At 59.4% G+C, this 57200-nt stretch carries 51 protein-coding genes and 2 pseudogenes; 17 read left to right on the forward strand and 36 right to left on the reverse strand.

All coding sequences use genetic code 11. The annotated features are described in order from the left end of the window. The first annotated feature begins 179 nt into the window (after nucleotides 1–179). A complete protein-coding gene (locus tag QRN50_RS09165; RefSeq protein WP_096126817.1) occupies nucleotides 180–2591 on the forward strand; it encodes a ricin-type beta-trefoil lectin domain protein in 2412 nt (803 codons plus the stop codon). Nucleotides 2592–2737: 146 nt separating this feature from the next. On the opposite strand, the gene QRN50_RS09170 is transcribed toward QRN50_RS09165, so the two are convergent. The 5 genes from QRN50_RS09170 to QRN50_RS09190 form a co-directional block, all read right to left on the reverse strand. Then, nucleotides 2738–3757: a hypothetical protein gene (locus tag QRN50_RS09170; RefSeq protein WP_003416781.1), complete on the reverse strand. Its 1020-nt coding sequence runs from the start codon at nucleotides 3755–3757 to the stop codon at nucleotides 2738–2740. 421 nt (nucleotides 3758–4178) lie between these two features. Then, entirely contained in the window at nucleotides 4179–5783 is a 1605-nt protein-coding gene (locus QRN50_RS09175; protein ID WP_096126816.1) for a hybrid sensor histidine kinase/response regulator, read from the reverse strand. A gap of 144 nt (nucleotides 5784–5927) precedes the next feature. Next, nucleotides 5928–7070, reverse strand: coding sequence for a glycoside hydrolase family 1 protein (locus tag QRN50_RS09180; RefSeq protein ID WP_096126815.1), 1143 nt, complete (start codon nucleotides 7068–7070; stop codon nucleotides 5928–5930). A 2-nt stretch (nucleotides 7071–7072) separates the two neighbouring features. Beyond that, entirely contained in the window at nucleotides 7073–8254 is a 1182-nt protein-coding gene (glf, locus tag QRN50_RS09185) for a UDP-galactopyranose mutase (RefSeq protein WP_058399030.1), read from the reverse strand. Next, nucleotides 8242–9426: a glycosyltransferase family 1 protein gene (locus QRN50_RS09190; protein ID WP_058399029.1), complete on the reverse strand. Its 1185-nt coding sequence runs from the start codon at nucleotides 9424–9426 to the stop codon at nucleotides 8242–8244. Before QRN50_RS09190 ends, glf begins: the two co-directional genes overlap by 13 nt. Nucleotides 9427–9845: 419 nt before the next feature. Between QRN50_RS09190 and galE the strand changes: the two genes are divergently transcribed. Then, nucleotides 9846–10874 (forward strand): UDP-glucose 4-epimerase GalE, encoded by a 1029-nt coding sequence (gene galE, locus QRN50_RS09195; protein WP_060400283.1) that lies wholly within the window; start codon nucleotides 9846–9848, stop codon nucleotides 10872–10874. A 73-nt stretch (nucleotides 10875–10947) separates the two neighbouring features. Here galE and QRN50_RS09200 read toward each other — a convergent pair whose 3' ends face one another. Further along, nucleotides 10948–11496 (reverse strand): cupin domain-containing protein, encoded by a 549-nt coding sequence (locus QRN50_RS09200; protein ID WP_003344936.1) that lies wholly within the window; start codon nucleotides 11494–11496, stop codon nucleotides 10948–10950. A 127-nt stretch (nucleotides 11497–11623) separates the two neighbouring features. Next, nucleotides 11624–12373 (reverse strand): gamma-glutamyl-gamma-aminobutyrate hydrolase family protein, encoded by a 750-nt coding sequence (locus tag QRN50_RS09205; protein ID WP_096126814.1) that lies wholly within the window; start codon nucleotides 12371–12373, stop codon nucleotides 11624–11626. A gap of 127 nt (nucleotides 12374–12500) precedes the next feature. Here QRN50_RS09205 and QRN50_RS09210 point away from each other — a divergent pair, with 127 nt between their 5' ends. From QRN50_RS09210 to QRN50_RS09220, 3 genes are all read left to right on the forward strand, one after another. Further along, nucleotides 12501–13388: a LysR family transcriptional regulator gene (locus QRN50_RS09210; RefSeq protein ID WP_011267906.1), complete on the forward strand. Its 888-nt coding sequence runs from the start codon at nucleotides 12501–12503 to the stop codon at nucleotides 13386–13388. A 145-nt stretch (nucleotides 13389–13533) separates the two neighbouring features. Then, on the forward strand, nucleotides 13534–14598 hold the full coding sequence (locus QRN50_RS09215) for a Rieske 2Fe-2S domain-containing protein (protein ID WP_003401095.1): 1065 nt from the start codon (nucleotides 13534–13536) through the stop codon (nucleotides 14596–14598). Between the two features lie 73 nt (nucleotides 14599–14671). Further along, on the forward strand, nucleotides 14672–15622 hold the full coding sequence (locus tag QRN50_RS09220) for a PDR/VanB family oxidoreductase (protein WP_096126813.1): 951 nt from the start codon (nucleotides 14672–14674) through the stop codon (nucleotides 15620–15622). On the opposite strand, the gene QRN50_RS09225 is transcribed toward QRN50_RS09220, so the two are convergent. Both QRN50_RS09225 and QRN50_RS09230 read right to left on the reverse strand, forming a co-directional pair. Beyond that, nucleotides 15623–16333 (reverse strand): GntR family transcriptional regulator, encoded by a 711-nt coding sequence (locus tag QRN50_RS09225; RefSeq protein ID WP_003426510.1) that lies wholly within the window; start codon nucleotides 16331–16333, stop codon nucleotides 15623–15625. Nucleotides 16334–16407: 74 nt separating this feature from the next. Further along, entirely contained in the window at nucleotides 16408–18378 is a 1971-nt protein-coding gene (locus tag QRN50_RS09230; RefSeq protein ID WP_011267909.1) for a putative bifunctional diguanylate cyclase/phosphodiesterase, read from the reverse strand. A 228-nt stretch (nucleotides 18379–18606) separates the two neighbouring features. Here QRN50_RS09230 and QRN50_RS25845 point away from each other — a divergent pair. Further along, a pseudogene (locus tag QRN50_RS25845) lies at nucleotides 18607–18711 on the forward strand (nucleoside hydrolase); the annotation flags it as partial. Nucleotides 18712–18738: 27 nt separating this feature from the next. On the opposite strand, the gene QRN50_RS09235 reads toward QRN50_RS25845, so the two are convergent. The 3 genes from QRN50_RS09235 to QRN50_RS09245 form a co-directional block, all read right to left on the reverse strand. After that, a complete protein-coding gene (locus QRN50_RS09235; protein WP_003401089.1) occupies nucleotides 18739–19422 on the reverse strand; it encodes a hypothetical protein in 684 nt (227 codons plus the stop codon). A 138-nt stretch (nucleotides 19423–19560) separates the two neighbouring features. Further along, on the reverse strand, nucleotides 19561–20460 hold the full coding sequence (locus tag QRN50_RS09240) for a LysR family transcriptional regulator (protein ID WP_011267910.1): 900 nt from the start codon (nucleotides 20458–20460) through the stop codon (nucleotides 19561–19563). 138 nt (nucleotides 20461–20598) lie between these two features. Beyond that, nucleotides 20599–21012 (reverse strand): DUF3757 domain-containing protein, encoded by a 414-nt coding sequence (locus tag QRN50_RS09245; protein ID WP_024660380.1) that lies wholly within the window; start codon nucleotides 21010–21012, stop codon nucleotides 20599–20601. Nucleotides 21013–21502: 490 nt separating this feature from the next. Here QRN50_RS09245 and QRN50_RS09250 point away from each other — a divergent pair, with 490 nt between their 5' ends. Further along, a complete protein-coding gene (locus tag QRN50_RS09250) occupies nucleotides 21503–22846 on the forward strand; it encodes an MFS transporter (protein ID WP_024643288.1) in 1344 nt (447 codons plus the stop codon). A gap of 18 nt (nucleotides 22847–22864) precedes the next feature. Next, nucleotides 22865–24139: a glucarate dehydratase family protein gene (locus QRN50_RS09255; protein ID WP_096126812.1), complete on the forward strand. Its 1275-nt coding sequence runs from the start codon at nucleotides 22865–22867 to the stop codon at nucleotides 24137–24139. Nucleotides 24140–24155: 16 nt separating this feature from the next. Here the strand turns inward: QRN50_RS09255 and QRN50_RS09260 are convergent, their stop codons facing one another. From QRN50_RS09260 to nac, 13 genes are all read right to left on the reverse strand, one after another. Further along, nucleotides 24156–25820, reverse strand: a complete 1665-nt coding sequence (locus tag QRN50_RS09260) for a PqiB family protein (protein ID WP_058399035.1) — start codon at nucleotides 25818–25820, stop codon at nucleotides 24156–24158. 191 nt (nucleotides 25821–26011) lie between these two features. Continuing rightward, nucleotides 26012–26845 carry an ABC transporter substrate-binding protein gene (locus QRN50_RS09265; RefSeq protein ID WP_058399025.1) on the reverse strand — a complete coding sequence of 278 codons (834 nt, stop codon included), beginning with the start codon at nucleotides 26843–26845 and terminating at the stop codon, nucleotides 26012–26014. Nucleotides 26846–26897: 52 nt separating this feature from the next. Next, complete coding sequence (locus tag QRN50_RS09270; RefSeq protein ID WP_024643285.1) at nucleotides 26898–27626, reverse strand: amino acid ABC transporter ATP-binding protein; 729 nt, start codon at nucleotides 27624–27626, stop codon at nucleotides 26898–26900. 19 nt (nucleotides 27627–27645) lie between these two features. Continuing rightward, nucleotides 27646–28386 carry an amino acid ABC transporter permease gene (locus QRN50_RS09275; RefSeq protein WP_058399024.1) on the reverse strand — a complete coding sequence of 247 codons (741 nt, stop codon included), beginning with the start codon at nucleotides 28384–28386 and terminating at the stop codon, nucleotides 27646–27648. 6 nt (nucleotides 28387–28392) lie between these two features. After that, nucleotides 28393–29094: an amino acid ABC transporter permease gene (locus QRN50_RS09280; protein ID WP_024643283.1), complete on the reverse strand. Its 702-nt coding sequence runs from the start codon at nucleotides 29092–29094 to the stop codon at nucleotides 28393–28395. Between the two features lie 117 nt (nucleotides 29095–29211). Next, a complete protein-coding gene (locus QRN50_RS09285) occupies nucleotides 29212–29964 on the reverse strand; it encodes an SDR family oxidoreductase (RefSeq protein ID WP_096126811.1) in 753 nt (250 codons plus the stop codon). A gap of 127 nt (nucleotides 29965–30091) precedes the next feature. Further along, complete coding sequence (locus tag QRN50_RS09290) at nucleotides 30092–30862, reverse strand: LamB/YcsF family protein (protein WP_024661186.1); 771 nt, start codon at nucleotides 30860–30862, stop codon at nucleotides 30092–30094. Next, entirely contained in the window at nucleotides 30852–31274 is a 423-nt protein-coding gene (locus QRN50_RS09295; RefSeq protein ID WP_096126810.1) for a biotin/lipoyl-containing protein, read from the reverse strand. Before QRN50_RS09295 ends, QRN50_RS09290 begins: the two co-directional genes overlap by 11 nt. Next, nucleotides 31274–32245, reverse strand: coding sequence for a 5-oxoprolinase subunit C family protein (locus tag QRN50_RS09300; RefSeq protein WP_060409626.1), 972 nt, complete (start codon nucleotides 32243–32245; stop codon nucleotides 31274–31276). The genes QRN50_RS09295 and QRN50_RS09300 overlap by 1 nt, the downstream gene beginning before the upstream one ends. After that, nucleotides 32242–32913, reverse strand: coding sequence for a 5-oxoprolinase subunit PxpB (pxpB, locus tag QRN50_RS09305; protein WP_096126809.1), 672 nt, complete (start codon nucleotides 32911–32913; stop codon nucleotides 32242–32244). Before pxpB ends, QRN50_RS09300 begins: the two co-directional genes overlap by 4 nt. After that, nucleotides 32910–34262: an acetyl-CoA carboxylase biotin carboxylase subunit gene (accC, locus tag QRN50_RS09310; protein WP_032655740.1), complete on the reverse strand. Its 1353-nt coding sequence runs from the start codon at nucleotides 34260–34262 to the stop codon at nucleotides 32910–32912. The genes pxpB and accC overlap by 4 nt, the downstream gene beginning before the upstream one ends. 55 nt (nucleotides 34263–34317) lie before the next feature. Then, nucleotides 34318–34764: an acetyl-CoA carboxylase biotin carboxyl carrier protein gene (locus tag QRN50_RS09315; RefSeq protein ID WP_096126808.1), complete on the reverse strand. Its 447-nt coding sequence runs from the start codon at nucleotides 34762–34764 to the stop codon at nucleotides 34318–34320. A gap of 115 nt (nucleotides 34765–34879) precedes the next feature. Continuing rightward, the gene (gene nac / locus QRN50_RS09320; protein ID WP_096126807.1) at nucleotides 34880–35791 is read right to left on the reverse strand and encodes a nitrogen assimilation transcriptional regulator NAC; all 912 of its coding nucleotides are present in this window, start codon (nucleotides 35789–35791) and stop codon (nucleotides 34880–34882) included. 276 nt (nucleotides 35792–36067) lie between these two features. Between nac and QRN50_RS09325 the strand changes: the two genes are divergently transcribed. The 4 genes from QRN50_RS09325 to QRN50_RS09340 all read left to right on the forward strand — a co-directional run bounded on the left by QRN50_RS09325 (nucleotide 36068) and on the right by QRN50_RS09340 (nucleotide 40867). Then, nucleotides 36068–37276 (forward strand): aspartate transaminase, encoded by a 1209-nt coding sequence (locus QRN50_RS09325; RefSeq protein ID WP_024661182.1) that lies wholly within the window; start codon nucleotides 36068–36070, stop codon nucleotides 37274–37276. Between the two features lie 10 nt (nucleotides 37277–37286). Continuing rightward, nucleotides 37287–38867 carry an MFS transporter gene (locus QRN50_RS09330; RefSeq protein ID WP_096126818.1) on the forward strand — a complete coding sequence of 527 codons (1581 nt, stop codon included), beginning with the start codon at nucleotides 37287–37289 and terminating at the stop codon, nucleotides 38865–38867. Nucleotides 38868–38936: 69 nt separating this feature from the next. Beyond that, complete coding sequence (locus QRN50_RS09335) at nucleotides 38937–40268, forward strand: OprD family porin (RefSeq protein ID WP_060409629.1); 1332 nt, start codon at nucleotides 38937–38939, stop codon at nucleotides 40266–40268. Between the two features lie 116 nt (nucleotides 40269–40384). Next, nucleotides 40385–40867 carry a hypothetical protein gene (locus QRN50_RS09340; RefSeq protein WP_060409630.1) on the forward strand — a complete coding sequence of 161 codons (483 nt, stop codon included), beginning with the start codon at nucleotides 40385–40387 and terminating at the stop codon, nucleotides 40865–40867. Between the two features lie 47 nt (nucleotides 40868–40914). Here the strand turns inward: QRN50_RS09340 and QRN50_RS09345 are convergent, their stop codons facing one another. Next, nucleotides 40915–41223, reverse strand: a complete 309-nt coding sequence (locus tag QRN50_RS09345) for a putative quinol monooxygenase (RefSeq protein WP_003401055.1) — start codon at nucleotides 41221–41223, stop codon at nucleotides 40915–40917. Between the two features lie 26 nt (nucleotides 41224–41249). Further along, on the reverse strand, nucleotides 41250–42434 hold the full coding sequence (locus tag QRN50_RS09350; protein ID WP_096126806.1) for an L-dopachrome tautomerase-related protein: 1185 nt from the start codon (nucleotides 42432–42434) through the stop codon (nucleotides 41250–41252). A 323-nt stretch (nucleotides 42435–42757) separates the two neighbouring features. On the opposite strand from QRN50_RS09350, the gene QRN50_RS09355 reads away from it, so the two are divergent. Further along, nucleotides 42758–43339: a TetR/AcrR family transcriptional regulator gene (locus QRN50_RS09355; RefSeq protein WP_096126805.1), complete on the forward strand. Its 582-nt coding sequence runs from the start codon at nucleotides 42758–42760 to the stop codon at nucleotides 43337–43339. Between the two features lie 5 nt (nucleotides 43340–43344). Here the strand turns inward: QRN50_RS09355 and QRN50_RS09360 are convergent, their stop codons facing one another. From QRN50_RS09360 to QRN50_RS09370, 3 genes are all read right to left on the reverse strand, one after another. Beyond that, nucleotides 43345–44319, reverse strand: coding sequence for a 5-oxoprolinase subunit C family protein (locus QRN50_RS09360; RefSeq protein WP_011267917.1), 975 nt, complete (start codon nucleotides 44317–44319; stop codon nucleotides 43345–43347). Beyond that, complete coding sequence (locus QRN50_RS09365) at nucleotides 44316–45188, reverse strand: 5-oxoprolinase subunit B family protein (RefSeq protein ID WP_003344902.1); 873 nt, start codon at nucleotides 45186–45188, stop codon at nucleotides 44316–44318. The genes QRN50_RS09360 and QRN50_RS09365 overlap by 4 nt, the downstream gene beginning before the upstream one ends. A gap of 86 nt (nucleotides 45189–45274) precedes the next feature. After that, the gene (locus QRN50_RS09370) at nucleotides 45275–46030 is read right to left on the reverse strand and encodes a 5-oxoprolinase subunit PxpA (protein ID WP_060409633.1); all 756 of its coding nucleotides are present in this window, start codon (nucleotides 46028–46030) and stop codon (nucleotides 45275–45277) included. 155 nt (nucleotides 46031–46185) lie between these two features. On the opposite strand from QRN50_RS09370, the gene QRN50_RS09375 reads away from it, so the two are divergent. Beyond that, nucleotides 46186–47103: a LysR family transcriptional regulator gene (locus tag QRN50_RS09375; RefSeq protein WP_003401040.1), complete on the forward strand. Its 918-nt coding sequence runs from the start codon at nucleotides 46186–46188 to the stop codon at nucleotides 47101–47103. 31 nt (nucleotides 47104–47134) lie between these two features. Next, a pseudogene (locus tag QRN50_RS25850) lies at nucleotides 47135–47215 on the forward strand (RidA family protein); the annotation flags it as partial. 19 nt (nucleotides 47216–47234) lie between these two features. On the opposite strand, the gene QRN50_RS09380 reads toward QRN50_RS25850, so the two are convergent. From QRN50_RS09380 to QRN50_RS09400, 5 genes are all read right to left on the reverse strand, one after another. After that, on the reverse strand, nucleotides 47235–47576 hold the full coding sequence (locus QRN50_RS09380; RefSeq protein ID WP_003401038.1) for a hypothetical protein: 342 nt from the start codon (nucleotides 47574–47576) through the stop codon (nucleotides 47235–47237). 132 nt (nucleotides 47577–47708) lie between these two features. Then, complete coding sequence (locus QRN50_RS09385; protein ID WP_096126804.1) at nucleotides 47709–48959, reverse strand: thiolase family protein; 1251 nt, start codon at nucleotides 48957–48959, stop codon at nucleotides 47709–47711. Further along, nucleotides 48956–50842 carry a feruloyl-CoA synthase gene (locus QRN50_RS09390; RefSeq protein WP_003401029.1) on the reverse strand — a complete coding sequence of 629 codons (1887 nt, stop codon included), beginning with the start codon at nucleotides 50840–50842 and terminating at the stop codon, nucleotides 48956–48958. Before QRN50_RS09390 ends, QRN50_RS09385 begins: the two co-directional genes overlap by 4 nt. A 182-nt stretch (nucleotides 50843–51024) precedes the next feature. Beyond that, the gene (locus QRN50_RS09395; RefSeq protein ID WP_003401027.1) at nucleotides 51025–52473 is read right to left on the reverse strand and encodes an aldehyde dehydrogenase; all 1449 of its coding nucleotides are present in this window, start codon (nucleotides 52471–52473) and stop codon (nucleotides 51025–51027) included. A gap of 66 nt (nucleotides 52474–52539) precedes the next feature. Further along, the gene (locus QRN50_RS09400) at nucleotides 52540–53370 is read right to left on the reverse strand and encodes a p-hydroxycinnamoyl CoA hydratase/lyase (RefSeq protein ID WP_003401024.1); all 831 of its coding nucleotides are present in this window, start codon (nucleotides 53368–53370) and stop codon (nucleotides 52540–52542) included. A gap of 211 nt (nucleotides 53371–53581) precedes the next feature. Between QRN50_RS09400 and QRN50_RS09405 the strand changes: the two genes are divergently transcribed. Next, nucleotides 53582–54070 (forward strand): MarR family winged helix-turn-helix transcriptional regulator, encoded by a 489-nt coding sequence (locus tag QRN50_RS09405; protein ID WP_003401022.1) that lies wholly within the window; start codon nucleotides 53582–53584, stop codon nucleotides 54068–54070. Nucleotides 54071–54099: 29 nt separating this feature from the next. On the opposite strand, the gene QRN50_RS09410 is transcribed toward QRN50_RS09405, so the two are convergent. Then, nucleotides 54100–55422 (reverse strand): OprD family porin, encoded by a 1323-nt coding sequence (locus tag QRN50_RS09410; RefSeq protein WP_054091210.1) that lies wholly within the window; start codon nucleotides 55420–55422, stop codon nucleotides 54100–54102. A gap of 328 nt (nucleotides 55423–55750) precedes the next feature. On the opposite strand from QRN50_RS09410, the gene mhpT reads away from it, so the two are divergent. Continuing rightward, entirely contained in the window at nucleotides 55751–56971 is a 1221-nt protein-coding gene (gene mhpT / locus QRN50_RS09415) for a 3-(3-hydroxy-phenyl)propionate transporter MhpT (RefSeq protein ID WP_096126803.1), read from the forward strand. The last annotated feature ends 229 nt before the right edge of the window (nucleotides 56972–57200 follow it).

Genomic DNA, 57200 nt, shown 5'->3' on the forward strand with positions numbered 1-57200 from the left:
TCGCCTGTTTTTGCCTCGCCTGACCTTCGCTCGCCGACTTTTCGTACAGAGCCTAAGCGTGACCTGGCCGTGTTGGTCAACCCTGTGTTAACCGCGAACTTTTAGTTCAGAAATAGTTATAGGGCAAACAAAATACTGACGGCGCAAGGGATGCGCCGACACAAGCAACAGGGAGAGTTATGAAAACAATGCCGGCTTTCACGTACGTGTTTTTCCTGGGTTTTTTCCATTCAAACGCCTTTTCTACGGAGATGAATCCTTATGAGCAGATCATCAGCATTGCGCAAGGTGAGCAGGTCTGTTTAACCCTCGACAGTGATTTAAGTTCTGTCTCACTGCAAAAGTGTGTCAACACCGATTATCAACAATGGATCTTTGTGTCATCAGGGTCCATGCTGTACCTAAAAAACAAGGCGTTAGGCGGATCAACGCAGGCCATGTGTTTATCAGCGTCGAATCCACGTCACGTCAGCATGAAAACCTGTGCCAGCGCCGACAGCAACGACTATCAATCCTTGCGACTCTGGAGCAGAGACGGCGACCATACCAGCGTGTTATCAAATAAATACATCAAGGATTTAGGCTTTGATAACTACCTGCTCAGTGATGGAAGCGGGCAGTTGGTATTTGGCCCTGCAGAGGGAGCTTCATCACACTGGACAATCACCCAACCTCTTTACGAAGAAATCATCAGTACAGTGAATGGCCAGGACGCCTGTTTAACACTGGCGGGTGACATGACCAGTGTGGCACTGCAAAAGTGCCTGGGGAGGGACAGTCAGCAATGGACTTTTACGCCCAAGGAAAAAAGGCTTTATGTAAAAAACAAACTGCTGTCCACATCAGCGCAAGAAATGTGTTTGTTTGCGGCGAATGCCAACAGCGTAAAAATGGCCGCGTGTGCCAGCGCGGGCAGTCATGATTATCAGTCCAAGCGACTGTGGAATCGGGACGGCAACAACCCCAGTCAGCTGTCAAACAAATATATCAGTGATCTGGGAATGGCTAACTACCTACAAATCAATGCCAGCGAACAGTTGATATTGGGTGGCAAAGAACAAGGCTCGGCGAACTGGAGTATCGCCAAGCGTTATGGTTACATCAGGAACGTTGAAAAAGGGCAGGAAACGTGCCTCGCGTTGTCTGCAGATGAAGTCAGCGTCGAGTTTTCTCCCTGTAAAAGTGTGCCCGGCCAAGACTGGCGAATGTCCGTCATCGTACCGGGGTATGACAAATTGACCAATCGCGCGCTGCTGGACAGGGATACAGAAAAGTGCTTAGGGTCAACTAGTAAAATGATCAACTGCCAAGGTACCGGGTATACCTCGGAGCGTTCCTGGAGTTACAACAGGAACTTCATTCCCCTCATAGAAGGGTTTGTACTGGCCAATAAATATCGCAACGACCTTGTCGGTGATAACGAAGTTCTGGGCTTTGCAGGTAACACCATCCAGATGGTGCCGGAGTCACGGTCGAAGGCAGTGACATGGAACTTTGAATTGGCAGTACCCAAGATCCCCAGACGCCCCATCGTAGGCGATAGAAAAGTTCTCCTGCTGCACACCCGATACAGTGACAAGCCAGAAACCGACTTCGAGGCCACCAGGGAGGCCTTCTTCGGAGCGCCTGGTGATAACACATCATTTGTCAACGCGGTCTCTTTTTCCTCCGGCGATCATCTGAAGTTCATCGGGGATGCGGTGACCGGTCTAGACCTGGGCCCAAGACCTTCAGGTTGCCCGTCCACTGAACTGAGGAACAAAGCGATAGAACTCGCACGCGACAAGGGAACTGACAGGGATAATTACGATTATGTCGCCGTTGAGATTCCTTCTACTTCGTGCTCCTGGGGTGGGCTTGCTGCGATGCCGGGCTGGTGGGCCATGGGAAATAATTCGGGCCACAAGCCATGGATGTGGCAACACGAATTCGGTCATAGCCTCGGCGGACCTCATGCGACCTCGCTGGAGCGCTGCCCTTACAATAGTCGGGAAGTTGTGCAAATCGGCGCCAGTGGGTGCGCAGTCACTAATAGCGCTGACCCTTCGGATACCCTGAATGGTGGGGGGTCACGTCTTTACCCCATTCCTTATTTGTACTACGCGGGCTGGCTCACTGATGACCAATTTCCTGAAGTGATGAAAAATGGCACCTATAACATTGCACCCTTGTTCAGAGCGGCGGATCCCGAAGTGGTCAAAGGCTTACGCCTGTTTCGTAGCGATGGCAGTTATCTCACGCTGGAATTCCGCAAGCCTTCACCCGGCTTTGAAAACTGGCCAACTGACGATCCATTTGTCAATGGTGTGATTGTGAGAATCGCTCGTTTTAATGGCAACTCCGTCTCCAACACGCTCGTGGACACAACGCCATCAGGCATACATGGCATGAATGACGCTCCGTTGCGGCAAGGTGGGTCGGCAGACGACGTTTTATCCGGGAAGCGAATCAGAGTGACCCATGCCGATGACACGGGGGCTACCGTTGAAATCAACGATATTCCTGGTAGCTCTTTGGCAGAACGCTTGCTCTTTGAACGCTCTTTTAATAAGCAGATTGCAGAACAGGATGATGAGGTGGTGGAAGATTGAGGATTTGCCGAAAGGTAACCTCAATCAAAAAATGTCGACTGCATCAGTATCAACTGCACGCCATCAATCACCTGCATCATGAATAAAAACGGGGAGCGATCAACGCTCCCCGTCTGGTGCTTCCGTTCAAGTCTTATTGCAGTGAATCAGACCGCAGCAACAACCTTGGCTGGCGGCTGAGTGCGACGACCCAGTACGCCTGCACCCGCAGCTACCAGACCCGAGATCACCAGCGTGATCAGCAGAATCCAGGCACCTTGCGAAACACGCTTGGCGGTCACTTCAGCCGCTTCGCGGGCTTTCTGTTCGGCCTGAGCTTTCAGTTCCTGATACTTGGCATACGCCTGACGGTAGCTGGCCTGAGCCTGATCGACGATCTGGTTGGCTTCGGCGTCAGTCTTGTTGCCACGCGCCTTGATCAGATTGACCAGCGCCTGACGGTCAGCGGCGTCCCACGCCTGGTCGCCTTTAGCTTTGATGCGATCCATCAGGCCGCTCAATTGCTGGTCGGCTTGCTGAGGATTCTGTGCGCTCTGCTTGGCAGTGTTCTGCGCGTCTTGCTGAGTCGCCTGAGCTTCCTGCTTGACGTTATCCGGATTCAGTTCGGGCTTGCCGGTCTGACGCATGGCTGTTTCAATCTCGCCCTGAATATCGTCCAGATTGAAATCAATGCCTTGGGCGCGCAATTGATCCTGAATCTTGCTGCCAACGGCCGGAGCCACCTGTGCGATACCGCTGCCCAGTGCCGACATGCCGCTGCCCGCCAGGTTAAGGCCGCCGCGCACGACGCCGGTCACTGCGCTGGAGACCAGATAAACCGTGATCAGCGAGACGCTCGCCCATACCAGCAGGCCATGAAATGCACCTTCACGCTGCGCCAGACGTCCAGCGGCCCAGCCGCCGACGAACAGCGAGATCACCGAGCTGATCACCACCCAGATACCTGCACCCGTACCAATGCCGGACAACGGATTGGCTTCCTGCATGGGATCGATACTGGCACTTCCGATTGCCGTACCCAACAGGTTCAGCAACAGCGAAACAACCATGGCCAGAACAACACCGGCCAGAATCGCACTCCAGGAGATTCGTTTAAGCAGCGGAGCCGCTGCATGAGTTTCGTGGTACACAGGGGCACCTGGGGCGATACGGTCGTCGCGAATCATAGTCATAGTCCTTTGAGTCATTGGCAGTAAACGCACACATGTGTGGCGTACACATCAATGACCCAGAAGACGTTCAAGAAGTTTAAAAATTTTATAGACTTTTTTTCAGACTGGGCCCAACACAATAGAACTGTATTGATACTGACGCACATCAAGGGAACGTAACCTTTGCCCTATGCTCCAAGCGATTTACACACTTTTTGTTTTATTAGGCTGTTTGCTCTAACTATTGGGAGTTGTGTGATGTCCGTTAATAACAGACGGGAATTAACCGACTGCCCGCCTTTTTGAATGCCGACACTCACTGGCTATACGCAACACTCACAAGTGTTTGCGCAGGTATCGTAATAAAGACCGCGCCAAACAGCATGAAGGCCCGACTGAGAACAGGCAGGCCTTCATGTGTTCATTGTCAGTATCGTCAGGCGATACCGTTCGGCCCGTCGAGGACCTGCCTGACCTTCCTGGCGAGGTCCTGCGGCATGCAGGGCTTGGACACCACCTCAAACTCGGAGCCGCCAATGTCGGTTCGCTCGATCGAGCTCTCAGCGTAGCCGGTGGTCAACAGCACCTTGACCTTCGGGTACCGACGCCTGACTTCCCGCGCGAGCATCACACCGTTCATCCCGCCCGGCATGATCAGGTCAGTGAACAGCAAGTCATACGTGGCGCCGGCCTCGAAGCGCTTCAGTGCCTCCCGGGCATTGAGGACAATTTCCGACACATAGCCGTAATCATCCAGCACCATCTTCGCCAGTTCGGCCACATCAGGACGATCTTCCACGATCAGGATCCGCTCGGAACTGCCAATACGCCGTTCCGAAGCTTTCGGCGGATCGTTCTTGCTCAGGACGGCTTCGTCTACCGGGAAATACAGGCGCAGCGTGGTGCCGACACCTTCTTCGGTATAAATACGCGCCGCACCACCCGACTGTTTGGCAAAGCCGTAGACCATCGACAGGCCGAGCCCGGAGCCCTTGCCTTCTTCCTTGGTGGTAAAAAACGGGTCCATTACCCGATCACGGATACTCGCAGGCATACCAATGCCATTGTCCGTGACCGAAATAGAGACATAACGGCCAGGTAACAGGCCGTCATAGGGCATATTGGCCAGCTCATCGACGACCAGGTTACGGGTTTCGATGAATATCTTGGGGTTGAGCCTGCCAATCAGCGCGTCCCGGGCGTTGATGAAAATGTTCAGCAAGGCAACTTCTGCCTGGGTCGGATCAATACGGCAGTTCTTCAGCGCCGGATCCAGATCGGTTTCGATAATCACTTCCGGGCCAAAAGTACGCTCGATCAGCGGTTCTGTCGTGGAGACCAGACCATTAAGATTGAGGACTCGCCCCTGCAGTTTCTGTTTACGGGCAAACGCCAGCAATTGCTTGGTCAACGTACTGGCGCGCTCGACGGCAGACTTGGCGTGATGAACACTGCGCTGGACACGCTGCACATCAATGACGGGTTTCTCTGCCGCACTGCCGATCAGATCAATATAACCGCCCATCACTTGCAGCAGGTTATTGAAGTCGTGCGCGATGCCACCGGTAAGCTGCCCCAGCGCTTCCATCTTCTGTGCCTGACGCAATGCTTCTTCGGCATCTCGACGGCGACTGATGTCCAGTTGCGATGCAAAAAAATAAATAAGCTCGCCTGCGTCGTTATAGACCGGAGAAATAAACAGGGCATTCCAGAACGAGGAGCCGTCTTTACGGTAGTTGAGAATTTCAGTGGAGATATCGACGCGCTGGTCAATTGCATCGCGAATCGACTGCACCGCCGTCCGATCAGTGTCAGGCCCTTGAAGAAATCGGCAGTTGCTGCCGATGATTTCCTCTGACGCATAGCCGGTCATTTCCAGAAATGCCCGGTTGGCAAAGATGATGGGATTGTCCGGGCGATTGGGGTCCGTCACGATCATCGGCATCCGTGTCGTTTCTACCGCCGCGAAAAAGATATCTTTCCCCTGATGCTTGATATCTCCCGTCGCCGCATTGTCGACCCGGGTTTTATTTTCCGACACTCCAGAAACTCCAAGACTGTTTATTGGGCTATTGCGCCTGCTCTCTAATGGCTAGGACTGGCGCAGCCTCAAAAGGGTTCTCAGGTATCTGACAAAAATCGAATTATATTCATTTGAGGGGTCACGCACTCCCGAAACGCTTACTCAAACGGCAGGTTTTCCATTCTTTTCTCGAATGAGAGCCGCCAATTCAAGCGTGTTGTCGCGCAACGCCACCTGCAAAGGGTCAAAGATCGCCCGCGTACCCTGCCCGTCTGCATAACCCAGCAGCCCCGCCGGACAGTATCGGCCGTCATCCCAGCCCGGATAATCGAGAACGGGATACCAGCAGATACCTTGCACAGGTACGCCGGCCCTCAACGCCTTGCCGACCTCGGCACAAACGTAATTGAACCAGGGCAGACGCTGAACGTCTTCCGCACCGGTTTCAGAAATCAATATCGGTCTGCCGTATCGCCCGTGCAACTCGCTCAACATGCCCTGAAAAGGCCTGTACTGCGGATCGTCGTGCGTAAGTTTATGGCCATTGAGCTGCCATTGATTATGCGGATAAAAGTTGACGCCCAGGATATCCAGATACTCGGGGCGGCCGCCCAGCCCAGGCCATTGCCGTCCGGATAAAAGATCCCAGGCTTCGAACTGCGCCAGCCGATAGCGCTCTGCTGCCGCGGCATCTCCGCTGCCACGTGTCGCCGGTACTACATGAATCAATGGCTCGGCCTGAATAAAACGCGCGTTGGGCTCTATCATGCGTATCGCGTCTATTGCCGCAATACTGGCCCGGACCAGTTGATGCTTGAGTTCCATGCCGCGCTGCTCACTACCGGGGTTGAAATAAGCCATGTCGCCCCCGGCCCAACTCCAGAACGAAATCTCATTGATCGGCGAATAGAAAGGTGCGGTCTCCCCTTCGTCCTTGACGCGCTGAGCCACCGCAGCGGCAAAACGCGCAAAGTGCTCGACAAACTGCGGCCGCCAGACATCCAGATGATCAGGGTAACCGTAATGGCACAAGTCCCAGATGACCTGGGTGCCCTGATGCCGCGCGGCTCGCAACATGGGCAGAAAACTGCTCCAGTCGTAACAACCTGGGCGGGCTTCAATCAGATGCCAGCGCAGACCGTCACGTACAGTACGCATTCCGCACTCGGCCACTGCGGCAAAATCTTCCTGCGTCCAGCGGTCGTGCCCGGTGGTGTGAAGCAGGTCGAGTCGCACACCGTCACCTCGTCGATGGCTGGCGCACTCGAATCCGCCGATGAAAAAACTGTCGAACAGACCGCCCATGCTCAACCTCGCGCAGGCTGTTCAATCGGTTCGGGAGGTTGCTCAGGGAAGTCATGGGCCAGCCGCTGGTACAACGCCAACGCCTGGCCCACGACCTGGTCCATGTTGTAATACTTGTAGGTGCCCAGCCGCCCAAGGAAAGTGACTTCATCCGACTGATCGGCCAATGCTTTGTAACGCTTGTACAACTCGGCATTTTCGGGTCGGGGAATGGGGTAATAAGGGTCGCCCTCGGCACTTGGAAACTCATAACTGAGACTGGTTCTGGCGTGCAGTTGACCGGTAAGGTGCTTGTATTCGGTGATGCGCGTATGACGGACTGCCTCATCCGGGTAGTTGATCACCGCCACCGATTGAAACTGCGCCTGATCAACGGTCTTGTGCTCGAAACGCAACGATCGATACGGAAGACGGCCGTAGCAATAACCGAAGTATTCATCGATCGGCCCGCAATAGATCAAATGCGAATACTTCACCGCCTTGCGCACATCGGCAAAATCGACCCCCAGTACGGTATCGATAAGCGGGTGGTTGAGTATCTGTTCAAACATGTGCGTGTAGCCATGCAGCGGCATTTTCTGAAAAGTGTCCGTGAAGTAACGACTGTCCGAGTTGGTACGGGTAGGTACTCGGGCGGTGACCGACCGGTCCAGTTGCGAGGGGTCCAGCCCCCATTGTTTGCGGGTATAGCCACGGAAAAACTTCTTGTACAGCTCCCGACCAATCTGACTGATCACAACATCTTCGGAGGTTCTTATCGTCTCGACAGGCTCGGCGCGGCTGGCAAGAAACGCTTCGGCTTCTTGTTCATTCATCTGCAAGCCGTACAGGCTGTTGAGCGTATCGAGGTTGATCGGAACAGGCAGCAGTTGGTTGTCTACGCTGGCGAGCACACGGTGTTCGTAATCGCGCCATTCGGTAAATCGTGAAAGGTATTCCACAATCCGCTCAGCGTTGGTGTGGAATATATGGGGCCCGTATTGATGAACCAACACCCCGGCACTGTCCAGGTGATCGTAAGCGTTACCCGCGATATGTGGACGTCGGTCGATCAACAAAACGCGCTTGCTCGATCCCGCCGCCAGCCTTTCCGCCAACACACTGCCTGCAAAACCTGCACCGACGATCAGAAAGTCATAGGGCGTCTTTTCACGCGCGGCTGATTCAAGATTTATCCGAGGCATTCGATGTGCTCCCCGATGGCCACCAGGGCGATTTGCGCCTTCATGGCCGCGCACGTGTTGTCCCAGGACTCGCCAACCAGCAATGCGTCAACTTTGCGAAGAAAATCGATAGTACCTTTGTGCGCCAGGGCCTCTTGAGTCGCGCGCACAAACCCGTCGGCGTCATCGGCAATGGCCACAACACCCGACTCACCATACGCTCTGACAACATCGGCAATCCGGGTTGATACCACCGGGCAGCCGCCAGCCAGGTATTCCGGCGTCTTGGTCGGGCTGATAAAGCGTGTGGAGTCGTTCAGCGCAAATGGCATCAACGCAACGTCCCAGCCCGACAGATAGGCTGGCAAGTCGTCATAGGACTTGCTGCCTAGATAATGGACGTTGGCCAAATGCGGCAGGCTTGCCGGGTCGATTTTCACCACGGGGCCGATCAAGACGATTTGCCAGTGCGGCTGCAACTCGGCCAGTTGCTGAATCAGCCCGATATCAAAACGTTCGTCAATGACGCCGAAAAAGCCAAGCCTTGGATAGGGGATATACTGTTGATCCTCAGGGTCAGACTGCCCGCTGCGAGCGGCTGCAAAATGCCCGACATCGACGCTGCTGGGCATGGCGTGCACATTTGCATGCTGCAGACGCTTGGTCTCCCATAGGCTGAAGCCGCCAGTAAACACAACATCTGCGCGCTTCATCAAGGCTTTTTCCTGTTCGACAAGCTCTGGCGGCGCACCTTTGAACGCAGACAATTCGTCCATGCAATCGAAGATCGTCACGTGCGCGCTGAGGTGGTCGGTAAACGCCAGGCTCATCGGGGTGAAATACCACAACAGCAACTCACCGAAGTGTTGTGCATCGATAAAACGATTCAGTAATGCGCGCTGTGCAGTGATCACCTCATCAGGCTGCATTTTCCGGGGCAGGTGCGGCACCAGTACCGTGACACCGCACGCTTGCGGAAGCTGTTCAAGCCGGATATCAGGGGAGTCCGACAGAACAGGCTCCTCAAGAAACACCACCTGATAATCCTGCGCCATTCGCGACATGATGTGCTGAGGACGCTGATAGACAAACCCCCATCGCAGATGGGACAGGCACAGCAGTAAAGGCCTGATGGCAGCCTCGACTCTGGTTAAGGCCGACGTCTCGGATTGAATCGTTTGAACACCGTTCATAGAGTTTTCCCTTCTGTTAAAAAGTCCTGGATGAAACTGAAGGGCTCTGAAAAGGGCTGAACTTCGACGGCATTCATGATGAGGATAGGCAGTGGCGGCTGTTGCGTACATGGAACAATCACATGCATGGAGCAACCATAGACCGGCTCGTGGGTTTCGAACACGCGCCCAGGCCGCTGTTCGTTGATTCCGATAAAGGGTAGGCGCCGTTGAGAATGAACCGTTGAACTCGGCGGAACAAATACGCCCCTAGTCTTGAGCGAATGTTTTTCTGGCACCTGCAGTACGTTTTCCCCACGCGGTGGTCTGGTCCTGATTTTCGCAAGCGAGGCTCCTCTGTCGTCCTGTTGAGAAAGGTCACGACGACGAGCCGTCAGCTCGCTTCTTGCCGAGGCGGCGAAAATCCAGGGAGGACAATCATGATTCTGGTTACCGGTGGTGCGGGATACATTGGCGCTCACATCGCGCTCGAGTTGCTTGAAGATGGCCGCGATGTCGTCGTGCTTGATAACTTGTGCAACAGTTCGCGAGAGCCGTTAAGACGGATAGAGGAACTCTGCGGGCGACAGGTTGCGTTCATCCACGGCGACGTGCGCAGCAAAGCGACGTTGCACCGGCTGTTCGCTCAGTACCCTGTCAAGGCAGTGGTGCATTGCGCCGGACTCAAGGCGGTGGGCGAAAGCGTTCGAGAGCCGCTGCGCTATTTCGAGACCAACGTGAGCGGCAGCGTCAACTTGTGTCAGGCAATGGCAGAAGCAGGCGTGTTCGACCTGTTATTCAGCTCATCCGCGACGGTTTACGGCGGGTGTGAGCAAATGCCGCTGGATGAGAACTGCCCACTGGGTTTACCGACCAATCCTTACGGGCACTCCAAACTGATGGCCGAGCATGTGATGCAAAGCGTCGCCCGCTCGGATCCACGCTGGTCCATCGGTCTGCTGCGCTACTTCAACCCCATTGGTGCGCATCCGTCCGGCCTGCTGGGCGAGTCGCCCTGTAACACGCCGAACAACCTGTTGCCCTTCCTGCTGCAGGTTGCCAATCGACTACGTCCTGCCCTGCACATATTCGGCAGTGACTACCCCACGCTGGACGGAACAGGTGTGCGTGATTACCTTCATGTGATGGATCTGGCCGAGGGACACCTGAAGGCGCTGGACAAAATTCATGACCAACGTGGCGTATCCGTCTGGAATCTGGGCACAGGACAGGGTTATTCGGTGCTTGAGGTGGTGCACGCCTTCGAACGTATCTCCGGCAAAGCTGTGCCGTTGATCTTTGAACCACGCCGGCCCGGAGACATTGCAGCATGCTGGTCCGATCCGGGAAAAGCAGCGCGCGAGCTGGATTGGCGAGCCAGGTTCAACCTTGATTCGATGCTCACCGACGCCTGGCGCTGGCAGTGCATGAACCCGCAGGGTTACAGGCCGACAGCGCTGGTCAGTTGAATTTTTTCCAGACGTGTTGCCAGACGTGCTGAACGATCATCACGTTATCGTGACGCCTGCCAGCAAGCGCATGCTAGAAGTTGGCCGGCGTGTTGGCGCTGATGATCTCGGCTTCGTCCTGGCCGATATTGCGGAAGCGATGCGGCAAGGTGGTCGGGAAGTAATAGCCGTCCCCCGGACCGAGAATGTTGACTTGCCCATCGATGGTCAGCTCCACGGTGCCGCGCGTCACCAGACCGCACTCCTCGCCTTCGCTGTGAACGATCGGCTCATCGCCCGAGTCGGCACCCGGCGCGTATTGCTCACGCAGAAAACGCATCTGCCGGCTTGGCAGGGTCGCGCCCACCAGCAGCAAACGGGCACCGTTGCGCCCCAGATCGGGTTGATCACCGGCTCGAAACACGTACTGATCCTGTCCCGGAGGCTGATCGAATGTGAAAAAATCCGCCAGCGTCATGGGAATCCCCTCAAGCAGCTTTTTCAGCGAGCTGATGGAAGGACTGACACGATTTTGTTCGATAAGGGAAATCGTGGCATTGGTCACACCACTGCGTCGGGCGAGCTCACGCTGTGACAGCTTGTAGCTTTCACGCACCAGTTTGAGTCGTGCTCCCGTATCCATAGTGACCTTATGTGAAAGATATCCGGTGAATGAGGCAGCGCCCCGGCGCAATGGATCGTCCATTACCCGAAGCCGTCAAGCCGGATATTAAATCACGTTTGCCCGCAACACTCAGCAGCTCATCGCTCTAGCGGTGGTTGCGCGCATAGCTCTGGCAGGCCTCGCGGAAGGCCTTGAACAGGTTGAGCGACACGGGGTTGTCCATGAACTCCCATTCCGGATGCCACTGCACACCCAGCACAAAGCCTGGCGCGCCGGGCATGGACACCGCTTCGACCAGACCGTCGGGGGCCAATGCTTCTGCGCGCAGGTCCGACGCCAGACGATCGACACCCTGACTGTGCAGGCTGTTGACCTCGAAGCCCGGGCCCAGCCCGAGCGAGTCGAGCAAACCGCCAGGCTGCACCTGCACAGCATGCTTTGGCGCGTACTGCACCGCCAGCACCTCGCTTTGCGGCTCACGATGATCCAGATAGCCGGGCAACTCCTGAACCCGCTGATGCAGGCTGCCGCCCAAAGCGACATTCAGCTCCTGAAAACCGCGGCAAATGCACAACACCGGCACGCCCTGAGTGATGGCAGCCCTGAGCAGCGGCAGTGTGGTGCGGTCCCGGAATACATCATGAGCGGTGCCCTCCACGCTCGCCGGTCCATTGTAGTGACGCGGCTCGACGTTGGACGGCGAGCCGGTAAACAGCAGGCCATCCAGCGACGCGAGCAGTTGCGCAGGCTCGGTGGGCACCTCGAGCGCAGGCAGAATCACCGGCATGCCGGCGAAGGCTGCGGCCTCGACATACTTGTCGCCTGCAGTGTGAGAAGAGTACTTGCCCAATTGTTGACGGCAGGCGGTGACACCGATCAAGGGAGCTCGCGACATGGGTTAAATCCTGTGTGAAATCTGAGTGGCCAGCGCTCATCGGACGCTATCCAGCGGGAATGAAACCAGTCTAGGATAGTCATCTGCGCAACAAACATAGGCATTCCGGCAAAGGAAGAATGCACCGATGCAATATGAAATCACCCACGCCGACCTTTCATTGGTGCTCGCCCTGGTTCGCGGCCGCACGCTGGCACGCGCCGCCGATCTGTTGCAGGTTGATGTATCGACCGTATTCCGCTCGATCCGTCGCCTGGAAGCAGCCCTCGGTGCAGCGCTGTTTGAAAAGAACCGGCGCGGGTACATACCGACCGATACCGCGCAGGCCATGGCCGAGCAGGCCGAGCGCGCCGAACAGGCGCTTGCTGCTGCGCGCATCGCCCTGCAACAGGGCGAACAGGTCGTCAGCGGCACGGTACGCCTGACCTGTACCGATGCAGTACTGCATAGCCTGCTATTACCGGCGCTGGCGGACTTCATGCCGCAGTACCCTGCCCTTACGCTGGAGCTGGCCACCTCCAATGCCTTTGCCAACCTCAGCCGTCGCGATGCCGACATCGCCCTGCGCCTGACCAATACGCCCCCCGAACACCTGATCGGACGCTGCCTGGGCAGTGCCGACTACTTTGTCTGTGGCCGCGCCGAATACCGCGAGGCCTTGACGCAGAACCCTGCCTCGATCCCGTGGATCAGCCCGGACGACTCGATGCCCGACCACACCTCGGTAATCTGGCGCAAACAGGCCTTTCCGGGGGTATTACCGAGCTACCGCTGCAGCAACATGTCGGCTGTCTCGCAGTTGGTCGCTGCCGGCCTGGGCGTCGCGGCGTTGACCGGCTTCACGGTCGAGGGCCTTGGAGCGGTCGAACGCCTGAGTGGCCCGCTGGAAGGATGCCGCACCGACCTGTGGCTGCTGACCCGCCCCGACTGTCGCGCATTGCGTTCCGTGCAGACCCTGCTGGAAGCCCTCGCGCCGCGCCTGCGCGCAGCGTTGCAGGTATCCAGCCCCGGCTGATCGGCCTCTGTGGATCCATTAAATAATAGTTAACAAAATTAATCATTGGATTAATCGCGATCCTGTGGCATTAATAATCTCAAGGAAACAACTTGATTCATTCTGTGGATCCATAAGACCAATAATCGAACCGTGGAGAACCATAATGCACCCGAAAAATGCGTGGTACGTCGCTTGCACAGCGGATGAAGTCGCCGACAAACCTCTGGGCCGGCAGATCTGCAACGAAAAGATGGTGTTCTATCGCGACCAGAACCAGCAGGTCGTGGCCGTCGAAGACTTCTGCCCGCATCGCGGCGCCCCGCTCTCGCTGGGCTATGTCGAGAACGGCCAGCTGGTGTGTGGTTACCACGGGCTGGTCATGGGCGGCGACGGCAAGACTGTTTCGATGCCCGGCCAGCGTGTTCGCGGCTTCCCTTGCAACAAGACCTTCGCCGCGGTCGAGCGCTACGGCTTCATCTGGGTCTGGCCCGGTGACCGGGAAAAAGCCGACCCGGCACTCATTCATCATCTGGAGTGGGCAGTCAGCGACGAATGGGCCTACGGCGGCGGGCTGTTTCATATCCAGTGCGACTACCGCCTGATGATCGACAACCTGATGGACCTCACTCACGAAACCTACGTGCATGCGTCAAGCATCGGCCAGAAGGAAATCGACGAGGCAGCGCCCGTCACAACGGTCGAAGGCGAGGAAGTGGTCACCGCCCGGCACATGGAAAACATCATGCCGCCGCCGTTCTGGCAGATGGCATTGCGTGGCAACAATCTGGCCGATGACGTGCCGGTCGATCGCTGGCAGATCTGCCGCTTCACGCCGCCCAGTCATGTGCTGATCGAAGTCGGCGTCGCCCATGCGGGCAAAGGCGGCTATGACGCGCCTAAAGAGTTCAAGGCGTCGAGCATCGTCGTCGATTTCATAACCCCTGAGACCGACACGTCCATCTGGTACTTCTGGGGCATGGCGCGCAACTTCAATCCGGCCGACGAAGCGCTGACCGCCAGCATCCGTGAAGGCCAGGGCAAGATCTTCACCGAAGACCTGGAAATGCTTGAGCGCCAGCAACAGAACCTGCTTCAGCATCCGCATCGCAACCTGCTCAAGCTCAATATCGACGCCGGTGGCGTGCAGTCACGCAAGATCCTGGAGCGGCTGATCGCTGCCGAGCAGGCCGGTCCCGGCGAGCAGATTCCCGTGATGGCGACGAAATGACCGGCCATTGCCCGTCGAAATACGAAGAAAACAATCAGAAGTGACCCGTGCCGCGGTCACCCGAGGACCTGACATGATCGACGTGACAGTGTTATCACGTAACGATGAAGCGCTGGATATCTGCAGCTTTGAACTGGTGCGGGCAGACGGAGCGCTGTTGCCGCCGTTCAGCGCAGGCGCGCACATTGACGTGCACCTGCCTGACGGGCTGATCCGCCAGTACTCGCTGTGCAATGCCCCGAGCGAGCGTCACCGCTATCTGATCGGCGTCCTCAACGACCCGACCTCGCGTGGGGGCTCACGCAGCCTGCATCAGCAGATTCAGCCTGGCGCGCAGTTGCGCATCAGCGAACCGCGCAACCTGTTCCCGCTGGCTGAAAACAGCCGACGCACGCTGCTGTTCGCCGGCGGTATCGGCATCACCCCGATCCTGTGCATGGCCGAACAGCTTGCGCTGGAGGCTGCCGATTTCGAGCTGCACTACTGCGTGCGTTCCGCCGAGCGCGGCGCCTTTATCGAGCGCCTGAAGCATTCGGCATTTGCCGAGCGCATCACGCTGCACTTCGATGAACAGCCGGACACCGCACTGGAGGCTGGTAAAGTGCTCGCCAACCCCCAGCCCGATACCCATCTGTACGTGTGCGGGCCAGGCGGTTTCATGCAATACATCCTCGACAGCGCGCGTGCCGCTGGCTGGTCCGAGGACACTCTGCACCGCGAGTACTTCTCCGCAGAGCCGGTGGACACCAGCAACGACGGCAGTTTTTCGATAGAGATCGCCAGTACTGGCCAGGTCATTGCCATTCCGGCCAACAAGACGGTCGCTCAGGTGCTCGAAAGCCACGGCATCGATATTCCACTGTCGTGTGAGCAAGGTGTCTGCGGCACCTGCCTGACGCGGGTGTTGAAAGGCATTCCGGATCATCGCGATCTGTTTCTGACCGAAGACGAGCAGGCGCTCAACGATCAGTTCACGCCCTGCTGCTCACGTTCGAAGACGCCCGTGCTGGTGCTCGACCTCTGATCAGTCCGGGCGCTGAATGACCTTCATGCGCTCGTTCTGCCCGGCGCCGAAGATTTCCGCGTAACGCAAGGTGGCATTGGCATGCTCGCGCATGATGGCCTCGGCGCGAGCGCCCTGCCCGTTGACCAGCGCATCCACCACGGCGTGATGCTGCATGTGGGCGAAATTGAACCGCCGGTATTCGCGAATCAGGTTGTCGCGATCCACGGCCAGCGCGGTCACCGAGGCAAAAGGCAGATGGTCGTTGCGCGACAGTGCATCGGCAATGGCGCGATTACCGCTGCCCTCGACGATCACGCGATGCAGACGCATGTTCATGTCGTGATAGACCTCAAGGTCATCTTCAGTGACATGGCCTTTCTCGAACAGCGCGTCACCCTGCACCAGACAGGCCTCCAGTTCGTCGCGCGCCTCCTGGGTCACGCCACGCTCGGCCATTTGCCGCGCAGCAAGCCCCTCGAGGACACCGCGTACATCCACCGCACCGGCGATTTCAATCGGGCTGATCGAACGCACCTGAAACCCACGCCCGCCAAAGGGCACCAGCAGCCCTTCCTGCTCCAGCGTCCGGAACGCCATGCGCACCGGCATGCGCGACACACCGAACAGCTCGGCGGTCGGCACCTCCATCAGGCGCTCGCCGGCAGCCAGCTCGCCTGATGCGATCATCTTGCGCAGCGCAACAAGGACGGTCTGCCCGGGTTTGCTCATCAAAGGCTTCCGTGGGGATCAAAAAAGGCATCTTACCCCACGCGCGCCCGAGTGAATCGCCCACATGCAATCGATCAGAGGGGGCACGAAGCGGCGTAACCGAAGGTGCGCTCTTCATCGGGTATTTCAATCCATGCCAGCGTCTCTGCAAAACTGATCGGCGGGCTGTAGAAGTAACCCTGCACCATCGTACAACCCAGGGTGGTCAATGCATTCAACTCATCCTGTGTTTCGACGCCTTCGATCACGCAACCCAGCGACATGTCCAGACTCAAGGCAACCAGCGATTTGACGATCTTGTAACTGGCCGGGTTGTTATGCACCCCGGTGACAAAGCTGCGGTCGATCTTCAGCTTGGTCAGCGCCAGCGCGTGCAGTTGACTGAGGCTGGAGAAGCCGGTGCCGAAGTCGTCCAGCGAGATGCCGCAACCCAGCTTGCGGAACTGGGTAATGGCCTGCTGCACCTGGGCGATATCCTGCATGACCGCCGTTTCGGTGATTTCCAGATCGAGCCGCGACGCATCGAAGCCGCTGTGTTCGATGATCTCGACAATTCTGTTGACACTTTCCCAGGTCGCACAGTCGTGCGCGGACAGATTGAACGACAGCCTGACAGGCGCAGGCCACGATAGGGCCATGCTTAGCGCCTGGGTCAACAAGGGCACAGTGAGCTTGTTGATCATGCCGATGCGCTCGGCGATCGGAATGAAATGCGCCGGCGAAACAGCCCCCAGTTCCGGGCTGTTCCAGCGCGCCAGCGCCTCGAACGCCACCGTTTCGCGCGTGCAGCTTTCAATGATCGGCTGAAACAATACGTGGAACTCGGTTTCCAGATTGGCGCGCCGCAAGGCCTGTTCGGTAACGCCGTCGGCATGCAACTGCTCACGGTGGCTAGCGGAGAACAGGCAGGTGGTTCCGGGGTTATGGTTTTTGCCCTGATACAGCGCGTAATCGGCAAATTCGAACAGTTGGGTCGCGTTATCTGCGGTAGCCGGGTACGTCGCCAGGCCCAGTGTCGCGCCAATCTGGATCGGCATGTCCGACAGTTCGAAGCTTTCGTGCATGAGGTCACACAGGTGTTTGCCAAACGCCTGCAATGCCTCGCTGTCGATGTCTCCCTTGATCACCAGCGCGAACTCGTCACCGCCCAGTCGCGATACATGCACCTTGTCGCTTGAGGCGCTGGTCAGGCGTTCAGCCACCAGCATCAGCAGACGGTCGCCGATTCGATGACCATAAAGGTCATTGACCGGCTTGAACCCGTCCAGGTCCAACACGCCCACTGCCAGCCCGCTGCGCTGCGCCATTGCCTCGGTCATCGCGGTATCCAAAGTCTGAAAGAACTGCCGACGATTGGGCAGGCCCGTCAGGCTGTCCTGATTGGCCAGCAGCAGGTTCTCGTTGCTCAGTTGCTCGGTCTTTACCTGCACATTCACCAGACTGGTGAAATCGCGGTACTGGTAATGAAGAATGATCAGCATGCCGATCGACACCAGCACGATATTCACCGCCGTGGCGATAAAGGTAATGTTGTAAGTCGAGGCGAAGAAAATCACGAAGGCGGTGTTGACGACCAGCGCGGTGGTCAGCGCTGCGGGCCGCAAGTGCATCATGCAGAAGATGCAGACAATCACCGTAATGCCCATGAAAAACGCGACATGCGCCTGGGAATAGGCATCGCCATAGGGGTAAAGCGACAGGGACCAGGCGGCAAACCCGGCCGCTATCACGCCCGCCAGACCATGCGTACCGCGCAGCGTGGCCAGAATGATCGCCGGAGCGGGTGGCGGCCGGTTTACAGTGCGCAACCATTTGCTTGCACGGACGCCACAGATAACCGTGAGCAGCGCAGGGACCAGCAGCGTCAGCCACACCGGAGCGGTTCGCCAATGAGTGAACGCCAACGCCCAGGTATTGACCAGCAGCACGAAGTACATCAACGGCAGTTGTCGGGACAACGCAACGTACTGGGCCTGCAACAACCTGGGGTTATCAGCAGGCACAGACATCAGGGCACGCAAGGCACCCGGTAGTTTTTTCAGCATCGCAAGGCTTCTCTGTTACCACAGTCAAAGCACACGTGGCTTGCTGCTCATCATGCGAACCGGACAGCTAATTGTCGGCTCGCTTGTCAGGCTCTCGGCAGAAGTGATTAATTCTTTACGGTAAAACCGAGCCGTGCATCGGTTTAATTGAAATAACCCGCCGGTCACTTTCCCCTGCGCGCGCCTGGATTAATGACGCTTGTACACCTTTCAAGCGTCCCCTACGGGGCAAGGAGCATTAACGTGCCGATCTTCGATTTGCAGGCGACCATGCTGATGGCAGGCGGTATTGAAGCAGCGAAAGTCGATGAGCAGTTTCTATCGGTCAACAGCCTCACAGGCCTGACGCAGTCACTACAATCAGTTCGCCGCCACTTGCGCCCGGTCGGCCTGCATGACCAGGGCTTTGAGCGAGGCGTCGAACTGCTTCAAGGCATTCACTTGCAGATCACGCTGCTGATCGATCTGTGCGGCGATCTCCGGAGCGGCCTTGCCTTGCACCCAGACCGAGGTCATTTCCCGAACCACCTCACCTTCAGCCTTGCCGATGTATTGCAGGTCGTTGTCATAGAAGCGTGCCATGAACCGCGCTTCGACCTGACTGTTGCGCTTGCTCACCAGACGATTGTAAGTGTCGAGCATGACCACCACATCCGGCCGCGCCTGCATCAGCGCATCGAGCGTGTCGTAGACGGTCACCGAGGCGAACTCTTTCTTTAATGAGCCCACCAGCCAGTCGGTCGCCAGTGCCGGGTCCGAACTGTTGACGAATGCATTGCGGATACGTGAATCGAGCGCGCCACTGCGGCCACTCCTCAGCGCCACCGAGTGATAGTTGTTCAAATACTGAAGGTTGCTGAGGGTGTTTTCGCTGTACAGCACGCCCACCGACTGAGTGTGTTGCAGGCCCGCAGCGCTGTCGACGACGGGCATGAAATGGCAGGACTGTTCGGAGACCGGGGAGACGGCAGCATTGACGGGGGCAGTGAACACAATGCTGGTGCTGAACACGGCAGCAAACGTCAACAGATTGAACATTCTCATCGCGTCGTCTCCCTTTGGAGCAGGTGGCTATGGCGCCATCCTCCTCCTTTGCCGGAAAAACAGAACTTGCCTTGCTTGATGATGACTATCGACTGAATGAATGATAGTTGATGCCACTACGTTGCAAGGTTTTTCGCTTCAATTTTCATCTGCCCTGACGGCCGCCCGAATGGCTTGCAGCAGCATCCGGCACGCCGGATTGTCATTGTCGGTACGCCAGACCAGGTGCAACTCGCTCTGCACGCCTTCGCCCAGGTCAATGTCACGAAACACGACATCCTTGAACACCACATTGGTTGCACAACGCGGCACCAAAGCCAGGCCCATTCCGGCGTTGACCAACGCCAGAATAGTCAGTGACGATCCAAGCCATTGGACATACTCCGGTGCAACTCGTGCGGAGCGAAACATACCGGTCAGCAGTTCGTTGAACGGTGGATACGCCGAATGCGAATACATCAGGAACGGTGCGCCATCCAGATCGGCCACCGCCACCGAATCGGCATGCGCCAGGCGATGATTGCTCGGCACGGCCAGCACGAACGGCTCGCGTACCAGGCATTCGCTCTCGTAACCCGGCTGAAACAACGGTGCCCGCACGATGCCCAGGTCAATGCGCCGCGCCCTGAGTGCTTCGTGCTGCTGATAGGTATTCATTTCCGTCAGGGAAATCTTCACCTGCGGCTGTTTGAGGCGCGCCTCGGCGATCACCCTGGGCAGAAACTCGTACACCGCGCTGCCGACAAAACTGATAGTCACCGAGCCGATGTCACCTTCGGCAAAGCGCCGCGCGGAAATGGCCGCCTGCTGCGCGCGCTCCAGCAAGGTCTGCGCCTCAATGAAAAAGGCCCTGCCCGCGGCAGTCAGTGCCACACTGCGGGTGCTGCGCGTGAACAGCTCGACGCCCAGATTGTGCTCCAGTATCTGAATCTGCCGGCTCAACGGCGGCTGCGTCATGTTTAGCCGTTCGGCGGCACGGCGAAAATTCAGCTCTGTGGCCACCGTGGTGAAGCAACGCAGTTGGGAAAGCTCGAACATTGATCCACTCCCGGTATCAATCAAGTCACTGACACAGAGTACAGTAACTGCTCGAGCAACCCAGTGCGCCGTTTGACAAAGCAAAGGGAAAGACGCCCATAGCTGACACGTCTTTGAACCTTTGACTATTCAAACGTATTATTCAAACGTACAGAGTGTTGGGTCAGCGGCTTTACATTCTTTGTCTTTCCAACTGCTCCCGACAGTCTTGGGCTCCGACGGAGTTTTAAGTATTAATCTAAACCCCGCATCCTTCGATCCTTTATCACTCGCTCCCTCATAATCACACGCGACAAAAAAACCCTTATCGTTATTGCGGATGCCGGCCAGTGTAAAGTGAACACTTTCAAGGTCTGCTTCCGTAGCCAAAGGGTTTTCGCCACTCCAGTGCTGCCCAGAAGGGTCAGCAGCTTTGTAGGAGTAGCCCCAATCCTCGGAGGTTTGAGTTATGTTTTTGACTGCCGGGCATGCGCTGGCCGCTGCGTAGGTATTGCCCATCAAAGCAGTCATCATAACAAGGCATGCTGACGCGTTCTTGAATTTCATATTCATGTCTAACGCTCCGTTTTCAACGAAATAAGCTGGATAACTAATTATCAGCAAAGCGCACGACGCCGACAGAGATGACCGGAGGCCATTATTGCAAGACTAGCTTAAGTACATACCTGGGCAAGACGGCCGCTTACAGGGGGCGTTATATCCGACAGGTGGAGTGACTAACGGAAGACACAGGGACTTGGCAATGAAACTTACACTCGGTTCCAAACTGTAAGCGCCGATTGACAGGCAGCGATTCAATCAAGCACTCCGGCACTGGATTCTGTGCTCTGAAAATGCACCCACTCTGCACGGGTTCCATAAATCATACCGAAGGTGCCCAGCACCGCACAGAAGTACAGCGATCAATACAATCTGGGTATCAATCAAGTCACTAACTGGATTGGACGGGAATAATACACGCCGCCATGATCGACTCATCCCCAAAAAAACAATGAATGGGAGTCGCCTCTTGAATACCGTCCCTGGTACTACGGACGTCACGGTGCTTGCCCGTGCGGCCGCCAAGGTGAAACGCCACGTGCTGCCGCTGTTCGTGGTGATGTTCATCGTCAATTACATCGACCGGGTCAATATCGGTTTCGTACGCAGCCATCTGGAAACCGATCTGGGCATCGGCGCAGCGGCCTACGGGCTGGGTGCAGGATTGTTCTTTGTCGGTTACGCGCTGTTCGAAGTCCCCTCCAACATGCTGTTGCAGCGCTACGGTGCCCGCGCCTGGCTGACCCGTATCATGTTCACTTGGGGCGCGGCCGCCATGGCCATGGCGTTCGTCCAGGGCGAAAACAGCTTCTACGTGCTGCGCTTCATTCTGGGCGCTGCCGAAGCCGGCTTCTTCCCCGGCATCATCTATTACTTCACCCAATGGCTACCCTCAAGTGATCGCGGCAAGGCTATGGCGCTGTTTCTCAGCGGCTCGGCGATAGCCTCGGTGATTTCCGGACCAGTGTCCGGCGCCCTGCTCGGCCTCGAGGGCCTGAACCTGCATGGCTGGCAGTGGATGTTCCTGATCGAAGGCTTCGCGTCGATCGTGCTCTGCGGTTTCGTGTGGTTCTGGCTGCAATCACATCCTCACGAAGCCCGCTGGCTCAGCGACGAAGAAAAAACCGCGCTCAGCACCGCTATCGCCGAAGAGCAACGGCTGCGCGAAGCAGCACAAACCGTCAGACCCTCGGTATTCCGACTGTTGGCGGACCGGCAGATCCTGCTGTTCTGCTTCATCTATTTTTCCGTGGCCCTGACCATCTATGGCGCCACCTTCTGGCTGCCGAGCATGATCCGCAAGATGGGCAGTTTCAGCGATTTCGAGGTCGGGCTGTTCAATTCGATCCCGTGGATCATCTCGATTGTGGCCATGTACGGCTTCGCAGCCCTGGCCGCACGCTTCAAGCACCAGCAGGCCTGGGTGGCGGTGACGCTGGTCATCGCCGCCGCCGGCATGTTCATGTCCACCGTGGGCGGTCCGGTGTTCGCCTTTGTCGCCATCTGCTTCGCGGCAATCGGTTTCAAAGCCGCGTCTGCGCTGTTCTGGCCAATCCCTCAAGGCTATCTGGATGCACGCATTGCTGCTGCGGTCATTGCGCTGATCAACTCCATCGGCAACCTGGGCGGTTTCGTCGCACCGACCACGTTCGGCTTTCTGGAACAGACCACCGGTTCGATTCAGGGCGGTCTGTATGGCCTGGCAGCGACATCGCTGCTCGCTGCCGTGGTGATCTTCTTCGCCCGCACCACGCCACGCGGTGACCGCGGCCGCCCGTCCAGGGCTGAGCGGCCCGCAGCGCTCAGCCCTGCCGTCAATGGCACCCCTTCCAGCCTCAAACCCTGACCTCCGGGAGACCGCCCTTTGAAAATCATCCGTGTAACCGTGACCCCTATCGCCTTTCGCGACCCGCCGTTGCTCAACGCCAGTGGTATTCACGAACCCTTTGCCCTGCGCTCGATCATCGAGGTGGAAAGCGACAACGGCTACATCGGCCTCGGTGAAAGCTATGGTGATGCCCCGGCACTGGCGATTCAGCAACAGGTGCAGACCCAGCTGATCGGGCTCGACCCGTTCAACCTCAATCAGCTGCGCAGCATCGTGCAGGCGACCGTGGCGGCGCATAAGCCTGCCAGCCTGGCCGGTGCCGAACTGGCGCCGGGCTCACACGCCAGCAAGGCGGTCAGCAATGCTTATTCTGCGTTCGAAGTAGCGTTTCTGGACCTGCAGGCACGTTCCATGAACCTGCCACTGGTGGACCTGCTTGGCGGTGCCATTCGTGACCAGATACCCTTCAGCGCCTATCTGTTCTTCAAATATGCGCAGCATGCCGATGCGCCTTACGCGCCCGACAGCTGGGGTGAAGCGCTCAGCGAAGAGCAGATCGTCGCCCAGGCCCGGCGCATGATCGACGCCTACGGTTTCAAAAGCATCAAGCTCAAGGCCGGTGCACTGCAGCCGGAACACGAGGTGTCGTGCATCAAGGCGCTGAAAAAAGCGTTTCCCGGTTACCCGCTGCGCATCGACCCCAACGGCAACTGGTCACTGGAGACCTCGATTCGGATGGCCGAACTGCTGGGCGATGATCTGCAATATTACGAAGACCCGACGCCCGGCCTCGACGGCATGTCCGAATTGCACAAACGCACCGGACTGCCGCTGGCGACCAACATGGTGGTGACCGATTTCGACGAGTTCCGCCGCAGCGTGGCACTGGACAGCGTGCAGATCGTGCTCGCCGACCACCATTACTGGGGCGGCCTGCGCGACACTCAGGCGCTGGCGAAGATGTGCGACACCTTTGGCCTGGGCGTGTCGATGCACTCCAACTCGCATCTGGGCATCAGCCTCATGGCCATGGCCCACGTCGCAGCGTCGGTGCCCAATCTGGAGTACGCCTGCGACACGCACTACCCGTGGCAGGAACCGGACGAGGAAGTCATCAAGGGCGGCAAACTGCCGATTGTCGACGGCTGTGTCAGCATCACCCGCGCACCCGGTCTGGGGCTGGAACTGGACTACGACCAGCTCGGCAAACTCAATGATCAGTACCACAGCTGTGGCATCCGGCAGCGCGATGATGTGAAGCAGATGCAGAAGTACAATCCGGACTGGAAGGCGGTCAAACCGAGGTATTGAAGCCGCCCGGCTCGGCTTAATCGGCCTGCTGAACAGGCGCGGGCCTCTGGTAGACACCCGGTGGATCCTGCCGGGTGCGGCCACGGATCAAGGCTTCGGGGTTGCGGCTCAGGTAATCGGTGAGGACCCGTACCGAGCGGGCCATGCGCTGAACCTCATCCATTGTCCGGTCGATCTGTTGACGCACAGGCGAGTCCTCGTCGAGCGCTGCGCCGGCGACGTCCATCGTGCTTCGGGATTGCTCCAGAACGCCGTGCAGCTCAGGCATCACCTGCGCGTTGAAAAGCCTGAACGTTTTCTGCACCTCGTCAAGGCTGCCATTCAGGTTGCCGGCGATCTCCTGCACCGGCACTTTGCCGACCTTGTCGATGATCTGCTGTACCTGCTCCTGCATCTTTTCAAGCTCCCCCGGCACGGTCGGGATTATCAGCGGCTGCGCACTGACATCGAACGGTACCGGCGCAGCGTCAGCGATAAAACCCAGGGAAATATACAGCTGTCCGGTCAGCAGACTCTCGCTGCGAGGCTGCGCACGCAGGCCTCGCTTGACGAAGTCGGCTATCAACTGTGCCGTACGTGCATCGTCGGTAACGCCCAATGTCTTTACGATTTTTTCATTGGCCATACCCAGGCGATCCGGGTAAATCACCGCCCCGACAATACTGGTGAACGACTGGCTGGCCGCGTCGTAGTCCAGGTCTACCGAGACGACTCGCCCCAGTGTTATACCCATGAACTCGACCGGTGAATTGACCTCAAGACCACGCAGCGACTGACTGAAGATCATGCGGATGTAACCCGGCTCGCCGTCGGGCGGCGACAGCGCCTTCTGCTGATCGTCGAACAGCGTAAAGCGTGCATGCTCTGCAGCCCTGGGTGCCTTCGTGCTGTAATCCGGCTCGACGAAGGCCACCCCTCCCGCCAGTATCGTCGAAACTGATTCAGTCTTTATCTTCAGACCATCGGCGTCCACCGTCATGTCGATGCCGCTGGCATTCCAGAAGCGTGTATCAGTAGTCACAAACCTGTCGTTGGGCGCATTGATGAAAATTTCCGCATCCACCCCCTTGCCGTCATCGGATAAATGAAAGGCCGCTATCTGTCCGACTTGAATACGTCGGTAGTACACAGGAGACCCCACCTCCAGTGAGCCCAGGTCCCCGGCGTGCAGGGTAAAACGTGTGCCTTTTATGCCGTAGGTAATGGGTGGCGGAGTTTCCTGACCGACAAAGTGTTTTTTCGTACGCCCGGACGTGCCGCTGTCCGCCGCGATAAATGGCCCGGAAAGCAAGGTATCCACGCCCGACACACCGGTGGCGCCTATACGCGGGCGCACCACCCAGAACAGGGAATCCTCGGCAGTGAACGCACGGGCGTCGGCATCGAGATCCACCGTCGCCACCACGCCTGTGCGGTCTTTGTTCAAGACCACAGCCGATACCTCGCCGATCACGACATTCCTGACCTTGACCCTCGTCTTTTGAGCTTCAAGCCCCTCGGCGCTCTGGAAGGTGATGAAGATTCTCGGGCCTTTGGAGAGTGTGCTGCCGATCAGCAGCGACAGGCCTATCAAGGCAGCAAGCAGCGGAACCAGCCAAACCGGGGATACGCCGAAACGTCTGTTTCTGGAGAGTGAAGCGCCGACTGCCGATGCAGAAACCGAACCTGAGCGATCAGACATTTTGTCCTCTGAGACGCCCACAAGGGGTCATGCCGACGATTGATACTGTCGGTAGAACTCTGAACCTCGGCTGTTAATAAACCATCAAGGAAATATCAAGATCTGATCAAGACGCGATGATGCCGTTGCGGCGGGAATCCATCGTGTGGTCTTGCATGAAGCCGACCTTTTGGTCGGCTTCATGCCGTTGATCAGGGCAACGGGTCGAACTTCAATTCGCTGAGGCTTTGTACCTTGTCTTCGCGAACCATCTTGTATTCGGTGTTCGGGCCGATCCAGTGCGCCCAGATTGCGTCGATTTCGCCTGCGGCTTCCATTTCGCGCAGTGATTCGTTGACCTTCGCCAGAAAGGCCGGTTCGCCCTGGCGCATGCCGGCACCAATGGGCTCAAGCGCCATCGGTTCCTTGGCAATTGCCAATTCCACGCCGCCGGCCTTGGCCTGCCCGACCAGCTTGATCGCGGTCATGGTGTTGGTCACCAGGCCCACCACCTTGTTCTGTTGCAGCGCCATATAGGCAGAGCCGGTGTCCTGAAAGGTCACTGGCGTTGCGTCAGCCATGCGGATCGACTGCTCGGACGTAGAACCTTTGGTCGAGCTGATGCGTTTGCCCTTGAAGAACGATTTCGGCTGATCGGCATTCGCCGCACGGACTACCAGCGTCTCCTTGGCGATGTAGTAAGGGTCGCTGAACTGGATCTGCTCGGCACGGCTCTTGGTGTAGGCCAGGTTGGCGAAAATCACGTCCACACGGCCCATCTTGACTTCCGGGATACGTGCTTCGACCGACAGCGGCTTGAGTTCCAGCTCCACGCCCATGTGTTTGGCCAGGGCTTTGCACAGGTCGACGTCCATGCCCACCAGTTCGCGGGTTTCAGGGTCCGGTGCCGAGAACGGCGGAACGTCGGCATACACGCCACAGCTCAGGCTTTTCTTGCTCATCACATCGCTGAGCTGATCGGCATGGACCACCGAAACAGCCAACGGCGACAACGCCAGTGCAGCCAGTACAGACTTGATACGCATGGTGAGACTCCTGGAAATGAATTGGGTGATTCGCTGAAATCAGTGCCTGCGCTCAATGGCTGCGCAGGTCGGCAATGAAGCGCTGGGCACGCGGATGGCTCGGTTGCTGAAAGAACACCTCAGGGCTGGATTTTTCGAGGATCTGCCCCGCGTCCATGAACCAGATGGTGTCGGCCACTTCCCGGGCAAAATTCATCTCGTGGGTGACGCACATCATGGTCATGCCCTCCTTGGCCAGACCTTTCATGACACTGAGCACCTCGCCGACCATTTCCGGGTCGAGTGCGCTGGTGGGCTCGTCAAACAGCATGACGGGCGGCTCCATGGCCAGCGCGCGGGCAATCGCCACACGCTGCTGCTGGCCACCGGACAACTGTGCAGGGTAGGCACCGGCCTTGTGTGCCAGCCCTACCCGATCCAGCAACTCCATGGCGCGGGCGCGCGCTTCGCTGCTCTTCATGCCGCGGACCTTGGTCGGGGTCAGGATGATGTTGTCGAGCACCGACAGATGCGGAAACAGATTGAAGCTCTGGAACACAAACCCCACGCGGCTGCGCAGCCGGTTGACGTTGGCGTCGGTGCCATTGACGTCACGGCCATCAAACAGGATCTGGCCTTGCTGCACGTCCTCAAGACGATTGACGGTGCGGATCAGCGTCGACTTGCCCGAGCCTGAAGGCCCGCACAGCACCACCACTTCGCCGCGCTGCACTTCGGCGGTGATATCGGTCAGGGCCTGGTACTCGCCATACCATTTGTTGATCCTGGAAAACATGATCATCGGATGCATTGGGCAACCCTCAGTTATCGGTAGTCAAAGGCCGGGCAACGGGCACAGGCGATATATCGCCTTCGCGTTTGCGGGCAATACGCTGCTCCACCACGGCGGCGAGACGGGTCAGGCCGTAGCACAGCACGTAGTAAGTGATCGCCAGGATGAAGAACACCTGAAACGGCTTGGTCAGCAGCTGGTTATTGATCTGATTGGCGGCGAAGGTTACTTCCTGGACGTTGATCACGTAGCCCAGCGACGTTTCCTTGATGATCGAAATGAACTGGCTGATCAGGCTCGGCAACGCGTTGTACAGCGCCTGCGGCAGGATCACCCAGACCGTGGTGCGCAGGTAGCCCATGCCCAGTGCGCGGGAAGCTTCGTACTGACCGGTGGGCAGCGCCTGGATGGCGCCGCGGATGATTTCGCACAGATAGGCGCTCTGATAGACCACCAGCGTGCAGAGCATGGTGGTGAAGCCGGTGATGTTATGGCCGATCAGCAAGGGGACCAGAAAGTAGGTCCAGAAAATCACCATCAGCAGCGGAATTCCGCGCATCACATAGACCCAGACCGTCGCCGGGTAGCGCAGCCAGCGCCACGGCGACACGCGCGCCAGCGACAGCAGCAGGCCCAGCGGAAAGGCCAGCAAGAGGGCCAGCGCGGCCAGCATCAGCGTCGAAATCAGGCCGCCCATCGGGCCATGGGGGTATTGACCGACCAGCAGCAAGGTCCAGTTATCGCGAACAATCGTGAATACATCGAACATCGCCGCCTACCTCGCCATGGCTTTGCTGAACTGCCGGGCCAGCAACGCGCCCAGGCCCATCAGCATCAAGGAAATGGCCAGGTAGACCACGGTTGCGACCAGATACGCTTCGAAGGTGCGGAAGGTGTAGTTCTCGACCTCGCGGGTGGCATAAGTCAGTTCCACCACGCCGATGGCCATCACCAGACTGGTGTTCTTGAACAGCAGGACCGTGTGATTGATCAACGACGGCAGGCAGTTGCGAACCCCTTGCGGCAGGATCACGTAGCGCATCGAACGCACATAGCCCAGGCCCAGGGCGCGCGACGCTTCGACTTGCCCGGCTGGAATCGCGCGTAACCCGCTGCGGATGTCTTCACTGAAATAAGCCGCCTGGCAAAGCCCCAGCGCGATGACCGAGAACAGGTACTCGGTGCTGTAGTTGGCCAGCCAGATCTGCGTGCTTTCGGACAGCAAGGTGGGGATACCGAAATACCAGAGCATCAGTTGCACCAGCGTCGGCACATTGCGGTGGTAGGACACATAGGCCGCCACCAGGCGTTCGGCGTACTTGTTGCCAGTCAGGCGAATCGACACCAGCAGCAGGGCAATCGCCATGGCCAGGCACCAGGCAACCAAGGCCAGTTGCAGGGTCGTTTCTATGCCCTTGACGATCAGCTCGGCGTACTCGCCCTGCAGGATCGCTGAAAGATCGAATTTACTCGTCATGGTTGTTCCCATAGACATTCAGCCAGGGCAGAAGCAAGGCGCCAGTGGGTCTGGCGCGGGTATCGCATGGCGGCTGGTGCCGCTCTCGTGATGGGTACAGCGCTTGAAGACGCGGTCTCAGCCTTCGTAGTCCTGCGGGCGTGCGGTCGACAGTCCGCCGGGCACCTGCAACGTCGGGGTGATCTCCATGTGGCCGATGTTGACTGCGATGGGCGCGGCAATCACATAGGCGATCGCATCAGCAATGTCCTTGGCCACCGGCAGCTCATAGCCCTCGATGAAACGCTTGCGCACTTCCTCGGAGTCGCCATGCACGTGGGCGAAGATATCCGTCGCCACGCGCCCCGGGCAGATTTCGGTAACCCGCACGCGCTTGCCGAAGGCATCGATACGCAACTGCCGGGACAGCATGCTCACCGCAGCCTTGGTCGCGTGGTACGTCGAGTTGCCACCGAAGTTGTAGGCCGCAGCGATCGAGCTGATGTTGATTATGTGCCCGCGATCACGCTCGACCATCCCCGGCAACGAAAGCCTGGCGATCTGCAACACAGCGCGCAGGTTCACATCGACCAGCAGATCAATCCCTTCGGCGTCCGCCTTGAGCAGCGAGCCAGGACGGTCGACGCCGGCATTGTTGACCACGACATCGAAATGATGGGCCTGGAACAGGGCCGTCAGGCCGGCCAGATCCGTCACGTCGATAGCGTGCGCGATACATCCGGTGCGCTGCGCCAGTGCTGCCAGCTTGTCGGTACTGCGCGCCAGCGCATGGACCTGCAGACCTTCGGCACACAGCCGCTCGACGACGGCTTCTCCAATGCCTGAAGAAGCGCCGGTGACCAGCGCGGTTTTGTAATCGGAAAATGGCATGTCGGGGTTTCCTTGAATAAGCGTCGATCAGCCGCTTGGTTATTAATGCTGATCGCCTTGTACTGGACTTTAACCAGCGTCATGGGCAGCGACCAAGACACAATGGTTGTGTGGCGATAAGCTGCGCTTATGACCCGAGCAGCTGTGAAACCGGGGTGATGACACCGCCCTGCTCTTCGATGCTCTGGCGAATGCTGCGCGCCAGCTGCACCGCTCCCGGCGTGTCGCCATGCAACAGAATCGACTGGGCGTTGACCGCCACACGCTTGCCACCCAGGGTCGTGACCGTGCCGTCCTGCAGCAGTTGCGCAACCCTGGCCCGGACCTGCTCCGGGTCCTTGATCACCGCACCGGCAATGCCACGCGGCACCAGCAGACAATTTTCGTCATAAGCGCGGTCAGCCAGAAAGGTCGTCGCCACCCTCAGGTTGCACGCCTCGGCGGCCTGCTCGATGGCGGCGCTGCTGGATGAGCTGATGATCAACTGCGGATCAAAAGCTGCGACCGCCCTGACCAAAGGCCCGGCCAGTTCGGCATCGGCTGCGGCCATATTGCCCAGCGCACCGTGAAAACTCATGTGCGTGACGCGGTATCCGGCAGCGGCTGCAAGGCCCGCCAGCGCGCCGAGTTGATACACCACAATGGCGCACAACTCCTTGAGTTCGATGTTCATCCTGCGGCGGCCGAACCCCTGCAGATCAGGAAAACCGACATGCGCACCGAGATCGATGCCCAGCGCCTTGGCGCGGCGCACCGTGCTGTCCATGATCAGCGGATCCCCGGCATGAAAGCCGCAGGCGACGTTGGCCGAGGAGATCAATGGCATCAACGCCTCGTCCTCGCCCATGGTCCAAGGGCCGAAGCCCTCGCCAAGATCAGCATTCAGATCAATGCGCATGGTCATGTTCCTCCAGTTCAATCAGCGGCTGGCCGTAACCGACGCGTTCGTTCTCGGCGGCCAGGAAGCGCAGTACGCGCCCTGCCTGGTTACTGCGCACCGGCAGATACAGCAGACCGATACGCAACAGCCCAAGCAACTGCCCTGCAGCCACTGCATCGCCGGGTTTCACGTAGCTGTCGCGTTCATCGGGATGACTCGAGACAAATACGCCGGGGTTATCGGCACTCACCACATGCGCAGTCAGCGCCGACTGTTCAGCGGCAACAGGTGGCGCAGAAGGCGCAGCACAGGCCTGCACAGGCTCGCCACGGCGGATCAACAGCTCGAACCCCGGGCGTTTCAGTTCCAGTACAGTAAGCCCGGCGTCCCGAATCCATGCTGCCAGCTGGCGAATCTCTTTGATGTTCATCAGCGATGTCCTTGCAGGCTGCGCAGCGCGAGCATGCGCCGGGCGTCTTCGATGAAAGCGTGATTGGTGGCCAGCGCCTCGACCGCCTCGTCGTAACTGCACTGCACAAAACGCACCTTGCTGCCGATCGGTGCCTGACCAAGGCGCCACAGATCGGCTTCAATGACCGTGGCAAACTTGGGATAACCGCCACTGGGCTGGGCATCACGCATCTGCACGATCGGCTGCCCGCCGTGGGGCACCTGAATCACACCGGGCACGATGCCGTGAGAGCGGATTTCCAGCGCCTCGCGCGCAAGCAAGGGCGTGCCCTCCATGCGGTAACCATAACGGTTGCTCTGCGTGGTGATTTTCCATTCGCCGGCAAAAAACGTTGCTTGCGCCTCGGCACTGAAACAGTCGAACTCGGCAGCCGGCAGCACCCGGATGGCGGGCAACCCGTCGAGCAGCAACGGCAAGGCCGCCACGGACGATTGCACACCGAAATCACTGGCGCGCGGCTCATTGGCAACGCCTGCAGAAATCACATCGCCCTGCTGCAACGCACGGCCCTGCCAGCCCCCAAAAGCCCCACGCAATTGCGTGCTGCGCGAGCCCAGTACCACCGGCACATCGACGCCACCGGCCAGACACAGGTACACGCGGCTGCCCATTGTCGGGTAATTGAGCCGCAACACCTGATTCTTGCGTGCCTGAGCGACCCAGTTACCCGGCAGCCGCTGACCATCGAGCGACGCACCGCAGGCGGCCCCGGTGATCGCGAAGGTGCAGTCATCGACAAACCGCACTTCAAACGGGAACAGCGGAATTTCAATACCTGCCGCGTCTTCATCGTTGCCCAGCAACAGGTTGCCGAGCCGCAGTGACAGCGTGTCCATTGCGCCGGACGTGCCGACGCCGTAACCCAGGCTGCCGTGTCGCCCAAGATCCTGAACGGTCGCCAGTGCGGTAGCGCTGATAACTTCGATCATCGGATGATCCTCTCGATGCGCAAGCGCAGTTGATCGCCGGGTTGCAGCAGCGCCGGAGGCTGCTGACCCGCATCGAAAAACACCATCTCCGTGCGTCCTATGGTGTTCCAGCCACTGGGGCCGGCCGAGGCGGAAATACCTGTCTGAACGCCACCGATAGAGACCGACCCGGCACCGATATCGAGTACCGGCACCTTGCGCCGCGGCGTCGCCAGGCGCTGGTCCATGCCGCCCAGGTAGCAATAACCCGGATGGCTGCCCAAGGCGTACACCGGGTACAGCGGCTCGCAGTGCAGATTGGCGATGGTTTCGATATCCAGCCCGGTATGGGCGACGACATCAGCCATGTGCGGGCCGCCATCGCCGCCGTACACCACCGGCAATTCAATGATCCGGCCCTGCAACGGCAGCGGCTGGCACTGTTCCCAGGTCTCCAGCAAGCGGGTGTTCAGACCGGCCAGATCCCGCGGTGGCGCAGCGAAGGTCAGCATCAGATTGTTCATCCCCGGCACTGCTTCGCGTACCTGGGGCCAGTCCTTGCTCAGACGGGCCAGCGCCCATATCCGTTGCTGCGTTGCCAGGTCGAGCTCGCCGGGTGCTTCGAACAGCAACGCGGTGGTGCCCAGCAAGGTAATTCTTGGCACATTCGGCGTCTGCAGGATGGTCATGGGTGGCTCCTTGTCTGCAACCAGCGCTCCAGGTGATGAATGTCCATGCCACCCTTGCAGAACACCGGGTCCTGCAGAATGTCGCGATGCAGAGGGATGTTGGTGGAGATCCCCTCGACGTGCATTTCGCTCAGTGCCAGGCGCATGCGTGCCAACGCCTCGTCGCGACTGGCGCCATGGGTGATGACCTTGGCCACCATCGAATCGTAATAAGGCGGAACGCGGTAGCCGTGGCTGACATGCGAATCGACCCGCACGCCGAAACCACCGGGGATCTGCCAGCGGGTGACCAGCCCCGGCGTCGGCATGAAGCTGCGCGGGTCCTCGGCGTTGATCCGGCACTCCAGCGAATGGCCCGACACGCGTACGTCGGCCTGACTGAAACTCAGGCGCTCGCCCATCGCCATGCGAATCTGCTGCTGGACAATGTCGATACCGGAAGTCATTTCCGTTACCGGATGCTCGACCTGCAGGCGGGTGTTCATCTCGATGAAATAGAACTCATCCTTTTCGAACAGGAATTCGAACGTGCCGACACCCTGATAGCCGATCTGGCGGCAGGCCTGTGCACAACGCTCGCCCACTCTGCCCATCAATGCCGCGTCGATGCCGGGCGCAGGCGCCTCCTCAAGGACCTTCTGGTGGCGGCGCTGCATCGAGCAATCCCGCGAGCCAAGCCAGACAGCATTGCCGTAGGCGTCGCATAACACCTGAATCTCGACATGACGCGGCTGGCCCAGAAACTTCTCGATATACAACTCGGGATTGCCGAAGGCGTGTCGGGCTTCTTCGCGGGTCAGCGCAATTGCATCGAGCAGCTGAGACTCTTCCTGAACCACGCGCATGCCCCGCCCTCCGCCGCCGCCTGCGGCCTTGACGATGACCGGGTAGCCGATGTCGCGAGCGATTTGCACAATGCTCTGCGAGTCGTCGGGCATGCTGGTGTCCGGACCGGGTACGCACGGCACGCCAGCCTCGCGCATCGCCCGCTTGGCTGCGACCTTGTCGCCCATGACCCGAATGCACGCAGCGCTGGGGCCGATGAAGGTCAGGCCAGCCTGTTCGATGCGTTCGGCGAACGCGGCATTTTCAGACAGAAATCCATAACCGGGATGGATCGCCTGAGCACCGGTCAGTTGCGCGGCATAGAGCACGGCCGCCTGATTCAGATAACTCTGCCCTGCGGCAGCAGGGCCAATGCACAGTGCTTCGTCGGCCTGCTGTACGTAATCGGCATCGCGATCCGCTTCGGAATACACCGCGACCGTGCGCAGGCCCAGGCCCTTGCAGGCTCGCTGGATGCGCAGGGCGATTTCGCCGCGATTGGCGATCAACACTTTATCGAACATCAAAAACCCCTGATCGGTGAACCCGCAAGACGGTCGGCAAGGCAACTCAAGACCATCACGCAATGCTGAACAGCGCCTGACAGGCCTGAACTTCTTCGCCATTGGCAACCAGAATGGCTCTCACCACCCCTGCCGCTTCAGCCTGCACCGGATGAAACATCTTCATGGCCTCGACCACGGCCAAGGTCTGCCCCACCTCGACGGACGTGCCGATCTCGACGAAAGGTGGCTGGTCGGGTGCCGGTGTCAGGTGCAACACCCCGTATAGCGAAGCGCAGGCCTGTGTCTGTTGCACGGCGGCTGTCGTACTTGCCTGAGCCGCAGAAACAGGGCGCGCGGCGGGCGTCGTCTGCGCTGTCGCAACAGCCGGGTTGACGCGGTTGGCGACCTGAACGGGCTCGCGCAGTAAACGCAGCTGCGCGTCGCCTTCACACAGGCTCAGTTCGCTCAGGTCCGATTCGGCCATCAGGTCGATAAGTGCTTTGATACGTTCCGGTTTCATGCAACAGCCCTTGCCTGGCAAATGAAATGTGGCTGAGGGCAATGTAACGAGGCAGGTTTTTGACCGCCAAGACGGTTTGACTGTGGGGTGATAAGCGCCCCTTATGACGTCGGGATCATTGCGCGCGGCGGTTGCCGCGCATCTCTGCGACCAGTTCCAGAAGGATCGCCTTGACCGCCTGAGCCGGAACCGACAGCGGCAAGTGCCCGGAAAGGCACAGCGCGAGAGGTGCTTCGATCTCGGGTTCGACAATGCGACTCAGGTTGACCGCATGCGTGTCTGCCAGCACCCGTGCAGCAGACTCGGGAAGAATGGTCGAGCCGAATCGATCGGCCACTGCTGCGGCCAGCGTCGTCGAAGATTCGACTTCTGCCACCACCCGGGCACTGCGCTCGATACGCACAAATGCCTCGTCCACCAGACGCCGGACAGTGTTGTAGGTGCGCGGCAACAGCAGGTCGATATCGGCCAGCTCGCTGAGCGGAATTTCCTCGCGCCCCTGGAGCGCCTCTTCGGCACTCACCAGGTACAACTGCTCGCGTATCAACGGCACGAAACTCAGGCCATGCACCTCGCGCCCGCCATAGAGAACGGCCATGTCCATGCGCCCGTTCATGATCAACTCGCTGAGGGTGGTGCCAAAGTTCTCATTGAGGTACAGCAGAATGCCCGGATGACGCTCGCGTACGCGTTTGAGCAACGGCAGCGACAGCGTCGAAGCGGCTGTGCCGGGTGCCAGCCCTACCGACACAGGCCCCGATAACGCCAGACCGCTGGCGTTGACGTCACTCTGCGCCTGCTCGCACTGGCGCAGGATCACCTGAGCATGCCCGTACAGCACCTTGCCCGCCTCGGTCGGGGTGACACCGCGCTTGGTGCGGATCAATAACTGTTGCTGCAACTCGGCCTCCAGCGTCACCAACTGCTGGCTCAGCGCAGGTTGTGCGATGTGCAGCACATCGGCGGCCTGGGTCAGGCTGCCAATGTCGACAATTTTCACGAAATATTTCAAACGGCGAAGGTTCAAGGTGCTGCACTCCAGAGTCACGACATACAGGGTTCAGCAAGACCCAGGCCAGCCCTGAAAAAACCAGGCATAAGCAATTGCTATGTCAGCTGCCGCTGATCGGGTTTGTCAGGCGCTGATCCCCCTGCAACCATTGCCCGCCCGCTTTTGGTGCGACGCTGGTTCATCTGCGGTCATAAGCGCTGCCTATCAACCCAGAACGAACTCGTCTTATGGCGCGCGCCTCGCTGGCTCGTAACGTATTCCCCGTCAAGGCCATCAACGAGGAATGCCAACGTGACCGCATCTCGCATCGCTGCCCGCGTGCTCCGCATCAAACCGTCGCCAAGCAGCGCCGCTGCCGATCGGGCCAATGAACTGCGGCGCGCAGGCAAATCGATCATCAATCTGGTGGTTGGCGAGCCGGACTTCGACACGCCGGCGCACATTCGTCAGGCCGCCTGTGCCGCCATCGAGAACGGTGAAACGCGCTACACGCTGAACGCTGGCACCACAGCGCTGCGCGAGGCTATCGCCGCAAAACTGCAGCGTGAAAACGGCCTTGCTTATGCGCCAGGCCAGATCGTGGTCACCAGTGGTGCCAAGGCGGCCATCTTCAATGCATTCGCGGCGACATTGGGTGTCGACGATGAGGTGCTGATTCCCGCGCCTTACTGGGTGTCATACCCGGACATGGTCCTGGCCTGCGATGGTCGCCCTGTGACCCTGGCGTGCCCGGAAGAAAACCGGTTCAAGCTGACTGCCACGCAACTGCGCAATGCGATCACGCCGCGCACCCGCTGGCTGCTGCTCAACTCGCCGAGCAACCCGACCGGTGCCACCTACAGCGCATCCGAATGGCGCGCGCTGGCCGACGTACTTCTTGATTACCCGCACGTGCTGGTCATGACCGATGACATCTACGAGCACATACGCTACGACGACGCCCCACTCAGCCACCTGCTCACTGTCGAGCCGGCGCTGCGTGAACGCGTGCTGATCATCAACGGCGTGTCGAAAACCTACGCCATGACCGGCTGGCGCATCGGCTACGCCGCAGGCCCCGACGATATCATCAAGGCGATGGCGACCCTGCAATCGCAGTCCACCAGCAACGCCTGCTCGGTGAGCCAGGCCGCCGCAGTAGCCGCGCTGAACGGCGACCAGTCTTTTGTCAGCGACAGCGTCAAGGTCTACAGACAGCGCCGTGATCGTTGCCTTGAGCTGATCAACGCCATTGAAGGCCTGAGCTGCATCAAGCCGCAAGGCGCGTTCTATCTCTACGTCAATTGCGGGGCACTGATCGGCAAAACCACGCCGTCAGGTTCGCTTCTGGAAGCCGATACCGACGTGGTGCTCTACCTGCTGGAAAGTCAGGGCGTGGCCGTTGTCGCAGGCACCGCCTATGGCCTGGCACCGTTTTTCCGGATGTCTACGGCTACAGCACTGGAAACCCTTGAAGACGGCTGCGCGCGCATGGCGACTGCTGTCGCTGCGTTGCGCTGAGCACCTCGACATGACAACGCCGAGCCATCCAGCCCTGACCTTCAAACAGGCGTTGTTGGCGATGCTTGGCATATCACTGGTGCTGGGCCTTTCCGCGCTGGATCAGACGGTCATCGGCAACGCACTGCCCAGCATTGTCGCCGAGCTCAACGGTTTCGAGCTGTACGCCTGGGTCGCCACCGGCTATCTGCTGGCCTCTATCGTGACCATCCCGATCTTTGGCCGGCTGGGCGATTTTTACGGGCGCAAACCGTTCGTGCTGGCCGCCACAGTCATCTTCACGCTGGCCTCGCTGCTCTGCGCACTGGCAGACAGCATGTTGGTGCTGGTGATCGGGCGAGCCTTGCAAGGTGTGGGCGGCGGCATGTTGATCGGTACCGCCTTTGCCTGTGTGCCGGAGCTGTTTCCCGACACCCGCCAGCGGTTGCGCTGGCAGGTGTTGCTGAGCGCCATGTTCAGCGTGGTCAATGCCATCGGTCCGGGGCTGGGGGGTTATCTTTCCGGCGAGTTTGGCTGGCGTTCGGTGTTTTGGTTGAACCTGCCCCTGGGCGTGGTTGCCTTGTTTTTTGCCTGGCGCTTTCTGCCGTGGTATCGCCCGCAAGGGCATCGAGCCCATTCTGCCGGTGCGATCCGGCTCGACTGGCTCGGGGCTTTATTGATCGTACTGACGCTGGGCAGCCTGCAACTGTTCGTCGAATGGCTGGGCCAGCGCTCCCTGTCGATCAGTCTGACCTGTGGCGCTGTAACCCTCGTCGCCATGACCGGGCTCTGGTTTCAGGAGCGCCGTTGTGCCTTTGCCTTGCTCCCCGCCGGACTATTCTCCAACCGCAGCATCCGCCTGCTGTTCATCATGTCGCTGCTGGCCGGCGCCATCATGTTCACCCTTCTTTTTTACCTGCCGCTGCTCTTGCAGGGCAGCTACGGCTACTCGCCAAAAGACGCCGGGTTACTGCTTACCCCGCTGGCGCTGAGCATTACGCTGGGCGCCATCGTCAACAGCCGGATCGTCACACGCATGGCCAACCCCAACCGGCTGCCGGTCGCCGGGTTCGCGGCCTTGTCAGTCGCCTGCATTGCCCTGGCACTGGTCGGGCTGCATGCCGGGTTCAGCACCTTGCTGGGGCTCATTCTGCTGGCGGGGCTGGGGCTGGGTTTCATTCTGCTCAACCTGACCGTGTTCACCCAGACGCTCGCCGAACGGCAATTTCTCGGTATCGCCACGGCACTGACCCAATCCTTGCGACTGGTCGGCGGTTTGCTGGGCACGGCGGCCATGGGCGTGCTGGTCAAGGTGCTGTATGTCGCCAACCTGAAAAGTGCGCTGAACGCAGCAGGTCAGGCGGCGGCCCTACCGCGCCTGGCCGACCCTCAGGTTCTGCTGCAGCACATGCCCGCCGATGTCGATGCGGCGCTATTGATAGCCCGCACCGCCCTCGCCCAGGCGGTGGGCACGGGGCTGCTGACATGCGCCGGGCTGGGCGTGCTCGCGCTGCTGGTGCTGCATCGTCTGCCTCGCGTCACCCTTCATAGGGTACCCGGTGCAACAACGCCTGCAACGGATTCATGTGCAACACCTGCGCCTGAAAAATAACAAGAAACCTGACTGCCGCCTGACTCTGCCTCTCAAAAAACACTTAATTACAGCATGAGGATGAACCCGATGGAGCGTATCAATCGCGCCACCCCTTTCGTTGCGGGCTTTTGTGGTCTGCTGATCGCTCAGCAGAGCTACGCCGAAGGTTTTCTCGAGGACAGCAAGGCCAGCATTCTCGCGCGCAACTTTTTCAGTAACGCAGACAATCGCAGCGGCGCTGCCGACCCGAACTACACGCAGGAGTGGGGCCAGGGCTTCATGCTCAACTATCAGTCAGGCTACACGCCGGGCACAGTGGGCTTCGGTGTCGACGCACTCGGCCAGTTGGGCATTCGTCTGGACTCGGGCAAAGGCCGTCACTACAACCCGCAAAGCACGGCGTTCAACGGCAATATCTTCCCCACGGACAGCGACGGTCGTGCGGTCGACGAGTTCAGCAGCCTGGGGGCGACGCTCAAGGCACGCGTCTCCAAAACCGAACTGAAATACGGCACGCTGGTGCCGATGCTGCCGGTGGTAATGTCCACCGACCGCATGTTGCAACAGACTTTTCGTGGCGGGCAGATTCAGTCTGGCGACCTGAAGGACTTCACCTTCACGGCAGGCCAGCTGGAACATGTCATGGGCCGTGGTTCGACCAATCAGATGGGCATGTCCATTCCGGGTGCAAACAACCCGCTGACCGGCGAGTTCGTCAACAAGTTCTACTATGCAGGCGTCGATTACAAACCGACAAAAGACCTGACCTTGCAGTACTACTACGGCAACCTGGAAAACTTTTACAAGCAGAACTTTCTGGGCCTGAAATACGACATGCAACTGGGTCCAGGCATCCTGCGCACCGACCTTCGCCATTTCGACAACCGCTCGGACGGTGCCAACGGTCACGACCCGGCGTTCTACACAGTGGGTTATTACGGCAACGGCGTCACCAAGGGTGAAGTCGACAGTCGCCTTTCCAGCGCCCAGTTCACCTACCTGATCAATGGCCATACGTTCGCCGCGGGTTACCAGGCCGTGACCGGCGACAGTGACGCGGTCTGGCTGAATCAGGGTGACGGCTCGACTGCCTATTTCATGACCGAGTCAATGATCGGTAAATTCCAGCGTGCCGGAGAGCGTACCTGGCAGGTTCGCTATGGCTACGACTTCGCCAGACTGGGCGTCCCCGGCCTGAACTTCCTGGCGATGTATGAAAGCGGCTCGAACATCCAGACGTCCGACGGCGACAAGAAGGAATGGGAACGCAACGTGACCCTGAGTTATGTGGTGCAGTCCGGCCCGGCAAAAAACCTCAGCATCGCGCTACGCCACGCGCAACTGCGCACCGAATTCGCCAGCCAGCGTGATTCCGATGAGCACCGGGTGATCGTGAGTTACCCGATCAATATTTTCTAAGGCAACGGGACAGCAGATGCAGGACGTGTCTGCTGTTCGAACCGACATGGTTACCCTGGCTCGTATTCGCCAATCATTCGTTATAACCTCTGCAGCATGCAAAGGAAGCGAACACCATGAACAGTACACATCCGGATGACGCATCTGATCAAGCCCGTCCGCCACCTTCAGTAAAGCCTGAAACCCGTCTTCTTGAGTCGGAACCGTCCGCGCCTCACGCAGGCGTCCAGGCGACACCTCACAAAGCCATTCACCCTGCCTTTATGGATATGCCTGCAGCACCCTACCCTGGATTGGAAAACCAGACGGGCATGCCCTTCAGCTCGTTCTACCTGAGCAGGTACATTGCCTTTGCTTCAATTGCCATTATGGCTATTGGCGTTTGTATCGCTATCTTTTTTCTGAATCTGGACGGCGACTGGCCTCAAATAAATCGAGTGCTTGCAGCTGCCGCACTGTGGTTCGCCAATCTGATATCGGCGGTGCTCAATACGGTGTACTGGTTCATTCGGCGGGCGCCGAAGGGATTGGTGATCTTGCTGGCTGTGCAATGGGTGGCTGCGCTGTCCGGTGCGTTATCATCCCTTTCGCAGAACTGATCAACTCACTGCGAATGGGCCCGGACTGACCGGGCCCTTTCGGATACTCAGCTCGATACCTGATCCAGGAATATCAGCTGCGGCGGCTCTGCCAGCCACTCGCCGCTGACCGCCGCGAACTGCTGGTAGTGCGGCGTGGCGACATGGGCGTCCAGTGCTGCCTGATCCTTGAAGCATTCACGCATGTAGAACGTGCCGCGCTCATCACGCGCTTCGAACAGTGTGTACTCGATATTGCCTGGCTCCGCTCGGGTCGGTTCCACGAGTGCCGATAATGCGTGTTTCAGGGCCGACTCTTTGCCGGCACTGGCTTTCAGGACTGCCATCAAGGCCAATGGCTTTGCAGGTGCGTTCATTATCGATACTCCGGTATTCGATTCGATCAATGGGTAGGTGCGGGCGCAGCGTCTATTTTCAAACGCAGCAGGCTGTAGGGTTTTTCCCGCTTGTCGTGGCCGGCGTTGAAGTTGGCCTGGCGGTGCAGCTGGTTGACGATGAAGTACAGGTAGCCATCCGGGCCGATCGACAAGGTGTCAGGCCACAGCATGCGGGGATCGTGTGCCACCGTTTGCCAGGTGCCATCCGGCAGGCGTTTGCGAATCGAATTATGCTCGTAGTCGCCTGCGTATACCGCGCCTTTGGCATCAGCCTCCAGGCCATCCGAAGCGCCTTTTTCCCCGAGGTCCTGCACCGCCGCTGCCAACTGCTGCTCGCTGACCTTGCTGTCGTTCAACAGCTCGGTGGCCACGGCATACAGATGACGGCTGGACAACGGCGAGAAATACAGTGTCTTGCCGTCTGCCGACAACGCAATGCCGTCCGAGGCGACGCCGACCGGTTTGCGCGTTCCGTTCGGGCCATCGCCCAGCACAGCAACACCTTCGACGACGGGTACGAAAGCCGGATCGACAGACGTAGCGTGCGCCCCGTTCAAGCGCCGCACGGCGTGGCCGCTGGCAATGTCCATGACGATGATCGCACCCGGCCCGCTCAAGGACGAGTCCGTTACATAGACCGTCCCCTCCGCTCCCTTGCGCAAGTCAAAGCGCATGTCGTTGACATAGGTGCCGGGCAAGATGACGTTATCCGGAAACACCAGGCGCTTGACGATCCGGTTGGTGGCCAGGTCCACCGCAACCAGTTTGGCGCCGCCTCGACGCGGAGACGCAAAGCCCGGTGCGGCCGTGTCCAGAAGCCAGACACGACCCTTGCCATCGGCGACCACACTCTGCACGCTGATCAGCCCGTCGCCAGGGTCTTTGGGGTTCTCCTTGTTGACCGCCAGATCGGGGTAGGCAACCACTTTGCCGTCACGAATCTCGCCCACGGTAAACGGCACCTTGTCACCCCAACGCGGGAAATTGACGAAGATCCGTCCGGTTTCAGTCACCGTCACGCCGGTAGGCATCGCGTCATAAAAGGCATGCACCTGTTCGAGCTTGCCGATCGGTTTGTCGGCAGGCGCACTGGCAGGCAATGAAATGGCGGTCGCGCCGTAGGCCAGCGAAGTAGCGAGTGTGGCGGCGCAAAGAATGGCCAGTGCTGCGGAAGTTTTCGTTCGATGCATGGTGTGTTCTCCTGAGGGGCCAACTGCCCATCAGCATTGGGGCTTTTTGCGCGAGAGCCGTGATGACGCTCGTCACTCTTGTGCCGCGCAAGGGAAGCAATGGAAAGATTGGCGGCTAGTCTGAGCTTTCTTGTTACAAAGAAAAACGCGGGGAATACGCTAACACTTTCAACGCGCAGGCGAAGATCCCTATTGCTCTTCAACCACCTCATGGACATAACATCCTGGCGATCAGCGGTTTTGATGACGGTCAGCATCAATGCTATATTCACGCTCTTCCAGGCCCAGACAGCCACCACCAGACAGGCAAAGAGGCAACCTGCATGAGAGTTACCAAGGCGCAGGCCCAGGCCAACCGGGCACACATCGTCGAGACGGCGTCCGTCCAGTTTCGCGAGCATGGCTATGACGGTGTCGGGGTGGCCGATCTGATGGCTGCGGCAGGCTTTACCCACGGCGGGTTCTATAAGCATTTCGCTTCCAAATCCGACCTGATGGCCGAGTCGGCAGCCTGCGCCATCGCGCAGACCGTGGCGAAATCGACCGGCATCGATCCAGCGCAGTTCATCGATTACTACCTGTCACGAGAGCATCGCGACAACCTTGGCACGGGCTGCCCCATGGCCGCGCTGAGCGGCGATGCAGCGCGCCAGTCGGACGAGGTCAAAACAACCTTCGCCGAAGGCATCGAAAGCCTGCTGGCAGCGCTTGCTCCCGCGCAGGCAGCGCCCGACGACGAAGAATGGAAGCAGGCACGGGCAAACACCATCGACCGCTTTGCCCATGCGCTGGGGGCACTGCTGCTGTCACGCAGCTGCCCGAATGACTCGCCGCTGGCGGACGAAATACTCGAGGTGTGCCGCGCGAAGATGCGGGCACAACTGGAGTCCGGGCAGGCCGACTGACAGCCTCAGGAAGGAAACAGTTTGCTCAGGCACGCCAGCTTCTTCTTGTATGACTTGCGCGCCTCCAGCGCCTCCTCCAGCGTTACGGCCACGAATCGGGCGGTCTGATTGGGTTGCATCTGACCGATCAGATCCAGGTCCGCGCTGATCACCGTGCCGATCATCGCGTAGCCCCCGCCCGACACCGCATCACGGTGCAACACAATCGGTTCCAGCCCGGCAGGCACCTGAATCGAACCGATCGGGTAGCAGCTGTCGACGATATTGGATGGATCGGAACCGGCGCCGAAGGGCTGCTCCCTGGGCTGGAAGGTCAGCGCCCTGCCCCCCTTGAAGCGATAACCGATGCGGTCGGCTTCCGACCCTACGCTCCAGGGCTCGGAGAAAAAACTGGTGGCAGCAAATTCGGTCAGGCGCTCGTAATACAGGCCCGGCACGACCCGCAGATACACCTCACCACCCAGAGACTGGCGCAAGGCCATTGGCAGACTGGCGCCGGCACGTCCCTTGCCGCTGGGTGTGCCTATCGGCAGCTGGTCATCAGCGGCCAGTCTACGACCCTGAAAACCGCCAAGCGCACCCAACGTGTAAGTCGAACGGCTGCCCAGCACCAGCGGCACATCAATGCCGCCGGCGACGGCCAGATAGGTGCGCGCACCGTCCTTGGGAAAGTCGAAACGCAGCACTTGCCCGGCCTTCACCGCAAAGGCGGTGTCGTGGTGCATTTCCACACCGTCGAGGCGCGCCGCCATGTGTGCGCCGCAGACCGCAGCCAGCGTATCGCACTGAAACTCCAGTTCCGGTCCCAGCAGCGTGCATTCAAGCCCGGCCGCGCCGGGTGGATTGCCGACCAGCTGATTGGCGGCGCTGAGGGCGTACTGGTCGAGCGCACCGGAGGGCGGAATGCCCAGGTGATAATAGCCCTCGCGGCCGAGGTCCTGAACCGAGGTGGCCAGACCGGGTTTGAGCACCTTGATCATGCCAGCACCTCCTGCAACGACTTGGGATAGCCCACTGGATCGGCCAGAAAGGCATCCAGTGAAAACTCGACCGGGCGGATGAGCAGGTCGAAGCGCCCGGCTTCCACCTCTGCGACAGCCTCGTCGTAGGCTTGCCGGTCAAGCGGTTTGAACTGGACGATATCGCCCGGCCGGAAGAACACCATGTGCTCTTTCAGGTAGGCCAGCTTCTGCTGCGGGTCATAGATCGGCGCAGGAGTGACGCCAAACATCTGATAACCGCCCGCTCCGCGTACCGAATAGATGCAGCCGAAGCAGCCGCCGTGGCCGAGTGTGTGCTTGGGAGTATCGGTGCGCGGACGCAGGTATTTGGGCACCTGCAGCTGACGCTCGCGTTCAACCATCTGGAACATGAACGGCAGACCGGCGACAAAACCGACCATCGAAACGAACCACGGTGCGCCGCTGTGTGCGGCGATGAAGGCATCGACATCCGCCAGGTTATTGATGCGTGCAGCGTATTCCAGGTCGGTGGAACCGGGGTCCTGATGGCGGTCACGAAAACGCATCAGGGTCTCGTGGGTCCATGGATCGTTGTACAGCACCGGGATCTCGATGATCCGGGTCTGCAGGGTGCGTTCGGCGACCGCACCGGCCTCGGCCGCCCTCACCGCTTCAAGCAAGACGTGTGGTGCGATGCGGTCCGGGTCAAAACGAATCTGGAATGACGCGTTGGCCAGACACACGTCCAGCACACCGTCCAGCGCCAGACGCTCGACCGCACGGGTCACCGCCAGCCCCTTGAAAAATGCTTCCAGCGACATACTGTCACTGACCTCGGCGAACAGATGTTCATCAGCGCCAAAGCTGTAGCGAATCGGATCAGCCATGTCTGTTCCTTTCTTGAAATCGTTGTAGAACGGCAGGCAAAAATCAGTAACACGGCTCGTGCGTCTGTGCACACGATGCCTTTGACTCAACGCGGTGCACGCACCTCAATGCCTGCAGCGTCTAGCGCCAGGCGTGTCGCTTCTGCAAGGTCCAGCGCGCCCGGCGTGTCGCTGTGCAGGCAGATCGAATCGAATTCGATGCTCAGGTCCTCACCCTCGACAGTACGCACCAGACCTTGCAGGCACGCGCGCACCACGCGGGCTGCGACTTCGGTCGGGTCCAGGGCGCGTACGTGACGAGTGAAGACGATGGAGCCGCTGAGGTCGTAAGCGCGATCAGCGTAGAACTCGCGGATCACCGGCTGGCCCAGCTCTTCGGCGATCTTGCAGATAACCGAACCGGGCATGCAGTAGAGCAGCAAATCAGGCTCCAGGCGTTGCAGGTTCTCCACCAGCAGTCGGGCTGCGGCTTCATCCCTGGCCAGGTGCATGTACAAGGCGCCGTGGGGTTTGAAATGCTGCATGGCCACGCCTTGCACCCGCGCAAGCTCGCGCAGGGCACCCAGTTGGTAGAGCATGTCGTCGACCAGTTCCTGGGGCGTCGAGTTGATATGTCGGCGGCCAAAGCCGACCAGATCGCGGAACCCTGGGTGTGCGCCGATAGCAACGCCCAGACGTTTCGCCTGCTCGATCGTGCGACGCATGGTGCCAGGGTCACCGGCGTGAAAACCGGTCGCAATATTGGCGGAGCTGATGAACGTCATCAATTCAGTATCGACGCCGTCACCAATGGTCCACGCGCCAAAGCTTTCACCCATGTCCGAGTTGAAATCCACCTGCATGGCTGTTGCTCCTGTGGCTGGCCGGACAAGGGGCTATCCGGCTTCATGCAAACCACGTTAAATTCAGTTGCACCCCTTGGGTAGATCTATTAACAGATACGCCATCTTCTGAAAAACAGATACCCCACCCAGTGGAACGTCTGTCTGGAGTGCTTATGTCCCTGACCTTGCGCCAGGTCCGTTATTTCGTGGCAACTGCCGAGATCGGGCAGATCTCGCAGGCCGCCATTCACCTGAACATCTCCCAGTCGGCGGTCACCACGGCGATCAAGGAACTGGAGGGTATGCTCGGCACCCTGCTGTTTCAACGCTCGGCGCAAGGCATGAGCCTGACTGAAGCAGGCCGTCATTTTCTCAACAGGGCTTACGTCATTCTGCGCAGCGTCGATGATGCGCTGAACAGTCCGCTGCCCGATATCCGTGCCAGCGGCGTATTGCGCCTGGCCGCCAGCTACACGGTCATCGGCTACTTTCTGCCGCATCATTTGCAGCGCCTGGAACACTGGCACCCGGACGTGGCCATCGAAGTGCATGAGCAGGAACGACACGCCATCGAACAAGGCCTGCTGCAAGGTCGCTTCGACATGGCGGTGGTGCTGACAGCAAATATCACTCACCCGGATATTATCTCGGAAACGTTGTTCAACTCCGAGCGCCGCCTATGGCTGTCCAGCCATCACCCACTGTGCCAACGCGCTTCTGTCAGCCTCGCCGATGTCGCGCAGGAGCCCTATATCCTGTTGACCGTCGACGAAGCCGAACAAAGCGCCATGCGCTATTGGGAGCTGGCCGGACAGCAGCCCAACGTCAGAATCCGCACCAGCTCGGTGGAAGCCGTGCGCAGCATGGTCGCCAACGGCAGCGGCGTGGCAATCCTTTCCGATCTGGTGCATCGCCCCTGGTCGCTGGAAGGCAAGCGTATCGAAACGATCACCGTCACCGACACGGTGACGCCCATGAGCGTCGGCCTGGCCTGGCACCGCGAACGAGAACTGAGCCCGGCGATGCAGGCATTCCGCAACTATTTCCACGATGCATTTCTGGCCCCGCAGCAACTGTCGGCACGGCGTTGAACCCGCGGCACGCTATTGCGGATGGCGTGCCGGTGGCCGAGTGACCTGGCTGTATGGCTTTGATTTCGAGATCAAGGTCATCGCCAGGTTGCCGGAAGCCGTCGAGCAATAACCGGGCGGCCTGCGTTCACTCAGCGGCGAATCGGCACCACGCGGTCGCTGGCATCCGCCGCCAGGGGCTCTTCGAACTGCTGGAAGAACTGCCCGGACACCACATGATCGAGAAACTGCGCCTGCTCTTCGGTGGCCAGGCGTATCGGCGAGTAGCCGTCGGCATCGGGCACAGCGAAAAGGCGCGCCTTGCGTTCATGAGCCACCGCGATGAACGCCCTTTTCTCTTCGTCGGACATCGACGAAAAACAATCGCAAAGATTTTCCAGCGAGCGCACCGCCAGATCCTGGTCGAGCTGCTTGTCATCCGTGAACATCAAATGCCAGACGAAATCGAAAGAAAGCTCAGCGAGGGCACGCATAGACGGGGTTCCGTGGGATCGAGAGATGCGAGATTCACCGTTCGCCACGATTCGGTCAAGCGCTAAAGGATGACCTGCGTGGGGCGTAGCGTTTAACGCAGGAAAATGTCGCATTTGCGGGCATTTTCCTGGTTAGACAGCGCTGCAGGCATAGCGGGGATTCTCGATCAGCAGCGCCATGCCCTGCCCGCCGCCGACGCAGGCTGCAGCGATACCGTAGCGCAAGCCTGCGTCGCGCAGTTGCCGGGCCAGGGTCATGACCAGACGCAGCCCGGTGGCTGCCAACGGGTGGCCCAGGCCCAGTGATCCACCCAGGCAGTTGAGCCGCTCGTGGTCAAGCTCCAGCGTTTGTGCCACTGCCAGAACCTGAGCGGCCTGCGCTTCATTGATTTCCAGTCGACCGATATCCCTCAGTGCCAGCCCGCTGCGCTGTAACAGCAAGCGGATCGCAGGTGCGGGGCCAATGCCCATGAACTCTGGCGCCACACCCGTCACCGCGCTGGCCAGCAGATGCGCCAACACCGGTCGCGTCGATTGTGAAGCACGCCCCACCAGGGCCGCCGCCGCGCCATCGACCACCGCACAGCTATTGCCTGCGGTCTGCACCCCGTTCGCGTGAATGGCGCGCAGACGCGATAACGCTGCCAGATGGGTCGCACGCGGATGGCTGTCCTGCGCGACCACTTCAACCCCTCGCGGCAACTCGATGCCGCGCGGCTGATAGCCTTCCAGCGCAAAGCGCTCGCTGCTGACCGGGACAATTTCCTCGGTCCATTTGCCGGAAACCTGCGACTGCAGCGCCCGTTCATGGCTGAGCAAGGCATAGCGGTCCACCGCCTCACGGCTCAACCCATGACGCCTTGCGAGGTTGTCTGCCGTGGCGATCATGTCCATCGCCGGTGCCGGGTCATACAGCGCTTCCCAGAGAAAATCCTTGAACTGCACAGCGGCACCGAGCGAGAAGCCATTGCGGTGGGTATAGGCCGCGATCGGGTTGCGCGACATGGACTCGGCGGCGACGCACAGCGCCATCTGCCCGCCTTCGCCCACGTGCAAGGCGGCCTGGCGCAACAATTCGAAACCGGTGGCACAGATACGCTGCACACCCAATGCCGGAACGCTGTCCGCGACGCCGCTGTACAGGCCGATGTGCCGGGGCAGCAGGTAGGCATCGAAACTGGCCTGCGCCATCGAACCGGCCAGTACGCTGTCGACCTGATCCGCCTGAATGGAGGCACGCGCCAGAACCTCGCGGCCGACCTTGATACCCAGATCGATGGGCGAGACAGGTGCCAGAGCACCGCCCAGATCCACCCAGGGCGTGCGCACCGCATCGACGATGGCCACGTCACTGAATGCCGAATACTGCCCGCTGCCACTCATGCCTTGGGCTCGGCACGGAGCTTGTCCGGATCCTGATCACGGTACAGCGCTTCGACCTTGTCTGCGCGCCACTGCAGAACAGCGCGCTGGTTGATCGACCCCTTGTCGGTAATTTCGCCGCGATCAATGGACGCGGGCTGATCAAGCAGCACGATCCACTCCAGCCTGCTGGCGTTGCCGTTCGCGCCCTGATTCAGGCGCGCCAGCCAGCCGGCGAACCACTCACGTACCGGCGCACTGGCCAGTACCTGTGCATCCGTGGCCTGTGCATCCAGCCCGGCCAGTTGCCGACACTCGTGCACTCTGGGAAACACCAGCGCCCCGAGGCATTCGCGGTCAGGCGCGGTGATGACCACATCCTGCACGTACGGCGAGCCTTCCAGCACCGCCCGATTGCGCATCGGCCCGACACTGACGAACACGCCCGACGACAGCTTGAAATCCTCGGCCAGACGCCCGTCGAACATCAGGCCCAGCTCGGGTGCCGCAGGATCGGCAAGCTTGATCGCATCGCCGGAGCAATAGAAGCCGTTCTCGTCGAACACTTCGGCAGTCTGCTGCGGCGAGCGCCAATAGCCCGGCATGATGTGCGGACCACGAAAACGCCCTTCGAGCTTGCCATCCACCGGCACCAGACACACTTCGCATCCCGGTGCGGGCAGGCCGATGTAACCGGCCATCGACAAGGGCCCGGTGGTGAAGGTGCAGGACGGCGCAGCCTCGGTCATGCCCAGCCCGGCCATCATGCGAATCCGCTCGCCGCAATGCTGCTCGGCCACCCGGTCAAGGCGATCCCAGATGCTTTGCGACAGGCCGGCAGCGGCGAAGAAGAACAGCTTGATACGCGAGAAGAATCGCTCGCACAGCTCGGCGTCCTGCTCCAGTGCGTTGACCAGCTCCTCCCAGCCCTTGGGCACAGTCAGGTAAGCGGTAGGCGAAATTTCCTTGAGGTTGCGCAGGGTCTCGGCGAAGCCTTGAGCGGTTGGCTTGCCGTTGTCCAGATAGAACGTGCCACCGTTGTACAGCACGATGCCGAGGTTATGACTGCCGCCGAAGGTGTGGTTCCAGGGCAGCCAGTCGACCAGCACGGGCGGCTCTTCGCCGAACACCGGAAATGTCTGCAACAGCATCTGTTGATTGGCACACAGCATGCGCTGGGTGGTCACCACCGCCTTGGGCAGTTTGGTCGAGCCCGAGGTGAACAGAAACTTGGCGATGGTGTTGGGGCCGCTGGCCAGGAAAGCCGCATCCGCCTCGCTGCCACCCGGTTCTTCGAGCAGGCTGGCGAAGGTCAGCGCAGGCCTGCCATTGAGCTGTCCGCGTACAGTGATGACCGGCGTGTCGGCCGCAATGACCGCATCGATGGCTCGCTGAAACGGCGCGGCATCACTGACAAATACCAGTCCTGGCCGCAACACGTCGCAGACGTGTCGTAACTTGGCGAAATCCTGAGACATGACCGAATATGCCGGTGAGACCGGGCAGTAGGGAATGCCGGCGTACATGGCACCCAGAGCGAGCTGCAAGTGCTCGATGTCATTACCTGACAGCAACGCCAGCGGCCGATCGGCGGAAAGTCCGTACGCCAGCAGGCTCTGTGCGATAGCGCGCACGTCAGTCAGCATCTCGGCATAACTGACCTTGCGCCAGCCGCCACGGCTGTCGCGGGCGGCAATGAAGGTCTGTTGCGGACGCAACTGCGCCCAATGCACCAGTCGGTCGAGCAGCCGGTCGGGTAACCGGGCCAGGGGTTCCAGGGCCCGCATGTGCAGAACGCCCTGCTCTTCCCGCACCTCGATGGGCGGGTGGCCGATGGAGACCTGACGATAGCGCGGTGGATTATCTTCACTCTGCAGCGTTGACGATCTGATATCGGAACTCACGTGCGTTCTCTCCATCAAGGTACGCAGGCGCCAAACGCCATGCAGCAGTTCGGGCCGAGCATTGCAGCACCAGGCTGCAGCCTTGTTATTGTTGTGCCTGACTCACCGGAAGCTCAGTCTTGTGCAAAGACCGTTGCCGCCGGCCTGGAAGGGTTCAGATCGGATGGCTCAGATCGGAGGCCTCATATCGGATAGTGCCGTGGCCCGTTCTGCAACGTCACCCAGCGCAACTGGGTAAATTGCTCGATCGAAGCCTTGCCGCCGAAACTGCCATAGCCACTGGATTTCACCCCGCCGAACGGCATTTGCGCCTCGTCGTGCACGGTGGGTCCGTTGATATGGCAGATCCCGGACTCGACCCGTTGCGCAAGCGCCAGCGCCCGGCTGGTGTCACGACTGAAAATCGCCGCCGAGAGACCGAAATCCGAATCGTTGGCCAGCCGCAACAGCGCCTCGTCACCGTCGCCGCGCAGCACCACGGCCACCGGGCCGAAGGACTCTTCGCGGTACAGGCGCATGGCGTCTGTCACGCCGTCGAGCAGCGTCGGTTGCAGAATGCTGCCCTGCAACTGCCCGCCAATCACCAGCGTTGCGCCACGCGCCACGGCGTCATCGATCAAGCCTTTGATGCGCGTCCCGGCACCCACGTCCACCAGCGACCCGAGGACCGATTCACTGTCATCCGGATTGCCAGCGCGCAACGTTTTGATCTTGGCCGTCAGCCTGGCAACGAAGGTATCGGCGACCTTATGGTCGACGATCAGCCGTTCGGTGGACATGCAGATCTGGCCCTGATTGAAGTAGGCGCCAAAGGCGGCAGCCTCTACTGCCGCGTCGAGATCGGCGTCGTCGAGCACCAGAAACGGTGCCTTGCCACCCAGTTCCAGGAGTGCCGGTTTCAGATACCGCGCCGACAGCTCACCGACGATGCGGCCTACATGAGTGGAACCGGTGAAATTGACCCGTCGCACTGCCGGGTTGGCAATCAGACGCTCGACAATCGCCGGCGCATCGGCAGGCGCATTGCTGATCACGTTCACCACCCCGTCACCCAATCCGGCATCCTGCAGCACCTGGCCGATCAGCCGATGCACGGCGGGGCTGAGCTCCGAAGCCTTGAGCACCACGGTATTGCCGCAGGCGAGTGGCATGGCAATGGCTCGCGTGGCAAGAATCACCGGCGCATTCCACGGCGCGATACCCAGGACCACACCACAGGGCTGGCGCAGCGCCATGGCAAAATTGCCGGGAACATTGGAGGGAATCACATCGCCGGTAATCTGCGTTGTCATGGATGCCGCTTCGCGCAGCATGTCGGCGGCCAGCTGTACGTTGAAGCCGTACCAGTTAGCCATTGCGCCGGTTTCGCCGGCAGCAGCGATGAACTCGCCGCTGCGGGCCTGCAACTGCGCAGCAGCTTCAAGCAGACGCGCCCGACGCTCGCCGGGCAGCATCGCTGCCCAGCCGGGGAACGCAGCCTGAGCGGCTGCGACCGCCGCATCGGCATCTTCCAGAGTCGCTGCGGCCACCCGTGAAACCACCTTGCCGGTCACCGGGTTGCAGCGTTCAAATGTACGTCCGTCACGCGCGGGGCACGACTGGCCGCCGATCAGCAGGGGCACGTCCAGCATGGTGATTCCTCTTTATTATCTTTATCAGGAACTACAGACTCGGCTTTAAAACTTCTGGTTACCCGACTAGCGTTTATAAGCTTCCAGGCCGGGCTTGATGCTCTTGTCATCGAGGAACTGCTTCATGCCCTGCTCGCGCCCGCCTTCCTTGTCCAGCAGACGTGACTGGTCGAGCTTGGCGTACAGGTAGTCTTCGTTCTGCTCCCAGGTCAGTTCGCGGCAGCGTTTGAAGCCGTGCTTGGCGGCGCGCAGCACCACCGGATTTTTTTCCAGCAGATTATTGGCCAGATCGATGGTCACCTGACGCAGTTGCGCCAGCGGTACGCTTTCATTGACGAGGCCCATTTCAGCGGCCTTCTGACCATTGAAGGTTTTGCCGGTCATGATGTAGTACAGCGACTGGCGGTGGCCCACGGTGTCGGCCATGGCCTTGCTCACCAGGTTGCCGGGCGGAATGCCCCAGTTGATTTCCGACAGGCCGAAGGTCGCTTCATCGGCGCAGATCGCCAGATCACAGGCCACCAGCGGGCTGAAGCCACCACCAAAGCACCAGCCGTTGACCATTGCGATGGTTGGCTTGGCGTACATGCGTAACATCTTCCACTGCCACTGGGAGGCTTCGCGCCGGATTTTTTCCTGAAGAATTTCCGGTCCGGCATCCACCTCGCGGAAGTACTCCTTGAGGTCCATGCCAGCGGTCCACGCCTCACCCGCACCGGTCAGCACCAGAACCCCCGCATCGGGATCCTGCTCGAGGGTTTCCAGCACATCGATCATTTCGCGGTTCAGGGTCGGGCTCATGGCGTTGCGCTTTTCCGGCCGATTGAGGATGACCCACGCAATACCTTGCTCGATCTCGACCTTGATGGTTGACCAGCGACCTTCATATTTGCTCATGGCGATGCTCTCTTGTTCTTGGCTTGAAGATGACTCAAAGCTAAACCGCAAATATAGTTATGTCAATTAACTGTTATTCACATTAATCAAAATCTCGGCACTCCGCCCGAACAGGCTGGTCACAGTCACGTATGCCCCATAGCTATCGTTCGCCAACCTCGGCAAACTGATCGGCTGATTGACCCATCAAACCACAAGGACCGCATTTTCAATGGCCAAGCCATCTGACATCGCCGACGCCTGCCAGGCTCCCGTACAGGCTGCCGAGGCACGTTTGCCAACGGATTCTGCGCTGGATGATCTGATCGGTTATGCCATGCGCCGCGCACAGCTCAAGCTGTTCCAGAACCTGATCGGACGTCTTTCCGCACACGACCTGCGCCCGGCGCAGTTCTCGGCACTGGCGATCATCGAGCAGAACCCGGGTCTCATGCAGGCAGACCTGGCCAAGGCGCTGGCGATCGAACCGCCTCAGGTCGTCCCGTTACTGAACAAGCTCGAAGAGCGCGCGCTGGCCGTCCGGGTGCGTTGCAAGCCGGACAAGCGCTCGTACGGCATCTTTCTCAGCAAAAGCGGCGAAACACTGCTGCGCGAGCTGAAACAGATCGCCGTGGACAGCGACCTGGAATCCACTGCCGCGCTGGATCAGAAGGAACGTCAAGACCTGCTCAGGTTGCTGAAAAAGGTGTATCAATCGTAAACGGCTTCCCTGCCGTCAAGGCGGGGTGGTTACCAGAGCGGCAAGCTGTATTGCACGATGAAGCGTGTCTGGTTCTCGTCACGAAAGGCTGCACCTGCCGGGAAATCGTTGCGATAGATCGACTTGCGCGCCAGCAGCCCGACGTTCTTCAGTGGACCGCTTTGCACAACGTAGCCCAGCTCCATCTGAAACTCACGCTCCTTGCGATCATCGGCATTGAAAGCGGCCAGCTCGATGTTGTCGCCGCGCACATAACGCAGGCGACTGCGCAGCCCGACCAGCCCGACCGCCGTGAAGTCATAGTCGTAGATAGCTTGCCAGGTGCGCTCCTTGGCGTTGAGGAAGTCAGAGCTCATGGTCATCTCGCTCAGCCCCATCAGCTCGGTGCCCGAGACATAAGGCGTCGCCGTGTCGCCACTGGAATGCATGTAGCCAAGGCTGACGCTGTGCCCTCCCCACCTGTAGCCGAACAACGCGGACAGGTTCTGGTTGTCGACTTCGCCGGCTTTCGCGCTGCCGGTATCGCGGCTGAAAAAGCTGCGCAGATCGGTGGTCAGTTCGCCGTCGCCAATCGCCAGCTTGTGCAACAGGGCCAGAGTGTTCTGGGTATAGAGATCGTCTACTTCGGCGTGATACGCACGCAGGCTCAGGTCCTTGTTGACCTGATAATCGCCTCCGGCATAAGCCATGTGCGACGACGTTGCCGCCCCGTTGAAACGGCGGTTCGGTGAAGCGATGCTGATGGGCTGGTAGTTGCTGGAGTCACGCTTGTTGACGCGGTCGATGTAGCCCGCATGGAGGGTCAGGTCATCTATATCCTTCGAGGTCAGCGTGGTGCCACGGAAGGTCTGCGGCAACAGTCGCGAGGGGCTGGCGAAGGCGAATGGCAGGAAAATCGACACGTCACCGGTCTTGAGCGTGGTTTCGTGGAATTTCAGCTTGCCGGTCAGGGCCAGCCGCGAATACTCGTCAGCCGCCCGGCCATCACTGGCGGATACCGGCAACAGCTCGGTGCCGCTGCGGTCTGGCGAGGAATCCAGCTTCACGCCGACCAGCGCTCGCGCATCGAGGCCGAACCCCACCGGCCCTTGGGTAAAGCCGGACTCCGCATTCATGATGAAGCCCTGCGCCCACTCCCGAGTCGCAGTCCTGGTGCCATCATCCTTGTAATCGCGGTCCATATAATAGTTGCGCAGCGTCAGTGTGCCATGGCTGTCATCCAGAAAACCCTGCGCCTGTGACGGGTCGGGAATGGCACTGATACCCAGCAGGCCCAGCGCAAGGCCACAACGTTTTCCACGAAAAAAGGGAGCTGACACAGTGCTTGCTGCATCATGAGCGAGCTTCGACATGTTCGGTGTCCACTTATTGTTGTTGTTTTTGGAGTCGGTCCGGCGCTTGATTGCAGGTCCGTGAGCAGAGAATTGAAATATTCAGCGGCGACGTCAATCCAAACTGACCGATAATCGAACATTAATATGATTAACTACTTTATCGGTCGCTCAACATTACTCCTCTAACTCAATGTTTTTAAAAGACTAAGCCTGGTTTTTTACGAGTCTTTCGGCCAGATTCACTTTTTAGTTATTTTTGTTACCTTGATGAATACCTGTGACAACGCCTCGATTGGCGCTGGGGAACAGGCTTTTCTCCACAACAAAAACAACAATGAGGCTTGCCATGAACAGTCCGTTACGTCGATCGACGCTGACCATTGCCTTGTGTTTTATCGTTGCGCTCATCGAGGGCTTCGACCTGCAGGCTGCGGGAACGGCCGCCGCCGGATTGCGCCAGACCTTCGGCCTCGATCCGAAAATGATGGGCTGGGTATTCAGCGCCGGGATCATCGGGCTGCTGCCTGGCGCGTTCTTTGGCGGATGGATCGCCGATCGCATCGGCCGCAAGAGGATTCTGGTCAGCGCAGTGCTGCTGTTCGGGGTCTTTTCACTGAGCACTGCTTATGTCGAGAGCTTTTCCGGACTGTTGCTGGTGCGCTTCATGACCGGCCTGGGTCTGGGGGCCGCGCTGCCCAATCTGATCGCCTTGTGCGCAGAAGCCGTCAGCGAACGTCACCGCGGGCTGGCCATCAGCGTCATGTACGCCGGTGTTCCATTGGGTGGTGCCCTCGCGGCGGTTGTGGCCATGTTCACCAGCGAGCACTGGCAAACCACGTTCATCATCGGCGGTCTGGTGCCGCTGCTGGTAGCTCCGCTGATGATCCTGTTACTGCCCGAGTCCAGCACTTTCAAACAGCAGACCACTGCTGACAGCGTTCGGTATTCAAGCGCCACTGCGTTGTTCGGCGAAGGCCGGGCGCGCACGACACTGGCTTTATGGCTTGGCTACTTCTTTACCCTGACCGTGATGTACATGCTGCTCAACTGGCTGCCTTCACTGCTGATCGGTCAGGGTTTCAGCAAACCGCAGGCAGGCATGGTGCAGATGCTGTTCAATATCGGCGGCGCGCTGGGCTCGTTGCTGGGCGGGTTGTTGCTCGATCGCTGCAATGGCATCAAGGTCGTGCTGTTCGTCTACGCCGGTTTGCTCGCGGCGCTGGCAGGCGTGGGTCTGTCGGTCGGTATCGTACCGATGGCCGTTGCCGGGTTTGCAGCCGGGGTGTTTGTCATCGCCGCGCAGTTGGTGCTGTATGCACTGGCCCCGCCCGCCTACCCGACCTCGGTACGTGCCACCGGTGTGGGTGCAGCAGTGGCCATCGGCCGTCTCGGTTCGGTCGCCGGTCCCCTGGCAGCCGGACAACTGCTGGGCGCTGGCGCCGGAACCGCCGGCGTACTGCTGGCTACCTCGCCAGGCCTGGTGATTGCCGCACTGGCAGCGATCACAGTGCTGTCCAGGTCAGTCGCCATCGAGCAGCGTGAGCTCAAGGCTGCAGAGTCGAGCTGATCAAGGCCCTTTTCGCCAACAAGCGAAGCTTCGCCCGGTCCACTCCCACGGCCTCCGGCCAGAATCAAAAGCGGATTTATGTATAACAATGAGCAATCCGTGTCACATCGTTCTGGGGGTTAAGTGAGATTTGTTTTAGATCTCAGGCTGCTTTTTTGATCGCGATGGCACTGTCGACGCAGAGTGCGACGTTAGTGACGGCTGAGTCCTGGCGCTGATCCGGGGGTAG

The organism is Pseudomonas sp. MEJ108, from assembly GCF_030208985.1.
In the GTDB taxonomy this organism is placed as follows: Bacteria; Pseudomonadota; Gammaproteobacteria; order Pseudomonadales; family Pseudomonadaceae; genus Aquipseudomonas; species Aquipseudomonas fragariae.

Excerpts from the sequence above, each read along its gene's own strand:
- QRN50_RS09205 (WP_096126814.1), bottom strand. The coding sequence starts at position 12,373 with ATGTCGCGAGCTCCCTTGATCGGTGTCACCGCCTGCCGTCAACAATTG.
- QRN50_RS09240 (WP_011267910.1), bottom strand. The coding sequence starts at position 20,460 with ATGTTCGAGCTTTCCCAACTGCGTTGCTTCACCACGGTGGCCACAGAG.
- QRN50_RS09340 (WP_060409630.1), top strand. The coding sequence starts at position 40,385 with ATGAACAGTACACATCCGGATGACGCATCTGATCAAGCCCGTCCGCCA.
- QRN50_RS09200 (WP_003344936.1), bottom strand. The coding sequence starts at position 11,496 with ATGGATACGGGAGCACGACTCAAACTGGTGCGTGAAAGCTACAAGCTG.
- QRN50_RS09285 (WP_096126811.1), bottom strand. The coding sequence starts at position 29,964 with ATGCCATTTTCCGATTACAAAACCGCGCTGGTCACCGGCGCTTCTTCA.
- QRN50_RS09295 (WP_096126810.1), bottom strand. The coding sequence starts at position 31,274 with ATGAACATCAAAGAGATTCGCCAGCTGGCAGCATGGATTCGGGACGCC.
- QRN50_RS09235 (WP_003401089.1), bottom strand. The coding sequence starts at position 19,422 with ATGAGAATGTTCAATCTGTTGACGTTTGCTGCCGTGTTCAGCACCAGC.
- QRN50_RS09210 (WP_011267906.1), top strand. The coding sequence starts at position 12,501 with ATGCAATATGAAATCACCCACGCCGACCTTTCATTGGTGCTCGCCCTG.
- pxpB (WP_096126809.1), bottom strand. The coding sequence starts at position 32,913 with ATGACCATCCTGCAGACGCCGAATGTGCCAAGAATTACCTTGCTGGGC.
- QRN50_RS09345 (WP_003401055.1), bottom strand. The coding sequence starts at position 41,223 with ATGAACGCACCTGCAAAGCCATTGGCCTTGATGGCAGTCCTGAAAGCC.
- QRN50_RS09410 (WP_054091210.1), bottom strand. The coding sequence starts at position 55,422 with ATGTCGAAGCTCGCTCATGATGCAGCAAGCACTGTGTCAGCTCCCTTT.
- QRN50_RS09165 (WP_096126817.1), top strand. The coding sequence starts at position 180 with ATGAAAACAATGCCGGCTTTCACGTACGTGTTTTTCCTGGGTTTTTTC.
- QRN50_RS09230 (WP_011267909.1), bottom strand. The coding sequence starts at position 18,378 with ATGCTGAAAAAACTACCGGGTGCCTTGCGTGCCCTGATGTCTGTGCCT.
- QRN50_RS09225 (WP_003426510.1), bottom strand. The coding sequence starts at position 16,333 with ATGAGCAAACCCGGGCAGACCGTCCTTGTTGCGCTGCGCAAGATGATC.
- mhpT (WP_096126803.1), top strand. The coding sequence starts at position 55,751 with ATGAACAGTCCGTTACGTCGATCGACGCTGACCATTGCCTTGTGTTTT.
- QRN50_RS09335 (WP_060409629.1), top strand. The coding sequence starts at position 38,937 with ATGGAGCGTATCAATCGCGCCACCCCTTTCGTTGCGGGCTTTTGTGGT.
- QRN50_RS09330 (WP_096126818.1), top strand. The coding sequence starts at position 37,287 with ATGACAACGCCGAGCCATCCAGCCCTGACCTTCAAACAGGCGTTGTTG.
- QRN50_RS09355 (WP_096126805.1), top strand. The coding sequence starts at position 42,758 with ATGAGAGTTACCAAGGCGCAGGCCCAGGCCAACCGGGCACACATCGTC.
- QRN50_RS09315 (WP_096126808.1), bottom strand. The coding sequence starts at position 34,764 with ATGAAACCGGAACGTATCAAAGCACTTATCGACCTGATGGCCGAATCG.
- QRN50_RS09270 (WP_024643285.1), bottom strand. The coding sequence starts at position 27,626 with ATGATCATGTTTTCCAGGATCAACAAATGGTATGGCGAGTACCAGGCC.
- QRN50_RS09300 (WP_060409626.1), bottom strand. The coding sequence starts at position 32,245 with ATGATCGAAGTTATCAGCGCTACCGCACTGGCGACCGTTCAGGATCTT.
- QRN50_RS09245 (WP_024660380.1), bottom strand. The coding sequence starts at position 21,012 with ATGAATATGAAATTCAAGAACGCGTCAGCATGCCTTGTTATGATGACT.
- QRN50_RS09395 (WP_003401027.1), bottom strand. The coding sequence starts at position 52,473 with ATGCTGGACGTGCCCCTGCTGATCGGCGGCCAGTCGTGCCCCGCGCGT.
- accC (WP_032655740.1), bottom strand. The coding sequence starts at position 34,262 with ATGTTCGATAAAGTGTTGATCGCCAATCGCGGCGAAATCGCCCTGCGC.
- QRN50_RS09180 (WP_096126815.1), bottom strand. The coding sequence starts at position 7,070 with ATGGGCGGTCTGTTCGACAGTTTTTTCATCGGCGGATTCGAGTGCGCC.
- QRN50_RS09350 (WP_096126806.1), bottom strand. The coding sequence starts at position 42,434 with ATGCATCGAACGAAAACTTCCGCAGCACTGGCCATTCTTTGCGCCGCC.
- QRN50_RS09365 (WP_003344902.1), bottom strand. The coding sequence starts at position 45,188 with ATGGCTGATCCGATTCGCTACAGCTTTGGCGCTGATGAACATCTGTTC.
- QRN50_RS09405 (WP_003401022.1), top strand. The coding sequence starts at position 53,582 with ATGGCCAAGCCATCTGACATCGCCGACGCCTGCCAGGCTCCCGTACAG.
- QRN50_RS09380 (WP_003401038.1), bottom strand. The coding sequence starts at position 47,576 with ATGCGTGCCCTCGCTGAGCTTTCTTTCGATTTCGTCTGGCATTTGATG.
- QRN50_RS09360 (WP_011267917.1), bottom strand. The coding sequence starts at position 44,319 with ATGATCAAGGTGCTCAAACCCGGTCTGGCCACCTCGGTTCAGGACCTC.
- QRN50_RS09385 (WP_096126804.1), bottom strand. The coding sequence starts at position 48,959 with ATGAGTGGCAGCGGGCAGTATTCGGCATTCAGTGACGTGGCCATCGTC.
- QRN50_RS09290 (WP_024661186.1), bottom strand. The coding sequence starts at position 30,862 with ATGCGCATTGATCTGAATGCTGATCTTGGCGAGGGCTTCGGCCCTTGG.
- QRN50_RS09265 (WP_058399025.1), bottom strand. The coding sequence starts at position 26,845 with ATGCGTATCAAGTCTGTACTGGCTGCACTGGCGTTGTCGCCGTTGGCT.
- QRN50_RS09220 (WP_096126813.1), top strand. The coding sequence starts at position 14,672 with ATGATCGACGTGACAGTGTTATCACGTAACGATGAAGCGCTGGATATC.
- QRN50_RS09260 (WP_058399035.1), bottom strand. The coding sequence starts at position 25,820 with ATGTCTGATCGCTCAGGTTCGGTTTCTGCATCGGCAGTCGGCGCTTCA.
- QRN50_RS09190 (WP_058399029.1), bottom strand. The coding sequence starts at position 9,426 with ATGAACGGTGTTCAAACGATTCAATCCGAGACGTCGGCCTTAACCAGA.
- galE (WP_060400283.1), top strand. The coding sequence starts at position 9,846 with ATGATTCTGGTTACCGGTGGTGCGGGATACATTGGCGCTCACATCGCG.
- QRN50_RS09400 (WP_003401024.1), bottom strand. The coding sequence starts at position 53,370 with ATGAGCAAATATGAAGGTCGCTGGTCAACCATCAAGGTCGAGATCGAG.
- QRN50_RS09280 (WP_024643283.1), bottom strand. The coding sequence starts at position 29,094 with ATGACGAGTAAATTCGATCTTTCAGCGATCCTGCAGGGCGAGTACGCC.
- QRN50_RS09170 (WP_003416781.1), bottom strand. The coding sequence starts at position 3,757 with ATGATTCGCGACGACCGTATCGCCCCAGGTGCCCCTGTGTACCACGAA.
- QRN50_RS09215 (WP_003401095.1), top strand. The coding sequence starts at position 13,534 with ATGCACCCGAAAAATGCGTGGTACGTCGCTTGCACAGCGGATGAAGTC.
- QRN50_RS09370 (WP_060409633.1), bottom strand. The coding sequence starts at position 46,030 with ATGCAGGTGGATTTCAACTCGGACATGGGTGAAAGCTTTGGCGCGTGG.
- QRN50_RS09275 (WP_058399024.1), bottom strand. The coding sequence starts at position 28,386 with ATGTTCGATGTATTCACGATTGTTCGCGATAACTGGACCTTGCTGCTG.
- glf (WP_058399030.1), bottom strand. The coding sequence starts at position 8,254 with ATGCCTCGGATAAATCTTGAATCAGCCGCGCGTGAAAAGACGCCCTAT.
- QRN50_RS09375 (WP_003401040.1), top strand. The coding sequence starts at position 46,186 with ATGTCCCTGACCTTGCGCCAGGTCCGTTATTTCGTGGCAACTGCCGAG.